Raw genomic sequence first — 54,542 nt, 5'->3', positions numbered from 1 at the left:
GGTCCGCGCCGACATCTTCCCAGGTCTTCGGCGCTTCGGTCTTGCCGATCTTGGCGAAGGCGTCCTTGTTCCAGTACAGCAGCGCCGTCGAGGAATTGAACGGGAACGACAGCATCTCGCCCTTCGACGTCGCGTAGTAGCGCGCGATACCGGGGAAATAATCGGCGTAGTCGATCTTGTAGCCGTTTTCTTCCATCAGCTTGTCGGCCGGCTTGTAGGCGCCCGAAAGCATCATCGTAGCGGTACCGACATCATAGACCTGGACGATGGCGGGCTGTTTGCCGGCGCGGAAGGCGGCGATGGTGTTCTGCAGCGTGGCGTCGTAGTTGCCCTGGCTGGTGCAGACGACTTCATAGTCGGACTGCGAGGCGTTGAAGTTCTTGCACAGCGTGTCGACGACACGTGCGAGGTCGCCTGAAAGGCCGAACCAGAAATCGAACTTGGTGGGCGCAGCGGCCGCTGGCAGCGCCATGGAAACGCTGATTGCACCGGCGGCAAGAGCCGCCAGGCCATTTTTGATCATCGACATGAATCTCATTCCCTGTTGAGTGGCTCGTTTCAAGGATCGTTGCGCAGGTCCCGGGCCGTCTCATAGAGAAAGTATGTGACAGTTCTGCTGTGCCTTTTCAGGCCTGTGGACAGCCAATCTCTCCTCCCTCGACGGCTTGCGCCGGCATGAAAATGAAAACGTCATATCGGCGCCTTAGGTACCTAGGGCGTCGAAAACTGGCGTGAAGGCCCAGGTCGTTAACCGGCTAAAAATGGATAGACGAAATGCTTGTCTCGCAGCTGACACATGTGCCGATCGCCGACCGCGAGGCCATGCGCGACGGCCGCGTGATAGCGCCACCCATCTGCGCCTCGCTGCCGCCATTCCCGCACTGGGTCAGATCGAAATCGGCGGCAGGGCCACACGCGAAAGCGCCGGCGACACGCTCACCGTGGTGGCCTGGAACGTCGAGCGGCTCCGCCACGGCAATGCCGTCGCGGCCACGCTTATCGGCCGACGTCTTGCTGCTGTCCGAGGTCGACGAAGGCATGGTGCGCTCCGGCATCCGACGCGCGGCGACGTGCCCCCGACCATATTCATCCCGATCGCCGAAGACAGTGGAGCCATTGGCCAGATTGGCGAATGGGTGCTGACGGCGGCCTGCGAGGAAGCCGCCCGCTGGGAAAATCCGCTGACGGTGGCCGTAAACGTTTCGGCGGTGCAGCTTCACAATCCGAATTTCAGCCGCAAGGTCCACGAAACACTGCTGAATTCCGGTCTTACGCCCGGCAGGCTGGAACTTGAGATCACCGAGACGGCGCTTGTGAAAGACATGCCGCGCGCGCTGGCGACCTTGCGGCAGGTCAAGGCGCTGGGCGTGCGGGTGGCCATGGACGATTTCGGAACCGGCTATTCCTCGCTCTCCAACCTTCGCGCCTTTCCCTTCGACAAGATCAAGATCGACGGCTCCTTCATCAAATCCGTCGACAAGAACGGCCAGGTCGCGGCAATCGTGCGCGCCGTACTGGGGCTCGGGCGCGGCCTCGGCCTGCCGGTCCTGGCGGAGGGTGTCGAGACGCTCGGCGAGCTGAAATTCCTGGATGCCGAAGCCTGCGAGATCGGCCAGGGTTACTATATCGGCAGGCCTGGCCTCATCGGGGAGTTCGGCGAACTGACCGGTGTCGACGCACCCCGCGTCAGCAACGACACGGCTGGCCAGCGCAACAGAAGCGTCCTGGCCTTCGCACCCGCGCCTGCACTGAGTGTGGACAGACCCTAGCTTTCGGGCTGGAGCGCGGCCTCGACCAGCCGCTTTGCGTCCGGCCCCGACCATTCGGCCGGGCCGTTCATATGGGCGATCAGGCAGCCTTCACCATCGATCAGCATGGTGGCGGGAAGGCCGAGCGCCAGGCCGCGTGTCTTGAGATCGTTGAACACGGCCATCGTCGAATCCCGGTAGTAGCCGAGCGTCTCGACGCCTGTCTCGCTGAGGAACTTCTTCGGCTTAACATCGTCGCCGGCATCGACATTGACGGCGACCACCTCAAAGGCGTCGCTGCCCTTTTCCTTCTGTAGCGCATCGAGAGCCGGCATTTCGGCGCGGCACGGCGCGCACCATGTCGCCCACAGATTGAGCAGCACCGTCTTGCCGGCATGGTCGGCGAGCGTCATCGGCTTGCCGTCCGGCCCATTGAACGCAAGGCTCTTCAACGATTGCGGCGGATCGGCCGGCAACAATGCCGCGACCTCGCCGGTGGCCGCTGCCGCCACCTTCTTGGCGCGCTCGCCCTTGGCGGCGCAGGCGACATCGTCCTTGCTGTCGCCGACAGCCACTTGGTGCTCGGCGTTGTTGCCAGACCGGCTCTCGCTGACATATACCGCGACCGCGCCGGCCAGCGCGCCCGCCACCAAAGCGGCGAGGATCAGGCGCGGGGCCGGGAAGAATCTATTACCGTCTGCCATTTTCTCAAAACTGCTCCGAAGCACGGGTTATAGCCATGAGCGACAAGAAGACCAGCAACCAGATGTGGGGCGGACGTTTTGCCTCGGGTCCGGCCGCGATCATGGAAGCGATCAACGCGTCGATCTCGTTCGACCGCAAGCTCTATGCGCAAGACATCCGAGGTTCGATCGCCCATAGCGAGATGCTGGCGCAAACGGGCATTATTTCGGCGGCCGATCAAGAAAAAATCGCTCACGGGCTGAACACGATTCAGAAAGAGATCGAGGCCGGCACATTCGAGTTCTCGACCCGGCTGGAAGACATCCACATGAATGTCGAGGCTCGCCTCGCCGACCTGATCGGACCGGCGGCCGGCCGCCTGCACACCGCCCGCTCGCGCAATGACCAGGTCGCGGTCGACCTGAGGCTGTGGGTCAAGGACGAGTGCCTCCGCGTCGCCGGGGCATTGAAAGGGCTGATCGAGGCGCTTCTGGCACGGGCCGACGAGCATGCGGCGACGGTGATGCCGGGCTTCACCCATATGCAGGCGGCGCAGCCGGTAACCTTCGGCCATCACTGCATGGCCTATGTCGAGATGTTTGCGCGTGACCTTTCGCGGGTTCGCGACGCGATCGAACGGATGGACGAGAGCCCGCTCGGTGCCGCGGCCCTTGCCGGCACCAGCTTCCCGATCGACCGCCACAAAACCGCCAAGGCACTCGGCTTCCGCGAGCCGATGCGCAATTCGCTGGACAGCGTTTCGGATCGCGATTTCGCGCTTGAGTTCCTCGCCTTGGCGGCGATCTGCGCCACGCATTTGTCGCGGCTCGCCGAGGAGATCATCATCTGGTCGACGCCGCAGTTCGGCTTCGTCAGGCTGTCGGACAGCTTTTCCACCGGCTCGTCGATCATGCCGCAGAAGAAGAACCCCGACGCCGCCGAACTGGTGCGCGGCAAGACCGGCCGCGTCACCGGCCATCTGGTCGGCCTGCTGACGGTGATGAAGGGCATGCCGCTGACCTATGGCAAGGACATGCAGGAAGACAAGGAATCGGTATTCGATGCCGCCGAGACGCTCGACCTGATGCTGGCGGCGATGACCGGCATGGTCTCGGACATGACGATCAACGCAGCGGCGATGAAAAAGGCCGCCGGCTCGGGCTACGCGACCGCCACCGATCTTGCCGACTGGCTGGTGCGCACGCTCGGCTTGCCGTTCCGCGAGGCGCATCATGTCACCGGCCGGGCGGTGGCGCTGGCCGAAGACAAGAAAGTGGGGCTGGAGAAGCTTTCGCTGGAAGACCTGCAGTCGATCAATCCCGGTATCACGGCAGATATTTTTTCGGTGCTGGCGGTGCAGAACTCGGTGAAGAGCCGCACCAGTTTCGGCGGCACCGCGCCGTCGGAAGTCAGAAGGCAGATTCGCGGCTGGAAAAAGCGCATCGCCAAGGCGTGATCCCAGCTATTGCGACCAGCAATATCCGGGGTGCAATGCTCTGAGAACTCGGCTAAAAGCGGCGGCTGGAAAAAGTTTCGGACGGATGGATCGATGACCGGAAGCAGGATTTTGGTGACGCTGACGCTGCTGGTGGCGATTGCGGCCGTCTCGGCCTGCGGCAGGAGGGGCGGTCTCGACACGCCCTACGAAGCAGCCGTCCAGGCGCGCAAGGATGCCTCAAAGGCCCACCAGCCCGTGCCGCCCGAGCCGGAAAAACCGGTCAAGGACAAGAAGTTCTTCCTCGACCCGCTGATCTAGTGCCGATGACACCCGGGTTGGCTTTTTAACCCGGTCTCATCGTGCTCCAACTTCCGGAACCACTCTCGTGAACCATTTCGACTACCGCGACGGCGTGCTGCATGCCGAAGACGTGGCGATCCCTGATATCGCCGCACAGGTCGGCACGCCGTTCTATTGCTATTCGACGGCCACCTTGACCAGGCACTACCGGGTGTTTGCCCAGGCCTTTGCCGGGCTCGACGCGCTGGTTTGTTACGCCATGAAGGCCAATTCCAACCAGGCGGTGCTGCGAACGCTGGCCAGGCTCGGCGCCGGTGCCGACGTGGTGTCGGAAGGCGAATTGCGGCGAGCGCTGGCGGCCGGCATCCCGGCAAGCAAGATCCTGTTTTCGGGCGTCGGCAAGACCGCACGCGAAATGGACTTTGCCCTCGCCGCCGGCATCCTTTGCTTCAATGTTGAATCCGAGCCGGAACTGGAACTGTTGTCGGCCCGTGCCGCCGCCCTTGGCAAGGTGGCGCCGATCTCGCTGCGCATCAATCCCGACGTCGACGCCAAGACCCACAAGAAGATCTCCACCGGCAAGGCCGAGAACAAATTCGGCATTCCGTGGCAGCGGGCGCGTCACGTCTATGCCCGTGCCGCACAGCTGCCGGGCCTCAAGGTCACCGGCATCGACACCCATATCGGCAGCCAGATCACCGAGCTGCAGCCCTTCGACGACGCCTTCGCCCTGCTTGTCGATCTGGTCGGCGCGCTGCGCGCCGACGGCCATGCCATCGAGCATATCGATGTCGGTGGCGGCCTCGGCATACCCTACCGCGTCGACAACAACCCGCCGCCCTTGCCCGACGCCTATGCCCAGATCGTCAGGAAGCATGTCACCAAGCTCGGGCTCAAGGTGATGTTCGAGCCCGGCCGGCTGATCGTCGGCAATGCGGGCATCCTCGTCTCCGAAGTGATCTTCGTGAAGGAAGGCGACGCCAAGAATTTCCTCGTCGTCGACGCCGCCATGAACGACCTGATCCGGCCGACGCTCTACGATGCCTTCCACGACATAAGGCCGGTGGTGCAGCCGCCGGCCGACACGCCGCGCATGATGGTCGATGTCGTCGGCCCGGTCTGCGAGACCGGCGATTATCTCGGCCTCGACCGTGACCTGCCCAGGCTGAAGGCTGGCGACCTGATTGCCGTTTCAACCGCCGGCGCCTATGGCGCGGTGCAGGCCGGCACCTACAACACCCGCCTGCTGGTGCCCGAGGTGCTGGTCGACGGCGACCGTTTCCACATCGTGCGCCCGCGCCTGACCTATGACGACCTGATCGGGCTGGATTCGGTACCCGACTGGCTAAGGTAGACGCTGCCCCGTCCGAAACGCTACGCCGGCGCTATAGCCGGTTCTGGATGAGCGCCCTTGTGTCAGCGATCCTGTCCTCGTCGCGGCGGTAGAACGTCCATTGCTTGATGCGCTTGGCCCGCAGCAGGCCGGCCTGGGTGAGCACGCGCATGTGTTCGCTGAGCGTCGCCTGCGTGATGCCGAGCTTCTCGGCGATCAGCAGGGCGCAAACGCCGTCCTCGACCAGATCGCCATCGGCTTGGCGCGGAAAATGCGCGCGCGGATCCTTCAGCCAGTCGAGAATCTGCAGCCTGCGTTCGTTGGCGATCGCCTTGAAGACATCAACCTCTTGCATTTAGCTATTTTGCCAAGTTACTAATTACTGTCAATCCCAAGGAGACGTCCATGAGCAACGGCAACACCGTCACACGCGAACGCATTGCCGCGATGGAACCGCGCATTCGGCCGCATGTGCGCCACACGCCGGTGCTGCGCGTCGACATGGCCGACTTCGACCGCCCGCCGCTGACCGTCGACCTGAAGCTCGAGTGCCTGCAGCATTCCGGCTCGTTCAAGGCGCGCGGCGCTTTCACCAACCTCCTGGAGAGAACGGTTCCAAAGGCCGGCGTCGTCGCCGCATCAGGTGGCAACCATGGCGCAGCGGTCGCCTACGCCGCCATGCGGCTTGGCCACAAGGCGACCATCTTCGTTCCCGAGGTGAGCCCGCCGGCAAAGCTGGAGCGGATCCGCAGCTACGGCGCTGAGCTCATCGTCGGCGGCGCCCGCTACGCCGAGGCGCTGGCTGCCAGCGAGCGCTTCGCCGAGGAAACCGGTGCCTTGCAGATCCATGCCTTCAACCAGGAGGAGACGCTGGTCGGCCAGGGCACGCTCGGGCTGGAAATAGAGAGCGATTTGCCTGAGATCGACACGCTGCTGGTCGCCGTCGGTGGCGGCGGCCTGATTGGCGGCATCGCCGCCTGGTTCGCCGGCCGCATCCGCATCATCGCCATCGAGCCGGAAGGGGCGCCAACGCTTTACCGCGCCTTCGAGGCCGGCCGCCCCGTCGACGCGCCGGCCGAGGGCATCGCCGCGGATTCGCTGGCGCCCAAGCGCGTCGGCGAAATGATGTTCCCGATCGCCGAGGCCTTTGTCGAACGCTCGATCCTGGTCAGCGACGACGACATCGTCGCTGCCCAGAAGGCGCTGTGGGACCGGGTGCGCATCATCTCGGAACCGGGCGGTGCCACCGCCTTCGCGGCCGTGCTGTCCGGGCGGTATGAGCCCGCGCCCGGCGAAAGGGTCGCCATACTCGTCTGCGGTGCCAACGCCAACCCCGCCACGTTCTGACAGCAACCAGTCCGGCAGCTTCACGTTTTCTCAAACTGCCTCGCCTTTGCCGTGTTTGCTGGTATTCTTCGAGTCGTGAGGATCGGGCTATCCTGCCCGCCCATGGAACGGCCGATGACGCAACGACCCACCTTCAGCAGCCATCGCGGTCTGGCCCGGCGCCTTGCCTTGAGCCGGCTGGCGACGCGGGTCTCGATGATGGTCGAGCGTGGCTGGCCGTTGCTGCTTCCGCTCGTCATCGTCGCCAGCCTGTTCCTCAGCGTCTCCTGGCTCGGCATCTTCTCGCGCCTGCCGGACGTGGCGCGCATCGGCCTGCTCGCCGCATTCGGTGTGGCAGCACTTGCGGCACTCTATCCGCTGCGTTTCTTCCGCTTGCCGGGCGCCGCCGAAATCGACCGCAGGATCGAAGCGGCCAATCAATTGCTGCACAGCCCGGTGCTGGTGCAGACCGAGCGGCCGAGCGGCCGAGAAAGCAGCTTCTCGCAGGCACTGTGGCGCGAACACCAGAAGCGCATGGCCGGAAAGCTCGACAGCCTTGGCGCCGACCTGCCTCGCACGCGCGTGCCGGAGCGCGACCGCTGGGGTCTGCGCGCGGTGGCCGCACTTTTGCTGGTGACCGCCTTTGCCTTCTCCTTCGGACCGAGCGGCGGCAGGATTGTCGACGGGTTCAGTGCCCATGGCGTCCACGATGCCATACCACCGCGCATCGACGCCTGGGTGACGCCGCCGGCCTATACCGGCAAGCCGCCGATCTTCCTGACCGCCGACGTCAACCAGGCGACGCCGACCTTCATCATCCCCGAAGGCAGCGACGTCTCGCTGCGCGTTACCGGCGGCTCGGGCGAGGAAACGCTCGCCTATGCCGACAAGAATGGCAATTCCCGCGCCATCGACCCGGCCGGCCCGCAGGCCGCCGCCACGGCCAAGCCGGCGGCAAGCCCGGCGACGCCATCCAAGGTGCGCCAGTTCACCGGCAAGCTGACCGGCGACGGCACACTGACGCTGACGTCAGGCGAGGATCAGCTCGGCCGCTGGGCCTTCGCGGTCATGCCGGACAAGCCGCCGCAGATCCGTTTCGTCGGCGAACCGAAGCGCGCCGCCAACGGCGCCTTCGAGCTCAACTACCAGATCGACGACGACTATGGCGCCGCCAATGCCAAGGCGGTTTTCGCGCTCGCCGATCCGCAGGCGCCCAATGCACATCCGCTCTATGGTCCGCCTGAAATGCCGCTGTCGCTGCCGCGTCGCGGCGGCAAGTCGAATGCCGCCCGGACGACGAAGGACCTGACCGAGCATGTCTGGGCCGGTAGCAGCATCAAGCTGACGCTGGTCGCCACCGACGATGCCGGGCACACCGCGTCGAGCGAGACCAAGACGCTGGTTATGCCGCAGCGGCCATTCGCCAACCCGCTGGCGCGCGCGGTGCTCGAGCAGCGCCGCCTGCTGGCGCTCGACGCCAACGCCAAGCCGCACGTGCTCGACCTGATGGACGCGATCACGCTGCGGCCCGAGGACACGTTCGACAACATGTCCCACTACCTCGCCATCATGAGCGCCCGCAGCCGGCTCAAGATGGCCGTCAATGACGACCAGCTGCGCAGCGAGGTGTCCTATCTCTGGGAAATCGCGCTTGGCATCGAGGAAGGCAATCTCTCGGCCGCCGAAAAGCGACTGCGCCAGGCGCAGCAGGCGCTGCAGGACGCCATCAAGAACGGCGCCAGCGACGCGGAAATCGAAAAGGCGATGAAGGAACTGCGCGAGGCGATGAACCAGTTCCTGCAGGAATTCGCCGAACGCGCCAAGCAGAATCCCAACGCGCCGCAGATGCAGCAGAACGGCCAGGAACTGCGCCAGAGCGATATCGACCGCATGATGGACCAGATCGAGAACCTGGCGAAGTCGGGCGATCGCGACAAGGCGCAGCAATTGCTGTCGCAACTGCAGGATATGATGAACAATCTCCAGGCCGGCCGTCAGCAGCAAGGCGGCCAGCAGGACAGCGAGATGCGCCAGCAGATGGACAAGCTCGGCGAGATCCTGCGGCGCCAGCAGGAGATGATGAACGACACCTTCCGCATGGACCAGATGCAGCGCGGCGAGCGCCAGCGCGGACAGAACCGTGAAGAGCAGCTCGGCCAGGACGGTGAGCAAGGTCAGTCCGGCGAAAACGGCAAGCCCGGCGAGGATGGCCAGCAGAAGCCGATGACACCGCAGGAATTCGCCGATGCGCTGAAGCAGCTGCAGCAGGGCCAGGGCCAGCTGAAAAGCGACCTCGAGCAGCTGAAGAAGGGGCTCGAAGGCATGGGCATGGAGCCCAATGAGGGATTTGGCGAGGCCGGCAAATCCATGGGCAATGCCGAACAGGCGCTCGGCGAAGGCGACGGCGATCAGGCGGTCGGCCACCAGGGCCGGGCGCTGGAAGCGCTGCGCAAGGGCGCCAAGGACATGATGAAGCAGATGCAGGCCATGCAGGGCGATCAGGGCGGCAGCGAGGAAGGTGGCCGCCAGCAGAACGCCGACCGTGACCCGCTGGGCCGTCCGCGCGCCAGCCAGGGCCCTGATTTCGGCGATTCGGTGAAAGTGCCCGACGAGATCGACGTGCAGCGCGCCCGCCAGATTCTGGAAGCGATCCGCAAGCGGCTCGGCAATGCGCTCAGCCCCGACATCGAACGCAGCTATCTGGAACGGCTGCTCGAGCTGAAATAGGGATCGCCGCCCCGCTTCCAACCTCACCCGAAGACACTCGAACGGTTGCAACACCATGCCGAAACTTGGCGCCGTCACGCCCATCCTGCGCATCTTCGACATTGCCAAGGCACGTGAGTTCTATGTCGGCTTCCTTGGTTTCGAGGTGCAATGGGAGCATCGCTTCGACGACAACGCGCCGCTCTACATGGCGGTCGGCCGAGACGGCTGCGTGCTGCATCTGAGCGAACATCACGGCGACGGCGCGCCTGGCATTGCCGTGCGCATCAAGGTCGAGGACATCGCGGCACTTCATCGCGAGCTGATCGGCAAAAATTACCGCTTCGCCAGGCCGGGTCTGGAGGAAACACCTTGGAAATCCCGCGAAATATCGGTCGCCGATCCGTTCGGCAACCGGCTGCATTTCCACGAGGAAGCCGCCGCTTGAGTCTTTGTTTGGTGCATGTCGTTATCCCAAGACCGCTGCACACGTTGGACGACAGGCACTAGATCTGCCTGTTGACGAACGCTTCGCGGATTGCCTCCTGCATGCCGTCGATCGCCTCACCCGAGGCATTCGGGTTGCGGTGCATCACCACATTCGAGGAATCGATGTCGCCGAACCCGTCCGCCGACGTCAGTTCGCGGCAGCCGGTCGGAATGTTGCTGCGCGAGATCGGCGCGATCGCCAGCCCGGAGGTGACGGCGAGCTTTAGGCCGCCAGTCGTGTCACTGGTATAGGCGACGCGATAGGCAAGACCGCGCTGCTCAAGTGATTTGACGGCAAAATCCTTGCACCAGCCGGCCCGGTTGTAGAGCGCGATCGGCACCGGCCGCTCCTCATGCATGTGGTGCAGCGTCGATGTCACCCATACGGTCGGATCGTGCATCAGCACTTCGCCGCCGGCAGGATCCTGCCATTCGAAAACCACGCACAGATCGAGCTCGCCGGCGGCGAGCGCCGCCACCTGCGCACCCGAATGCGCATAGCGCACGGTGACCTCGACCTGGGTGTGGCGCTTCGAAAAGGCGCCGAGCGCGCGCGACAGGATCGCGTGGCCATACTCCTCCGGAATGCCGATGCGCACCGGCCCGCCAAGCGGCGCCGCCGCCATCGACGCCGCCGTCTCGTCGAGCAGCGAAACAATCCGGCGAGCGTTGACGATGAGTTCGCCGCCGCGCCGCGTCAACACGACGCCGCGCGAACCACGCTCGAACAGGGTGTCGCCGATCAGGTCCTCGAGCTTCTTCATCTGCATCGACACCGCCGACTGGGTGCGGCCGGCCTGCTCCGCCGCCCTGGTGAAATTGCCGGCTTCGGCAATAGCCACGAAGGTGCGCAGAAGGTCGCTGTCGAGGGTCGGTCGCATGAAACCCGCCATAAGGAATTTTGATCACTGATATCATTCCAATTCGTTTGCAACATGTCAAACGCCGAACGATAGTCGCCTCACCCATTGGATATGCGGCTGCGAAATCGGCCGCGGACCAATTCGAAGAGTCCTCACTCATGCCCGCTGCCCGAAACGGTGGCGGGTTCTTTTTCGCTTGCAGGGAGCCCCGAAGGCACATGCAGAACCGGATGGTGCTTGGCATCCTGAGCCTGTGCCTTGGCGTGCTGGTCTTCTCGCTGCAGGACCCGCTCGTCAAAGCCGTGTCGAGCGGCTATCCGGTGACCGAGGTGATGGCGATCCGCTCGATCGTCGCCTTGCCGATCCTGATTGTTCTCGTCCATGTCGATGTCGGCTTGCCTGCGATCCTGTCGAGGCGATTCGGCATGCTGACGATGCGCGCCTTCATCCAGTTCACCTCCTATACGGTGTACTATCTGGCTATCGCCGCCTTGCCGCTGGCCGACGCCGTGGCGCTCTATTTCATGGCGCCGCTGTTCATCATGGTGCTGGCCGGGCCTTATCTTGGCGAGCGCGTCTCCTGGCAGACGCTGGCGACCGTGCTGATCGGGCTGTTCGGCGTCCTCGTGATGCTGCGCCCGGGCGCCGGTCTGTTCGACTGGGCGGCGCTGCTGTCGCTGGGCTCGGCGGCGCTCTACGGCTTTTCGCAGTTGATGGCCCGCAAGATCGGCGATACCGAATCGTCCACCGTCATGGCCTTCTACCAGAACGGCGCCTATCTGGTCGGCGCGGCCGTGGTTGCCGGCACGTTTCACCTGGCCGGCATCACCCACGCCGTCCACCCGAGCCTCGAATTCCTGGTGCGGCCCTGGCTCTCGCCGACATTGCCTGATTTTCTCAAGATGGCGGCCTGCGGTTTCGTCGCCTCCGCCGGCATGGTCCTGCTGTCGCAGGCCTACCGGATGGCACCGGCCAACCGCGTTGCCACCTTCGAATACACCGGCATCCTGTGGTCGCCGCTGTGGGGTTTTCTGTTCTTCGCCGAGGTGCCACGGTCGACGACGGTGATCGGCGCGGCGCTCATCATCGGCGCCGGCCTGCTGGCGCTCAACTTCGAACGCCGCAAGAGCGCTCCGCCCGTGCTCGCTGCAGCCGATCCAGCCTGATCAGGCGAAGCAGATCAGCGCCCGTTCGACGCGGGAGCGGATTTCGGCCAGCGTAAACGGCTTCTGCACGACATCGAGGATAACGCCGTTCAGCTCCTCGGCGCGCTCGCGCTGGTCGGCATAGCCCGTCATCAGCATGATCTTCATCGACGGGAAGAGCGCTGCCGCCGCAATCGCCATCTCGATACCGTCCATCTCCGGCATGCGGATGTCGGAGACGACGAGATCATAGCCGCCATTTGCGGCTCGGATCAGCGAAAGGCCTTGCGCGCCGTCCGCGGCGATATCGATTGTGTGTCCGGCGCGTTCAAGCGCGCGGGCGRCCAGGGTGCGGACGGACTCATCGTCCTCAACGATCAGAAGCTTTGCCATGGCGGCCATGTTTGGCTGCGAAAAGTTGACTTTCTCTGAAGGCGCAGGAGGCCAACAAGCCTTTTTGGACGTCGCTTACACGTCGCCTTTGACGACACCGACAAACGGCAATTCGCGAAAGGCATGCGCAACGTCCATGCCGTAGCCGACGACGAAATAGTCGGGACAGTCGAAGCCGACATAGTCGGCGTTGAGTGAGGTCTGGCGGCGCATGCGCTTGTCGAGCAGCACGGCGATGGCGCAGCTCTTGGCGCCGCGCGACAGCATCAGGTCGCGGGTGAAGCTCAGCGTCTTGCCCGATTCGAGAATGTCGTCGATCAACAGCACGTCACGGCCGGCCACCTCATTGTCGATATCGCGCAGCACCCTCACCTCGCCGCTTGTGGTGCCGGCGCCGTAGCTGGAAATGAAGATGAATTCGACCTCCGGCGACAGCCCGACATCATGCATGGCGCGGATCAGGTCGGCGGCGAAGATGAACGAGCCCTTCAGCACCGAAATCACCAGCAGATCGTGATAATCGTGGCCGGCGATCTCCTTGGCGAGTTCAAGATTGCGCCGTGCGATCGCCGATGCCGAAAACAGGACCTCGATGTCCTTGCCGCGTACGTTTGGCATTGGTGGTCTTCCTCGGTGATCGCCTATTGGGCGAAAGTGACCAAAACGGTTCTTACGCCGTTCTTAGGCACGTCGAGCCGGCTGGCAAAGCCGAATCTTTCGCCCGACGCCAGCGAACGACCGGATGTCCCCAACGAATAACGGGTCGTGCGCCCGTCATTGCCGGTCACCCGGATTTCGAGCGGCGGCAGCGGCGCCGGTTTCGCGCCGTCATTGGCGGCCTCGCCATCGACGAACAGCACGGGGTTCGGCCCGGAGGCGTCGACGCGTGACGTGACGCCTGAAATGCTCAGCGCCGACGCCTGCGCACTGGACAGGAACGGCGCCTGGCGCACCAGCGCATGCCCTCCGGAGACCCAGAAAGCGGCGAACGCGGCGCCAATGCCGGCGATCCAGAAGATCGGCCCGCCGCGTGAAGCCGGTGGCCGCTCCGCCGGGGCCTCGGGCTTGCGCAGCATGTCCATGCCCTCGATGGGCGGCGTGACGATCGCGCGTGGCAGCGGCGAAACGCTTTCCGCGGCGGGGACAAGGCGCGGCATCACCACGTAGTCGGCATCGACGATGTCAGCCGCTGGAGCGCGCATGAACCGGTCCGTTGCGGCAATTGCCGCCGGATCGGTCATGATTTCGCCGGAAACCGGGCGCGCGGTTCTATCGTCAGCCATCATGGCCCCAGCATTGCAGCACGTGTTCGCTTTTCGTTTCTTTTGAGTAAACACAAATGGTTAACGCTTCCCCACCGGAGCCCTCGTGAAGAGCCGAAAAAGCGCAAGAATTAACCGCCGGTTAACCATGCCGGCCGATGGTCATTACCCAGAACAGGCTGGCTCGCTGCCGCCGCGAATTTCAGGTCGCCGAAATTGATTCGCTTCGAAAATGTCGGCCTCCGCTATGGCATGGGTCCGGAAATCCTCCGTGACATCTCCCTGCACATTCCGGAGCGCTCCTTCCAGTTCCTGAGCGGGCCTTCGGGTGCCGGCAAGACGACGTTGCTGCGACTGCTGTTCATGTCGTTGAAGCCGACGCGCGGGCTGATCACCATTTTCGGCAAGGACCGCTCGCGCATCTCGCGCGCCGAACTGCCGCACCTGAGGCGTCGTATCGGTGTGGTGTTCCAGGACTTTCGCTTGCTCGACCATATGACCACCTACGAGAACGTGGCCTTGCCGCTGCGCGTGCGCGGGCGCGAGGAGGCGAGCTACCGGACCGATGTCACCGAACTGTTGAAATGGGTCGGGCTGGGCGAGCGCATGCATGTGCTGCCGCCAGTTCTGTCCGGCGGCGAGAAGCAGCGTGCGGCGATCGCCCGTGCGCTGATCGAGCAGCCGGAGATCCTTCTGGCCGACGAGCCGACCGGCAATGTGGATCCGCCGCTGGCGCGACGCCTGCTGCGGCTGTTTATCGAGCTCAATCGTCTCGGCACCGCCGTGGTGATCGCGACCCATGACCTTGGCCTGATGGAACAGGTCGACGCGCGCCGCATGATCCTGGCCGGCGGAAGGCTGGACATCTATGACTGAGCTGTCCGCCGAACATCTTGAACAGCAGGAGCAGGACGCCGAGGCCGCCGAGGCGAGGCCGCGTGCCCAGCGCCGGATGGCGCCGATCGTGCCGGCGCAGAACATCGCCGGCCGGGCACTGGTGCTGGTCATTGCCATCATGACCTTCCTGTCCTGCCTGACCTTCGGCGCGGTGACGCTGGTGCGTGACACCGCCTCGGTCTGGGAGAACCAGATCTCGCGCGAGGCGACGATCCAGATCAAGCCTGTCGACGGCCTAGACATGGAGGCCGCCCTTGCGGAGGCCTCGCAGATGGCCAGCGAGTTTCCCGGCGTGAAGGCGACCCGGATCATCGATCGCGACGCGACCGCGAGGCTCCTGGAGCCGTGGCTGGGCTCCGGCCTCAACATCGATGAACTGCCGGTGCCGCGCCTGATCATCGTCACCATCGACGAGAGCAGCCCGCCTGATTTCGCCGCCATGCGCGCCGCGATCACGCCGAAATTGCCAAGCGCATCGCTCGACGATCACCGCACCTGGGTCGACCGGCTGGTGGCCATGGCCCGCACCACGGTGACCATCGGCATCGCGGTGCTGGCGCTGATGCTGTCGGCGACCGTGCTGACCGTGGTGTTCGCGACGCGCGGCGCCATGGCGGGCAATGGCCACATCATCGAGGTTCTGCATTTTGTCGGCGCCGAGGCGAGCTTCATCGCGCGTGAATTCCGCCGGCATTTCCTGGTTACCGGCATGAAGGGTGCCGCCGCCGGCGGAGCCGCGGCTGTGCTCGTGTTCATCGTCTTTTCATGGTGGTCGTCGCGCAACATGGCGACGCCGCAGGCCGACCAGGCGACCGCGCTGTTCGGCAATTTCGCCATCGGTTCGGCGGGCTATCTCGGGGTCGTTCTCATGGTTCTGGTGATCGGTGGGCTGACGGCGGCGACCTCGCACGCCACTGTCGTCGCCTATCTCAGCGACATCGAGGTCCGCCAGCCGGATGCCGGCTAATTTACGTCGCTTGGAAGCAGGGACAAGTTCGGGACAATGACATCGATAGAAACAGGATGATCACGGATGGAGAATTGGCGTAACGCAAAGTGCGTCTTTCTACTACCCAAAGCCACATTTGGGGATTAACCATATGGCGATGGACGCGCGGCAAACGACCGGGACGGCTGGGCAGATGCCAGTGGTGGTTGCCCATTCGCGCGACCACGGCAAGGTCAGCCGCCTAAAAGCCGCTCTGCGCCTGTCCGGGCTTTCCCTGCTCATCCTCGCAACTCTGTTTGCCGGCGGCTTTGGCTGGTTCGCCAACAAGGTCAGCCACCTGACGACGCCCGCCAATCCGGCTAAGGCCGACGCAATCATCGTTTTGACCGGCGGCCAGTCACGCCTTGACGCCGCAATGGATCTGCTGGCGTCCGGCAAGGGCGAGCGGCTGCTGATCAGCGGCGTGCATCCTTCCGCCAGCCGCCGCCAGCTGCAGGCGGCAATCGGTGGCGACAAGCGCTTGTTCTCCTGTTGCGTCGATATCGACCGCGCCGCGCTGGACACGATCGGCAATGCCGAGGAGAGCGCCAAATGGGTGGAGAGCCACGCCTATGGCACGGTGATCCTGGTCACCAACAACTATCATATGCCGCGCAGCCTGCTGGAAATGGGCCGGCTGCTGCATGGCGCCAAGCTCGAACCGTATCCGGTGGTCAACACCAACCTCGACAATGGCAGCTGGCTGACCAAGCCGCGCGCATTGCGCGTGCTGTTCACCGAATACAATAAATATCTGCTGGCGCTGGCGCGCGGCATCGTGCCGATGAAGCCGACGCCGGACGGCATCGCGCTGGCCGAGACCGCGGCCGGCGGCTGAACCTCATTCCCCGGCTGTAGCACCTGCCCCGGCTGCAGCGCCTGAAATCCCCTTGAGGCGCGCTATCTCCTGTTCGAGGCCCTCGATACGCTTGTCCCGTTCGCCAAGCGCCGCTGCCACGTCAGCCGCCTCGAACCGCTGCGGGATGTGTTGCGGGCAATTGGAGTCCCAGGCCGAGACCGTGAACAGGATGACCTGCTCGGGACGCGCCTTGTAGTCCTGCGGCATCAACCTCGCCATCAGCTCGGCATCGTTCTCGACGACGCGGGCCGTGCCCCAGATCTTGATGCGCTGCCGGTGGGCATAATCGATCAGGAACAGGAAGGCCTGCGGATTGTCAGCCAGGTTGCCCTGCGTGATGAACTGCCTGTTGCCGGCAAAATCCGCAAAGCCGATCGTGTGTTGATCCAGCACCTTGAGAAACCCGGCGGGTCCACCGCGATGCTGGATGTAGGGCTGGCCATCGCCATTGGCCGTCGACAGGAAGACGCTGGTCTGCATCTCGATGAAGGCGGCAAGGTCGGGCGTGATATCGGCCTGCCAGCCGCCACGCTCCTCGACGCGGGCATAGGACTGGCGTGAGCCCTTGCGGGCCTGGATCGCCTTGACGGTCGGCGTGAAGGCGACGTCGCTGGTGAAAGCATGAGCATTCATGAAAGCCTCCTTGCCCGGACGATCCTAAAGCCCAAGCTCCGACAATGACGGGTGGTCGTCCGGGCGCCGGCCGAGCGGCCAGTGATATTTGCGATCGGCCGCGCCGATCGGCAGGTCGTTGATGCTGGCGATGCGCAGGCGCATAAGCCCGTGTTCGTCGAATTCCCAGTTCTCGTTGCCATAGCTGCGGAACCATGAGCCGCTGTCGTCGTGCCATTCATAGGCGAAGCGCACGGCGATGCGGTTGCCGTGGAAGGCCCAGACCTCTTTGATCAGCCGGTAGTCGAGTTCGCGGCTCCACTTGCGCGTCAGGAACGCCTGGATGGCAGCGCGGCCTTGCAGGAATTCGGCGCGGTTGCGCCAGCGGCTATCCGTCGTGTAGGCAAGCGCCACTCGGGCCGGATCGCGCGAATTCCAGGCATCCTCGGCCATGCGCGCCTTCTGCGCGGCGGTCTCGGCTGTGAACGGCGGCAGCGGCGGCCGGCTTTCGGACATGATGACTCGTTGCTCGTTGAGGCCATGCTATAGGCAGGCCAGCAATCGTGATATAAAGCCTTCCATCCTTCAAATGCAGATGACATATTCGCAATCCGTCCTTCCATTTTCTGGAAGAAGCTATGGATCGTCTCGAAGCCATGTCGCTCTTTGTCGCTGCGGTGGAGGCCGGCAGCCTTTCCGCCGCGGCCCGCCGCTTCGGCGTTCCGCTGGCGACGGTCAGCCGCAAGGTTTCCGATCTCGAACGACATCTGAACACACGCCTGTTGAACCGCTCGACGCGCCGGCTGACGCCGACCGACGCCGGCCAGGCCTATCTTGCCGCCTGCCGCCGCATCCTCGACGATGTCGGTGAGGCCGAACGCACGGCGGCCGGCGAATACAGCGCTCCGACCGGCGAACTGGCCATCACCGCGCCGGTCGTCTTTGGCCGCCTGCACGTGCTGCCGGTCGTCACCGGTTTTCTCGCGGCCTATCCCGACGTGAACATTCGCCTGACGCTAGCCGACCGTATAACCCAGCTGGTTGAGGACCATTTCGATCTCGCCATTCGCATCGGCCAGTTGCCTGATTCGAGCCTGGTCGCCATTGCTGTCGGCTCGATCCGCCGCGTCGCTTGTGCGAGCCCGGCCTATCTGGCCGAGCATGGCACGCCGATGACCCCACAGGATCTGGAAACACACAGTTGCATCACCTTCGAGGGACTTGCTTCCGCCGCCACCTGGAGCTTCGCCCAGGGCAGGACGGAAGTCCCGGTTCAGGTCCGCTCGCGGCTTCAGGTCAACACCGCCGAGGCGGCCATCGACGCCGCGATTGCCGGCATCGGGGTGACAAAAGTGCTTTCCTACCAGATCGAAGCCGCACTGCGGTCAGGCGCGCTGCGCATCCTGCTGCAGGAGTTCGAGCCTGAACCATGGCCGGTAAGCCTGGTACATGCCGGCCACGGCCTGCTGCCGGTCAAGCTGCGCGCCTTTCTCGATTTCGCTGCCCCGCGTCTGAAGGAGCGGCTGGCGCGATTGACGTAGCTGAAACGGGCCGCCCGACCATCGTTCTCCTTCGCTCGTCAGAGCGGCTCGCGGCCATTTCCTTTTTCGCCGCGCTTGGTGTAACCAACGCACACCTCTCACCGGGCCTCCCTCCATGCTGTATGTCCGATCGCTGGCGTTCAATTTCGTCTTCTACGTCAATCTGATCGTCCAGATGATCCTCTGGACCCCCTATTATTTCCTGTCGCCCCGGCACCGCGCCTGGTTCGTGCCGAAATTCTGGTCACGCACGTGCATGTGGCTCTATGACAAGATTGCCGGGACCAAGAGCGACATCACCGGCCTGGAAAACCTGCCCGAGGGTTCCTTCATCCTGGCGCCCAAGCATCAATCGTTCTGGGACGCGATCGCCTTCTTCCCGTTCCTCCAGGATCCGCTCTACATCCTCAAGCGCGAACTGACCTGGATCCCGTTCTTCGGCTGGTACATCATGAAGATGCGCATGATCCCGGTCGACCGCGGCAGCCGCTCGAAAGCGTTGAAGGCGGTGGTCGCCGCCACCAGGCAGGAAATGGCGCGCAACCCACGCCAGCTGATCATCTATCCCGAGGGGACGCGCCGCGCGCCGGGCGACGAGCCGGCCTACAAATATGGCATCGTCGAAATCTATTCGCAGCTTGGCGTTCCGGTGGTGCCGGTCGCCCATGTCGCCGGTCTCTACTGGCCGCGCCGCAAATTCCTGCGCTTCCCCGGCACGATCAAGGCGCGGTTCCTGCCGCCGATTCCGCCGGGCTTGGGCAAGGACGAATTCATGGCCCGGCTGATCGGTGAAACCGAGGCTGCCTGTGACCAGCTTCTCATCGAGGCATCCCGCACGCCCAACCCGCCGGCATTGCCGTCAACCGCGGTGAAGCGGTTGCGGGAACTCGGCGCGAAAGTCTGAAAAGCTCCGAGCCGACACTCAGCCGAACACGGCCAGCGCGGTGGTCAACACCAGCGTCGTGGCAAAGATCAGATTGATGATCCGCGAAGCGGCCGGCCTGCGGAGGAAGCGGGCGAAAGACGCCCCTGCAACGAGCCACAAAGCGTGGATGGCAACGATCATCAGCGCGAGGACGGTCAGCTTGAGCCATATGCCGATATCGCCGGCGCCTTGGCTCGACGACGCGCCGGCGAACACGGCGGCGATCGCCACATAGGCTTTTGGGTTGGCGACAGCCAGCAGAAACCCGGCCAGCCATGTTGGGCGCGAAGCCTCGGCCGCGCGCGCTACCAATGGTGGAGCCGTGGCGATCTTGAACGCGAGATAGAGGATATAGGCGCCGGACGCGAAAGCCAGCAGCGGCCCCAGCTTCGGCATCGACGTGAGCACCGCCATGACCCCGGTAGCTACCACCAGCAGCACTGCAATCGTGCCCAGGACGATCCCCCAGGCGTACCGCAATGAATCACGCAAGCCGAAGGCAGCGCCGACGGCGGTGACGCTTATCGTTGCCGGCCCTGGGCTGCCCATGACGACGGTGGCGGCAAGCACCAGCGCGACCAACTGGCGCCAAAGATCCGGTTGCGAAAGAAGCGGCTCAGTCATCTCACCCTCTGCCTTGCCCCGTGCGAAGGACGGTATGGCAAGACAGGTGCGTGGTCTTGGACGTTCGTGCGTGCGGCGCCGCCGGAAGTTTCAGCCGCTTGCCTTGTCGAGCTCGGCCATGTCGTCGGCGGTCAATTTCAGCGACGCGGCCTTGATCAGGCTCTCCATCTGCTCAGGCCTGGTGGCGCTGGCGATCGGCGCGGTGACGCCTGGCCGTGCGATAACCCAGGAAAGCGCCACTTCCGCCTGCTTGGCCGAATGCCTGGCCGACACCGCATCGAGTGCCGCGAGAATGCGCGTGCCGCGCGCGTTGAGGTAGTCTTTCACCCCGCCGCCACGCGGGCTTTGGCCAAGATCGGCCTCGCTGCGGTATTTGCCGCTGAGGAAGCCCTTGGCCAGGCTGAAATAGGTGATGACGCCGATGTCCTCGGCCACGCACAGATCGCGCAACGGCCCGTCGAAGGAGGAGCGATCGTAGAGATTGTATTCCGGCTGCAGCACCTCGTAGCGCGGCAGGCTGCGCAAGCTCGCCACATCGAGCGCCGCGCGTAACTGGCCGGCGTCGAGGTTCGAGCAGCCGGCATAGCGGATCTTGCCCTTGGCGAGCAGTTTCTCGTAGGCGCCAAGGGTTTCCTCATAGGGCGTGGTCGGATCCGGCCAGTGCGACAGATAGAGGTCGATGACGTCCGTCTGCAGCCGCTTCAGCGACGCGTCGACGGCCTTTTCGATATAGGCCGCGGACAAGTCCTTGTGGCCCTGCCCCATATCCGAGCCAACCTTGGTGACCACCACGACGTGATCGCGATTGCCACGGTCCTTCATCCACTTGCCGATGATGGTTTCCGATTCGCCGCCCTTGTGGCCTGGCACCCAGCGCGAATAGGCGTCCGCCGTGTCGATGGCGTTGAGACCGGCCCCGACGAAGCGGTCTAGCAGATCGAACGAGGTTTTCTCGTCGGCGGTCCAGCCGAAGACATTGCCGCCCAGAACCAGCGGCGCGATGGAAAGGTCGGTGCGACCAAGGCGGCGTTTCTGCAAGGCGTATCTCCGGGATGATTGGGGGCCAGTCAATGCAGCCCTGGCTGAGGTTCGGAACCTAACCTAGGTCTTCCATCATCGAGGTCAAAGGCCTGGCGGCCTTTTCCGCAGAGCCAGCGCTTCACAAAGGTGCTACCCGGCGCGCGACATCCTCCAGCCAGTGGTCGCTTATGCCCAGCGCCTCAAGGTGTTCCAGCGTGCTGATCACATAGTCCTCATTGTTGCCGGACTGGCCGACCGCGCCGCGCACCACGGCCGCTGCATGCGCCGCGTCGAGCGCGCCGGCATATTGCTCGTGCTGGCGGTCGACGATGTAGGCCACGGCTTCGACCGTCCGGCCGCCGTCAAGGCGAATCTTGAGCGTCCGTTCGAGATAGACGTTGGTGACCAGCTCGCGCTCGCGCAGATAGGCGATGACCTCGTCGCGCAATTCGCCGGGCACGCGGAACGCCAAACCGACGCAGGAGCCACCACGGTCAAGACCGAGCACCAGCCCCGGCCGCTGGCGCGTGCCGCGATGCACGAAGGAATAGACGCACAGCGAGCGCCGGTAGCCGTGCAGGCGGGCGCGCTGCGTCTCGACATGCGCGAAACCCGGCCGCCAGATCAGCGACCCATAGCCAAACACCCAAAAATCGCCCATATCGCCGCGCCTGATTGTAAAGAATGGCAGCACCACACCGGAATCGGTGTTTTTTCCGTCCGCCTCTGTCTACCTGTTGTTGTCGGAATCGCGAGTCCGCCTACAACACCCTTGCGTTAACGAGAGCCAAAGCATGACGTCAAGTGACGAACGCCAACCGAAGCGCCGACGCCTCCTGTTCTGGCTTGCCGCGTTCATTGTCGTGCTGTTCGCCATTTACAGCGCTGGCTGGTTCTACCTGGCCGACCGGGTCCGAAGTGAAGCCGACAAAGCGGTTGCCTCGCTCAACAAGAGTGGCGTCGAGGCCGGCTGCGCCAATCTCCAGGTCAGCGGCTATCCGCTGAGCTTTGCCGTCTCCTGCGACAATCTCGCTTATGAGGACGATGCCAGGAACATCGCCGCCTCGGCCGGCAGCTTCAATGCCGTCGCCCAGATCATCCAGCCGCTGTCGCCGGTGGCCGATCTGCGCGGTCCGCTCAGGACCTCCGTTCCAGGCATGATGCCGCTGTGGATCGACTGGGACAACCTGCAAGCCAACGTCAAACTGTCATGGCCGCTGCCACGGCGGATTTCACTGCAAGCCGAGGGCCTGTCCGGCCAGACCGATCCCGCTGATGACACCGATCCAGTCGAACTGTTCAGTGCCGGCAAGGCGGACAGCCAATTGCAGCCTAACGGCGGGGATATCAACTATCTCGGCAATTTCAGCGATCTCGAGATCGATGCCGAGGCGATCGGCGGACGGGTGCTGCCGGCGCTCGATGCCAGCGGCGACGTGACGCTGAAGAATGGCGTCGCGCTGATCGGCAGGCAAGTGAAGAGCCTGCGCGGCCAGGCGATCGAGATCCGCAACCTCGACCTGTCGTCAGGCACGGCGCGCGTCACCGTTTCCGGACCGCTGTCGGTCGATGCCGATGGTCTCATCGACGCCGACCTGACGATCACGCTGAAGGATCCGAAGGCCGTGGCGGCGATCCTCGGCGGTGCCATCCCCGAGCAAAAAACGCAGATCGAGCAGGGCTTTGCTGGCCTGGCGCTGCTCGGCAACCAGCCGTCGATGCCGCTCAAGGTGGTCAAGGGCAAGGCCTCGCTCGGCTTCATTCCGCTGGGCAAGATCAAGCCGGTGGAATAGCGCATCGATGGCAAAACCCGTGAGACTGCTGAGTGTCGGCGCGCTGACGCTGGATACGATCCTGCGTGTCGAGACGCTGCCCGACCACCAAGGCAAGTTCATCGCCTCCGACGGCGTCCAGATCGCCTCGGGCATGGCGACGAGCGCGGCCTGTGCTGCACATCGCCTGGGCGCCGACGTATCGCTGTGGGCGAGCGCGGGTGACGATTCCGTCGGCGATCAACTGATCGCCGGGATCCAAGCAGAAGGCATCGATTGCAGATTCGTGCGCCGCGTCAACGGCGCTCGCTCGGCGCTGGCCTCGATCCTGGTCGACGCGCATGGCGAGCGCATCATCGTGCCGTTCTACGACAGCCAGGCCCAAGCCGATCCCGAGGCTCTACCGGTCGCCGACCTCTCCGCATTCGATGCCGTGCTGGCCGATGTCCGCTGGCCCGGTGCCGCGGCGCTTGCCCTGGAGGCGGCGCACGCCATCGGCCGGCCGGCGATCCTTGATGCCGATACCGCGCCGAGGGACGTGCTGGAACTTCTGCTGCCGCTGGCTTCCCATATCGTGGCTTCCGAGCCGGCGGCGCGCATACTGTGCGGCGCAGAACTGGATACGCGCCAGGCCTGTGAGGCACTTGCCCGGCGCGGCGATGCGTTTGTCGCGGTTACCGGCGGCGCGGCTGGCACCTGGTGGTTCGATCGTGCGACGGGATCATCGCGACATGTCGCGGCGCCGAAAATCAAGGCGGTCGACACGCTGGCCGCCGGCGATGTCTTTCACGGCGCCTTCGCCGTCGGACTGGCGGAAGCCATGCCGGTCGAGCAGGCCTTGCGCTTTGCCAGCGCGGCCGCCGCGCTCAAATGCCTGCGCTTCGGCGGTCGGCTAGGCGCGCCGGACCGGGCCGAGACGCTGGCGATGATGAAAAGCCACTGGCCAGCAGGCTGAAGAACCGATCTACGCCTTCGCCGGGTGCTCGACCGCCTGACGACCGAAATCGGGTACGTCGATGTCCTGGCCCGCCTCGATGATAGAGCGGCGCACCGCGCGGGTGCGGGTGAACAGATCGAACAGCTTTTCGCCGTCGCCCCAGCGGATCGCCCGCTGCAGCGACGCCAGGTCTTCCGAGAACCGTGCCAGCATTTCGAGGATGGCGTCCTTGTTGTGCAGGCAGACGTCGCGCCACATGGTCGGATCCGAGGCGGCGAGACGGGTGAAATCGCGAAAACCCGAAGCTGAATATTTGATGACTTCGGACTTGGTCACCGACTGCAGATCGTCGGCGGTGCCGACGATGTTGTAGGCGATGATGTGCGGCAGGTGCGAGACGATGGCCAGCGTCATGTCGTGATGCTGCGGATCCATGGTGTCGATGTTGGCGCCGCAACGGCGCCAGAATTCCGACAGCCTCTCCAGCGCATCCGGGTCGGTGTCGGGCAGCGGGGTGAAGATGCACCAGCGATTGTCGAACAGATCGGCGAATCCGGCATCGGGGCCGGATTTTTCCGTGCCCGCCAGTGGGTGGCCCGGAATGAAATGCACGCCATCAGGCACATAGGGCTGCATCTGCGCGATGACCGATGCCTTGGTCGAGCCGACATCGGTGAGGATCGCACCCTGCTTCAGCGCCGGCGCGATTTCCTCGGCCACAGCGCCGGACGAGCCGACCGGCACCGAGACGATGACCAGATCGGCATCGCGGACCGCTTCCTTCGCATCGCTGGAGTAAGAGGAGCCGAGCCCAAGCTCTTGCGCACGCGCCAATGTCGCGGCACTGCGGGTCGAGATGGCGACGTGGCGGGCGAGGCCCTCGCGACGGATGACGCGGGCCAGTGACGAGCCGATCAGGCCGATGCCGACCAGCGCGATCTTTTCAAACATCGGTGATGTCATGGTGTTCTAGCTTTTCAGGAATGTCGTGAGAGCAGCGACAACGCCGCGATTGGCCTCTTCGGTGCCGACGGTCATGCGCAGTGCGTTGGGAAAGCCGTAGCCGGAAACGCGCCGCAGGATATAGCCGCGCGCCGTCAGATAATCGTCCGCCGCGGCGGCCGAATGGTTCTGGTCGTCGGGAAAATGGATCAGGATGAAATTGCCGACGCTTGGCGTCACCCGCAGCCCGAGCTTGCCGAACTCCTCGCTCAACCATGTGAGCCAGGTTTCGTTGTGCATCACGCTGCGTTGGACGTGGTCGCGGTCACGGATAGCGGCGATGCCGGCCTCGATCGCAGTGGCATTGACGTTGAAAGGGCCACGCACACGATTGATGGCGTCGACGATGTGCATTGGAGCGTACATCCAGCCTATCCGCGCCCCGCCCAGGCCGATCTTGGAGAAGGTGCGGGTCATCACCACGTTCTCGGCGCCGCCGACCAGTTCGATGCCGGCTTCATAGTCGTTGCGGCGGACATATTCGGCATAAGCCGCGTCGAGCACCAGAAGCACATTTCTAGGCAGGCCGGCATGCAGGCGGCGCACTTCTTGGAACGGCACATAGGTGCCGGTCGGGTTGTTGGGATTGGCGAGGAATACGATTTTCGTGCGCGGCGTGACGGCGGTCAGCATCGCATCGATGTCGGCACGCTCATCGGTCTCCTTGACCGCGACCGGAGTTGCGCCGGCCGACTGGATGTAGATTTTGTAGACCATGAAGGCGTGTTCGGTGAAAATCGCCTCGTCGCCGGGAGCGAGATAGGTCTGCGCCAGAAGGCCGAGAATTTCGTCGGAGCCGTTGGAACAGATGATGTTCTGCGCGTTGAGACCATGCACCTCGGCGATCGCCTCACGCAGCCGCCTGGCGGTGCCATCGGGATAGATGTCGAGCTTCGCAGCAATCTCCCGCGCGGCCTCGATCGCCTTCGGCGACGGACCCAGCGGATTCTCGTTCGACGACAGCTTGTAGACCTTGGCGACGCCGGCGGGCGCCGTGCTCTTGCCCGGCACATAGGCGTCGATGTCCATGATGCCCGCGCGCGGGGTTGGACGTGCCTTGTCCGGTGTCTGGCTCATGTCGCAAAATCCGTCGAGAACGCTTCCGTCTGGAAGCCGCAGCGGAAATACAAGCCACGGCCCGCAATGTCGAGAGGTGGCAACCTCCGGACCGCGGCTGGCCGTTGACGCGGGCGCACCACAGTCCTAGAAGAGGTACGAAATTCCGTGGTGATTTGGCCGGTCGGCTTGCAGCCACGTTAAACAACTTGCTAAAGGGCCGTTTGCATCCTGTAACCGGCTTTGCGACGGCAATGCCGGTTTTTTGTTGTCCGCGCCGGCCGGACACCGCATCGGCATCGATTTTCGAAAGCACCGTGCGGATTCAAAGTGTGAGATGGATGCAATGGCCGCTCTGCGCGCTGGAAAAACCAACAACGAGGCTGATCAGCCGTCGAGCCCGGTGCTGCGCTTTGGGCCCGACAAGCCGCTAAAGCTCGATGCCGGCACCCTGCTGTCGCCGTTCCAGATCGCCTACCAGACCTACGGCACACTGAACGACGCCCGTTCCAACGCCATCCTCGTCTGCCATGCGCTGACCGGCGACCAGCATGTCGGCAGCACCAATCCGGTGACCGGCAAGCCGGGCTGGTGGGAAGTGCTGATCGGTCCTGGCAAGATCATCGATACCAACCGTTTCTTCGTCATCTGCTCCAACGTCATCGGCGGTTGTCTGGGCTCCACCGGCCCGGCCTCGACCAATCCCGCCACCGGCAAGCCCTATGGGCTCGACCTGCCGATCATCACCATTCGGGACATGGTGCGCGCCCAGCAGATGCTGATCGACCATTTCGGCATCGAAAAACTGTTTTGCGTCCTCGGCGGTTCGATGGGCGGCATGCAGGTGCTGGAATGGGCGTCCAGCTATCCGGAGCGCGTCTTCTCGGCTCTGCCGATTGCCACCGGCGCCCGCCATTCCTCGCAGAACATCGCCTTCCATGAGGTCGGCCGGCAGGCCGTGATGGCGGATCCGGACTGGCATGGCGGCAAATATTTCGAGCACGGCAAGCGCCCGGAAAAGGGCTTGGCGGTGGCGCGCATGGCCGCCCACATCACCTATCTGTCGGAGGCTGCCCTGCATCGGAAGTTCGGCCGCAATCTGCAGGATCGCGAGGCACTCACCTTCGGCTTCGACGCCGACTTCCAGATCGAGAGCTATCTGCGCCACCAGGGTATGACCTTCGTCGATCGCTTCGATGCCAATTCTTATCTCTACATGACGCGGTCGATGGATTATTTCGACCTTGCCGCCGACCATGGCGGCCGGCTGGCGGATGCGTTCGCCGGCACGAAAACCCGCTTCTGCCTAGTGTCCTTCACCTCGGACTGGCTGTTCCCGACCGAAGAGAGCCGCTCGATCGTTCATGCGCTCAACGCCGCCGGCGCGTCGGTATCCTTCGTCGAGATCGAGACCGATCGCGGCCACGACGCCTTCCTGCTCGACGAGCCGGAATTGTTTGCCGCGATCAATGGCTTCATCGGCTCCGCAGCACGGGCGCGAGGGCTCGCATCGTGAACGTCACCCGCAACCAGCGCGTCGACCTCGAAGTCGTCGCCAACCTCATCCCGCCACAATCGCGCGTGCTCGACGTCGGTTCGGGCGATGGCTCGCTGCTCGAATTGCTGCAGGACACCAAGCAGGTCGACGGCCGCGGCCTTGAACTGTCGCAGCGTGGCGTCAACGAATGCGTGGCGCGCGGCTTGAGCGTCATCCAGGGCGATGCCGACAAGGATCTCGAGTTCTATCCCGACAAGGGCTTTGACTTCGTCGTCCTGTCGCAGACCCTGCAGGCCACCCGCAACCCGAAGCTGGTTCTCAAGGAACTGCTTAGGATCGGCAATCGCGCCATCGTGTCCTTCCCCAATTTCGGCCATTGGCGGGTCCGCATGTCGCTGTTCCTCAATGGCCGCATGCCGGTGACCACGGACCTGCCCTATTCCTGGTACGACACGCCCAACATCCATTTCTGCACCATCCGCGACTTCGTCAATCTGTGCGACGAGCTTGGCGCTACCGTGGAAAAAGCAACTGCGCTCGACGCCAATGGCCAGAAGATCGGCCTGTCGATGCCATGGTGGTTCTGGAACTTCTTCGGCCAGCAGGCGGTGTTCTTGCTGAAACGGTAATCCCGCCGCGCTATTGTCGACTTCACGCCTGGTCAAGGACATCCGTGGCCTTATGCGGATGCTCAACGCCATCAACGAAGATCACGTCGGCTTCCGAGTTGTCGGTCCGCAGCGTCAGTATCGCCTGATAGGCGGCCGAGTTGTACCATCCGCGCACGTGTGGCCTGTCGGGAAATTCGATGATGATCAGGTGGCCCTGCCAATCGTTTTCGATGACCTCGACGTCGCCGCCATGGACCAGAAAACGACCGCCGAAAGGGGCCAGCGTGGCATCGATCTTCTGCAGATATTCGACGATCTGCGGACCCATCCGGGCTTGGCGCATATGGGCAACGGCGTAACCAGTCATGACAGTACTCCCTCTGGGACCGAAGCCGAGCAGCCGGCCTCGCGACGGCAATCTGCCCAAACACCGGCCGCGATGCGATTACGTCTGACGTAGTGGAATGCATCCGGATCATAGACGCGTCATTCATCGCAAGGGCGATTCGCAAGCATAGGGCGCGGCAATAGTGTCGCAGTTGAAGCGCTAAATTCTGAAATTCGTCATTTCATGCGCATTGAGCAGCATCCCGATGGGGTGACAGGTACGCCTGTTTTTTGTAGCGTCGTCGCCAATACGGGGGATATGGAAGGGGGAGTCCGATCCATTTGACCGTCCTGAAGATCGAAAGACCTGGCAGGAAGCGTATTTTTTCGCTGGAAATGGCTGACGCAGTATGACCGGGAAGACAGAGCACGCTCCTCTCATCACGGTCATCACGCCGACTCACAACAGGCGTGAGGCGGTATTGCGCGCCGTGGAAAGTGTACTTTCCCAGAGCATGCCGAGGTTCGAGCATATTGTCGTCGACGATGGCTCGACGGACGGAACCGCGGCGGCACTGGCCGGCATTCGTGATCCGCGACTGATCTATGTCGGCGCGAAATGGCGAGGCGCCAATGCCGCCCGCAATGCAGGCATCGAGCGCGCGCGGGCGCCCGTCGTGACGTTCCTCGATTCCGACGACGTCTATCTGCCGCATAGGCTCGAACGGACCCTCACCTGGTTCGATGCCAATCCGGCGCTCGAAGTGCTGATCAGCTCCTATGTCTCCCTGAAGGGCGGACGCGCCACCGATTGCATCAATCGCGATGCATTCCTAAACTCTGCCACGCTGGAGCGAACGCTGGTCGCGGAGACAATCTTGATCGCGGGATCGGCGATAACAGCGCGCCGCGAAGCGTTGCTGGCCATCGGCGGCTACGACAGCGACATCGCCCGGATGCAGGATCGGGAATTGCTGCTGCGCCTTGCCCGGCGCTTCGGCGCGCAATTGTCTCAGGACATCGACTGGACGAAGCACAATTCGGAGAATTCGATTTCGCGACGTCGCCACGGCTATGTCGAAGCCTATGCGAACCTGATGCGCAAACACCCGAATATTGCCCGCTCCTACCCGCATATCCCGCCCTACATGATCACGCGGCAGATCATTGCCGATGTTCTGAAGTGCCGGATCCCGGAAGCCTTCTCGGGCTATATGGCCAACCGCTCGTCGAAAGATCTCGGCTACTCGCTGCCCGAACTGATCAATGGCTATGTCTATGGCCGGCGCTGGCGCCGCGACCTTCACGACGAGTTTCGGCAGAAGTTCGGCGCCCGTCCGGCCTGACCCTGTCACTACGACGAAGCTATCGGTCGAGCTCCGGAAAATACGGGTCCGAAAAAAACCGTCTGTCCCGCTCGCCTTTCAGGCAGTCGACAGACGCACCGGTGTCGACGGGGATGACCCTCGTCCTATCTTGAATGCCGCTCACTTCGAGGATCAGCTTGCGCCGGATGGCCGTTGAAAATTCGGCGGCCGCGTAAATCGGCAGGACAAAGGAGCCAGGCCCTCCGGTCACGCACTGCGCATAGTACTGGTCGAGATGGCTGAAGGTTGGTGACGGATTGATCAGGATCGGCAGGCCGTTGATGACGATGCCTTTGGCGGTTGCCGCATCGCGCGTCGCGGTGACCGGCGGCCCGATATTGTTGGGACCATCGCCTGATATATCGATGACGCTGCGTTCGCCCTCGAAAGAAGTGCGATCGAAAATCTCGGTGCCGAAAGCCAGTGCACTGGAAATCGAAGTGCCGCGGAAGCTGCGGAACGGCCGGGCCGCGACCTTGTCGGCAAAGCTGTTGGCGCTCTCGGCGCTGTCGATGATTTGCCAGTCGATGATCGCGTCGTCGCGCACCGTGCCGGCCCATTCGAAATAGGCGAGCGCGATGCGGCCCGTCTTGCCGGCGCGGACAGCCTGGATGAAATCGGGATGCCGCAGCGCCTCGACATAACCGGCACGCTGCAGGGCAAACTCCTTCTCGTCCATCGACAGCGAAATGTCGACCGCCAGCACCAGCTCGACATCGACCGCCAGCGCATCCGGCGGCGGGGCGGTCGGAGCAGCCTGGGCACAGGCAAGACAGGCAAGCAGGCGCAAAGCATCAAGCATGGCCGACGCCAGAGTTGTTTCTTCGCGAAATCTTCCTTCGCGATCGCGGCAAAATAAAGCTTGGAGCCCGTAACCGGGGAAAACAGCCTATTTCTTACGGCGGGCGGCCGCTGGCGGCGGGTCGATCGCACCGGCCCTGACGCGGACGGGTCTCAGCGCCTGCGCACCGGTATCCTTGACGATCGTCAACGCGCGCGGAAAGAACTGATTGTTGTGCAGCCCGCGTCCGATGTTGAGGATCGCGGTCCCGGGCAAGCGCTTATCCAATGTCGAAAGCACGCGCCGCAGCGAGGGTCCGTCGAACGCGTCCAGGGCTTCGTCGATGATCACCCACTTCGGCTGCCGCAAGGCAAGCCTGGCGAAGGCCAGCGAACGCTGTTCGTCATCGCCCAGCTCATGCTCCCAGCGCGCGCTGCGGTCGAGTGAGGATGACAGCCGTCCAAGCCCGACTTCGGCAAGCACCGCCGAAATGTCGGCGTCGCTCGCCGGCGCAGGTCCGTTCGGGTGATCGAGGACCTCGCGCAGCGTACCGGTCGGGAAATACGGCACGCGCGGTACGAAAATGGGGTTTTCTCCCGCAGGCAGGCCGATCCGCCCACTCCCCCATGGCCACAGGCCGGCAATGGCGCGAAAGAACAACGTCTTGCCGGCGCCAGGGTCGCCGGTGATCATGACGCGCTCGCCGGGACGGATTTCGACATGCTGGTCGGCAAGCTTGGTGCAGCCGTCCCGCGAGGCCACTTCGAGCTTTTCGAAAGTCAGGCTGCCATTGGCGTTCTCGCCGAAGGCAATGCGCCTTTCCTTGTCGTGCAGCACATCGGTCTCATTGAGCGCGATGCGGAAATCGGCGACGCGCATCAGCGTGGCGCGCCAGTCGGCGATGCTGCCGATATTGTTGATGAACCAGCGCAACGACGAGTGAACCTGGTTGAAGGCGCCGACCGCCATCATCAGCCCGCCAAAGCTGATATCGCCGGAGAAATAGACCGGCGAGGCGACCAGGATGGGCGCCACGACGGTGATCCAGCCATAGGTGTCGGTCACCCAGGACAGGTTGATCTGGGCGGTGTAGATGCGGCGCATGGCGCCCAGGACCGTACCGAGGTCGAGTCCGAGCCGTCGCCTGGCGTCGGCCTCGCCATGGTACAGCGCGATGGCATCGACATTCTCGTTGACGCGCACCATCGACGAGCGAAGCTCGGCTTCGCGTGTGTAACGGTCGCTGTTGAGGCGGATCAGCGGTCGCCCGACCAGCCAGCTCAGCCAGGAGGCGGTGCCAGCATAGAGGATGGCGGCCCAGACCATGTAGCCCGGTATGGCCAGCGCGGTGCCGCCAACATGAAACACGAAGCCCGAGGACAGTTCCCACAACACGCCGACGAAGGATACGAGCAGGATACACGACTGCAGCAAGCCGACGCCGAGGTCGGTCGACAGGTCCGACAGATGCGCGGCGTCCTGCTGCATGCGCTGGTCGGGATTGACGCCGATGGCGCCGGCATTGGCCAGACGGAAGGCCCGCGCCGGCCGCATCCACTGGTCGATCAGATCTAGCGTCAGCGCCTCGCGCAGCTTCAGCCTGATCATCTGGTTGAGCCAGGTCTGGCCGATGTTGAGCACCAGAAGTCCGCCGGCGATTGCCGCAAAGACGAGAAGCTGGTGCAGGAAGGCCGCCATGTCGCGGCGCGCAAGCGCATCGTAGAAAGGCTGGTTCCAGCGGTTGAGCAGGACCTGGCCGATCGACGTTGCGATGATGACGGCCATGATGCCGACTGATGTCCAGAGCAACCAGCCGCGAACCGGCGATCCCGTCAGCGCTTGCCTGATCGTCGCCACCTGATCGCCCAGGCTGCTGGCTTCGACCGCCACGGCAGCCGGCTGAACGGTAGCTGCATTGTCCAGTTGATCAGCCATGGCTGAGGTCCTTGCGTTCAGTGCTGAAACCGGATGGAGAGACTTGATCGCATCCGTCGTTCAGATGGGCTGCGAGCCCCCTTGCGACAGATAGGGTGGGACAAGGCCCCAGGCGTTCTTGTCGCGATCACGAAGCCGTCACCCCCGCAGCCGATGGCTTGGCGTCCCCGGCCTCCTTCTGACGCCCGAGCCGCGTGGCGCCATGCGGCGACAGCACCGGCACGAAGACGCGACGCGAGGCGCGCTGGGCGACCGGAACGCCTTGATAGAGCCGCTTCTGCGCCTCGACGACGATGACGCCGGAAAAGATCGGCCACAGCCGCCGGCCGGCGCGTTCCAGCACGTTCTGGAAGCGCATCATGAAGCGACGCCGCGATGGCGGGAAGAACAGCGCATCGGACCAGGCGGCCGGCGTGAAATTCGTCTCGCGCAGCAGTTCGGTAAGCTGGCCGCGCGAGAAAGGACGGCCATTGCCGAACGGCGTGTGCTCGAAGCGCGCCCAGACGCCGCGCCGGTTGGGCACGACGATGACGACGCGGCCAGCCGGCGACAGCACCCGCCAGATCTCGTTCAGCGTTTCGCGCGGATTTTCGACATGTTCGAGCGAATGGACGAGCAGCATGCGGTCGATGCAGGAATCGACCAGCGGCAGCTCCTCGTCGAAGACCAATGCCGTCGCCGTCGGCCCCGTCGCCGGCCACACCACGGCGCCTTGCGTTGCCGGCATGAAGGCGAAGACCCGCTCGGCATCGGCGCCGAAGCGCTCCAGCCACGGCAAGGTATAGCCGAGGCCGACAAGCCGCTCATTGGGTACGGCTGCCCAGATCGACGACAGCGCCATGGTGATCGAGCGCTCGGCGAACCGGCCGAGCGTTGTCGAATAGAAGGAGCGAAGATCGACGATGTCGGAATGCATGCGAGGGATGTAGCCGTGATATCGGCGGGTTTCAACAAAAGGCCTCGACGAGGTCGACATTCCCGAGTGACACTTGTCATCTCCCTGGGATGTCATTCGACATTCCGGGATGACATCGGCGCCTTGGCGCCCTATGTCTGCGGCGACAATGGAGAGATGCGATGCCGGTCGAAATCGAACAGTTCATGTGCCGCAGCGACAATTTCGGCGTGCTGGTGCATGACCCCAAAAGCGGCCAGACCGCGATCATCGATGCACCCGAGGAAGCGCCGATCCTGGCCGCGCTCAAGCGCACCGGCTGGACGCCGACGATGATCCTGACCACGCATCACCATGTCGATCATGTCGAGGCCAATCTGGCGCTGAAGGAGCGCTTCAAGCTGCGCATCATCGGCCCGGAAGCGGAAAAGGCGAAGATTCCCGGCATCGACGAAACCGTCGAAGAAGGTTCTGTCGTTCATCTCGGCGATGAACGGATCGAGGTGATCGCCACGCCTGGCCACACCGCCGGCCACGTCTCCTATCACTTGCCGGCATCGAAGGTGGCGTTCACCGCCGACACGTTGTTTGCGCTGGGTTGCGGGCGGCTGTTCGAATGCAAGCCGCCGGTGATGTACGAGTCGCTGAAAAAGCTTGCAGCGCTGCCCGCCGCGACCGTCATCTATTGCGGCCATGAATACACGCTCTCCAACGCGCGTTTCGCGCTGACCGTCGACCCGACCAATTCGGCCTTGAAGGAGCGTGCCGCCAAGATCGAGGCGTTGCGGGCCGACAACAAGCCGACGCTGCCGACGACGATCGGCGAGGAACTGTCGACCAATCCGTTCCTGCGCTGGCACGATCCAGCGATCCGCAAGCATCTTGGGCTGGAGAAGGCTTCGGACGCCGAGGTGTTCGCAGAAATCCGCAAGCGTAAGGATAACTTCTAAGCAAAACAGGATGGTCCGGAACCCATGACCAGCGCCGCCGAAATCATCGCGATCCTCGGCCTGAAGCCGCATCCGGAAGGCGGCTGGTATGCGGAGACCTTTCGCGACGGCGCCGGCGGCGCGCGCGGCCATTCGACCGCGATATATTTCCTTTTGGAACAGCACCAGGTTTCGGCCTGGCACCGGGTCAAGGACGCCACCGAGGTCTGGCATTTCCACGCCGGCGCCCCGCTGGCGTTGTCGATGAGTGAGGAAGATGGCGCCGTGTTCGAGCAGGTGCTCGGCATCGATCTGGCGGCGGGCGAGCGGCCGCAGATCGTCGTGCCGGCAGGCTGGTGGCAATCGGCGCGCAGCCTGGGCGAATGGACCCTGGTCGGCTGCACCGTCGCACCGGGCTTTGAGTTTGCCACCTTCGAGCTGGCCGAGCCCGGCTGGCAGCCGAAACAACCCCAACTCAGCAAGAACCGCTAGCTCAGCAGGAATCCTAGGGTGATCGCCAGTTGGGCGGCGTAGTAGAGACCCCAGACGGCCAAACGCATCCAGACGCGATGGGGCGAGATGGCGGCCACCAGGAATTTTTCCGTGGCGAGCAGCCCGTCCGATGCCATGAACAACAGCGCGCCGCCGACAATCGAGACGCTGCCTGTCGTCAGCGCCGAAACGCCCATGGCGAGGATGGCCGCGATATAGACGACGATCGGAACGCGCAGGCCCGGACCGACACGCCGCCAGAGCGCCGCCAGCATGACGATCGCGAACACCGCCATTGCCAGTGCGATCGCCCCGCGCCACGATTCGGCGCCAAGCAATTCCAGGCCGCCGCCACCGCGCAGGAACAACGCGACATAGACGATGTGCGCGACGAGAAAACTGACCAGCCCGCCGAGAAAGGCCCTTTCGCCGTCGCGCGATAGGAAGGCATCGCCAGCGGCGCTGAGCGCAAGGGCGATGACCAGCAGCAGCGGGCCGTCTTGCAGCGCCGCCAGCACGGCAAGCATCGCCACGGCGAGTGTCTTTGCCGCCGAGCGGGCGAGCGTCGGCGGCATGCCTGATATGAAGGCGTAGATCACCGCCGCCACCAGCGAAAAGATCAACGTCGCATTGGCATTGGCGTCGATGCCGCCTGCAAACGGCATCGTCATGCCTTGGCTCCGCTTTCGGTCACGACCGGCTTGCGCAGGAACAGCGATTTTGCCGCCAGCGCCGCCCCGCCGGTGATAAGCACGCAGGCGGCGAGGATGCGCAGCGACGGCTCGGCGACGCCGGCCGCGATCAGCACCAACGTCGACAATAGCGGCGCCGCATAGCTTGCCGCGCCGAGCACCTGGATGTTGCCGCGCTTGACGCCGATATCCCAGGCGTAGAAGGCCGCGCCGACCGGCATCAGGCCGAGCCCGAGCACGGCCAGCCACTGGCCGGCACCGTTCGGCAGCACGGTTTGTTCCAGCGCCAGGTGGCAAGCGAGCGACAGCACCGCGGTGGCGGCGCAGAACCAGGTGACGATGCTGGTCGGCACCGACGGGAAGCGCCGCGACAAAAGCGAATAGGACGACCACAGAACCGCACAGACGGCGGCCATGGCATAGCCGAAGGCGTAGCGGGCATCGAAGGCGAGGCCGCCGCCCTTGGTGACGATCAGCACGGTACCGGCAAGGCCAAGCAGCGCGCCGACGACATGGTTCCAGGCCAGGCGCTCGCCCGGCATCAGCGCCGAACCCAGCACGATCAGCAGCGGCCACAGATAGGCGATCAGGCTCGCCTCCACCGCCGGCGCATTGCGCAGCGCGGTGAAGTAGAAGAAGTGGTAGCCGAACAGGCCGGCAATGCCGATCAGCCAAACCTGCGGCGGTATCTTCTGGCTCTTGTCGGGGGCCGGCATGACCAGCCGCGCGACAAGCCCGACCCCGGTGCCGATCGAAAAGGTGATCGCCGACAACAGAAACGGCGGCACCTGGCCGGAGGCATCCGTAAGCAGCGCCAGCAGCGCCCACATGGCGACCGCCGAAAAGCCGATGAGTGTAGCGCGCCCCATTCTGTCTCCAGTGGTGCGCCCCATTCTGTCCCCAGTGGCGCGCCTGACCTATTGTACCGCTTCGAAACGCCTGGCGCTGATGGTCAAGGTGCCGATCTGCGTTCCAACCGTGGCGTGGATCGGCGCATATACGCCGGTTTGGCCGAGCGGCGCAAACGTCACCATCATGCGGCTGCGGTCCTTCAGGTAGTTGAGCGCCTTGCGGCCCTTGCGGTAACCCGCCACCGGATCGAAGCCCATCCGGCAGGTGATGGTATCGCCCTTGTAACCCGGCACCGAGATGGTGCCTTTCGACGCGTAGGTCAGCGTCAGGTCGGCGCGCATCTCGCCATCATAGAATTTCACCGTGCGGCCGCAGACCTGGTCTAGGCTGTCGGCGTGGATGACGGTGGCGGCCATCGGATCGAGCACCGATGCCAGGTCGCCGGTGCCAATCGGCACCCAGCTCTTGGGATCGCGCTTGTCCGGCGCCGGGATGACCTGCGTCGAGGTGACCGTGCCATTGGCAAAGCGGATATCGACCACCGATGCCTTCTTGCCGGAGGTGTAATCGGCACGGAACGCCTGCGGCACCATCTTCTTGCCCGAGATCATGCCCTTGGACGAGACCGTGCCCTGGGTATCGTCGAACAGCTTGGCGAGACCGGCAGCTCTTACGCTGCCTTCGATCGCGTAGGCGCCGTTCTCATAGTGGCTGGAAAACGTTGATTTCGCTATCGAAAGACCAAGGAACGACACGATGTACTCGCCCTTGAACGACTGCGGCGAGGCAGCTGTGGCGGCGGACGGCAAGGCGATGGCGAGCACGGCAGCAAGGGCGTGAGAGGAACGAAGCATGGCGGCATCGGGTCCTTGATTCTTGGCCGGAGGCGGGCAACTCCGGGCTGGCATGTCCCTGTCAGACCGCTTATAGGATGAATTCCGGCCTTAATATGAAATGCCGGGCGCGTCCGTGGGCATGCCGGAGCTTGACGCACCGGTGAAATGCAACTATGGAACGCCAACTTTTTCCATAAGGCCGCCTGACCAGAACCGCGCGCCACCCGGCGTGGGCATAAAGGTTTGGCAGACCCGAGAACTGAAGGTTAGAACTATGTCCCGCACCTGCGAACTCACTGCCAAGGCAGTCATGTCCGGCAACAATGTGAGCCACGCCAACAACAAGACCAAGCGTCGCTTCCTGCCGAACCTCGTCAATGTGACGCTGATCTCGGAAGCGCTGAACCAGAACGTGCGCCTGCGCATTTCCGCCAACGCCCTGCGTTCGGTCGAACATCGCGGCGGTCTGGATGCCTTCCTGGCCAAGGCCGACGTCAAGGAACTGTCGCAGCGCGCGCGTCTGTTGAAGAAGCAGATCGCCAAGAAGCTTGCCGATCAGCCTGCTGCCTAACATCGTTTAAAGGCGGGGGACGACCGCCTTGGGCATCGGATCCAAGCCTTTCAAAGTGGCTTCCGATGCTCAAACAAAGCGAGCGTGATTCGGTTTCGGAATAACGCTCCGCTGGTTCCATTACCCAGGATAAAAAAATGAGTTCCTTCTCGCGATACCTGCCCTTCGTGGCCGCCATGGCGCTTGTCGTCGTGGCATCGAACATTCTCGTGCAGTTCCCGATGCAAGGGCAAATCGGCGGCCTGTCGCTGGCCGACCTTTTGACCTGGGGCGCCTTCACCTATCCCTTCTCGTTCCTGGTCACCGATCTCGCCAACCGCCGCTACGGGCCTGCCGTGGCGCGCAGGATCGTCTTTGTCGGCTTCATGACTGCCGTCATCTGCTCGATCCTCGTCCCGCCCTTCCTGTTCCGCCACGGCCTGATCGAATTCGAGACCGCGGCCGACCGGCTGGTGCGCATCGCCGCGGCGTCAGGTGCTGCGTTCCTCTGCGCGCAATTGCTTGACGTCACCGTGTTCAACCGGCTGCGCCGGCAAAGCTGGTGGCGGGCGCCGATCGTCGGCACGCTGGTCGGCTCGGTGTTCGACACCGCCGTGTTCTTTACCGTCGCTTTCTCTGCCGCTTTCGCCTTTGCTGGTCCCAACGACAGTTTCGCGCTCGAAACCGCACCGCTGATGGGTGTGTTCCATGTCGACGCTATGCGCTGGATCTCCTGGGCGCTCGGCGACCTCAGTGTGAAGCTGATCATCGCGATTGTGGCGCTCATCCCCTACCGGCTGCTCGCCGCCCGCTGGAGCCAGCCGGCTGTCGCGGTCTAGGCCTTTCGGATAAGATCACGCCAAACAGAAAGAAAGCCCGTGATCCCCTGGGTCCAGCTCGATTCGGCAAAGACCCCAGACGGCCAGCAAGAGCTTCACCTCAAGCGGCGCGGTTCCGAATTCTCGATCATGCTCGGCACCAATGAGCTGATGAACAGCCGCCTCAGCGGCTCCGAGCAAGCGCTGGCAAAACTGTCTTGCCAAAGGATTGCCGACCACCGGCGGCCGAGAATGTTGATCGGCGGGCTCGGCATGGGTTTTACCTTGCGCGCCGCCCTCGCCGAACTCGGCAATGATGCCAGCATTGTCGTTGCGGAGCTGGTGCCGGCGGTCGTCGCCTGGGCACGCGGCCAGATGGCCGAGGTGTTTGGCGGCTGCCTTGACGATCCGCGCGTCACTGTCGAGGAAACCGACGTCGGCCAGTTGATACGGTCTGGGCCGGCAGCCTGGGACGCCATCCTGCTCGATGTCGACAACGGCCCGCAAGGCATCGTCCACAAGTCCAACGACGCGCTTTACAGCCTGCAGGGGCTGGGAGCCGCGCGCACCGCCCTCAAGCCGGGCGGTGTCCTGGCGGTGTGGTCGCAAGGCCCCGACGGCGGCTTCACGCGGCGCCTGAAGCAGGCTGGCTTTGCGGTCGAGGAGATCAACACGCGCGCCAACGGCAAGCGCGGCGCGCGCCATGTCATCTGGATGGCCACCAACGGCCCACGATCCTGAGCGAGAGCCGGGCCGCGGTCCGGTCTACCTCGACTTCTGGAGTTCCGCGGCAAGGGCTTCCAACAGCCCGCGTGTCCCCTCTTCCCGCCCTTTCGCGGAATCGACACCGTCGAAAAACGCGCCCTGCTCGGTATAGGTCAGCCGCGTGCCATTGCCCGAGGGGGTCAGCTCGACGGTGGTGAGCGATGCCGACATTGGCTGGGGCCCGACCGCCATCCTGTAGGAGAACACAATGCGCTGGTCGGCAACGATGTCCTGGAACTGCGCGTCGAGCCTGATCTCCGGACCGCCGGCATAACTGAATCGCGACACCTCGCCACCGCCGACGCGGAAGTCGAAGCTGAATTCGGCTATGGCAAAACCATCGCCATCGATCCGCCAGCGGCGCACGGTCGCCTTGTCGGCGAAGGCATGGAAGACTTGGGCAGGCGATTGCGGATAGGTCCGCTCGATGGTGAATGTGGAGTGGATGACGGAATGCTCGTCTTTCACGGGGGCGATCTGGTTCATGTCTGTTCGTCCTTTTCCTGATCTTGAACTTTCGGGGGCGATTGATCTGTGTCGGCCAGGATCTGGCCAAGTCGGTCGAGCTGACGTTCCGCCGGTATGCGGCGTTCAGCAATCCAGTCGGCGAGCGGGGCAAGCCCGCCCGGTTCGATCCGGCAGGTGCGCACCCGTCCGATCTTTTCGCTGCGGATCAGCCCGCAGGCCTCCAGCACCTGCAGATGTTGCAGCACGGCGGCGAACGTCATGCCGAACGGCTCCGCCAGCTGGCTGACGGTGGCTGGTCCGCGGCTCAATCTTTCCAGGATCTGGCGGCGGGTGGGCTCGACCAGAGCCCGCAAGATGCTGTCGATCTCGGAATAGTTAAGCATGGACTTGAGTATTGCGGCGGCGTCATCAATTGTCAAGTCTAGACTAAAGTATTTTGAGGCGCGACCGCGCGGCTAGAAAACCGTTCAGCGTCAATGACTTGGCAGGGAAAATGCGGAGCAGGTCAGTCGCGTCATCGAAAATTAATGGCGACTGTCAGCTTGTGAGGCGTTGCTCAATCCTGATGGAGAATAAATTCCAGATAGAGATTGCGCTGCAGGATCGAGTGGTTGTCGTCGGAGACCAGCGACACCATCAGCGCGCCGTCGTCGCGGGTCCAGACGTCGAGCCCTTCCATATTGTCGATCTGGTAGCCCATGTCGGCCTCCAGCAGCACCGGCCCGTCGGCGACGGCGCCCTTCTCGACGCTTTCGCCATAAATGCGCCGCAGCCGCATCTTGACGCCGCGGGCCATCGAGAAGCTGCGCTCCAGCAACAGCAGGTCACCATCCGGCATGAAGGCGCCGTCGGTGATGTCGAAGTCGCCGTTGCGCTTGACGGTAAACACGCCCTTGTGCGGCCCTTCGATGATGGCGGCATAGATGTTGCCGGCTTTGTCGAGGCTCTTTTCGGCGACCACCACCAGCCCGCCCTCATGCTGGCCGTTGGCATCGGCGTGGGTGACGGTTTCGAAACCGCGGTTCTGGCGCAGTTCCCGGGCCGGCACCAGGAAATCCAGCTGCTTGAACGGCGCCTTCATATCGTTGGGGTCGATCTTGAACTGGGCGACGTGATGGCTGCGCTCGAAGCCGACAGTGGCGATGCCGTCCTTGACAGCGAGGCCTTCGGCGTCGACCTCCCACTTCTCGTCGATCGCCCGCCCCGCTTCGTCGACCATCTGCTGGATGCGGAAATTCTGGATGCCGGACGGCCGCTTGTTGGCGTCGCGGACCACCGTTCCGAAGAACCAGAAGCCTGTGTCGGCGACGCCAATGAAATCGCTGCCGCCTTTGAGAAAGCGGAAGGCCGACAGTGCCCCGAAATCGCGTGTCGGCGAGGTCATTTCCAGGCCGCCGACGAATTCGAATGGGCCGAACTGTTTGTCGGCGCGGCCGATTTGGAATTCGGTGATCGGGCGGGTCGATATCTCGACCAGTTCGACCGAGGTCGAGTCGGGCGAACCGGCCAGCACCGGAGCCGCGCCGGCAAATAGGGCGATGGCGGCGAAAAGCGTCTGATGGAAGCCGCCGCGCGAAAAGATCATCCGGCGCGCCGCATGCCGCCGCGCCGCGTGTCGCGCGCGCTTTCCTCGGCGAACAGCGAGGCCAGTTGCTCGGTCATGGCGCCGGCCAGTTCCTCGGCGTCGACGATCGTGACGGCGCGCCTGTAATAGCGGGTGACGTCATGGCCGATGCCGATGGCCAGCAACTCCACAGGCGAGCGCGTCTCGATCAGTTCGATGACGGCGCGCAGATGGCGCTCGAGATAATTGCCCGGATTGACCGACAGCGTCGAATCGTCGACCGGCGCGCCGTCCGAGATCATCATCAGGATCTTGCGCTGTTCCGGCCGCGCGATCAGCCGGTTGTGCGCCCACAGCAGCGCCTCGCCGTCGATGTTTTCCTTGAGCAGGCCCTCACGCATCATCAGGCCGAGATTGCGCCGTGCCCGACGCCACGGATGATCGGCGGATTTGTAGATGATGTGGCGCAGGTCGTTGAGCCGGCCGGGGTTCGGCGGCTTGCCGTCCTTCAGCCATTTCTCGCGCGCCTGCCCGCCTTTCCAGGCTCGGGTGGTAAAGCCGAGGATCTCGACCGAGACGCCGCAGCGTTCCAGCGTGCGCGCCAGGATGTCGGCGCAGGTAGCGGCGACCGTGATCGGCCGGCCGCGCATCGAGCCAGAATTGTCGAGCACCAGCGTCACCACCGTGTCGCGGAACTTGGTGTCGCGTTCCTGCTTGAAGGACAATGGCTGCATCGGGTCGATGACGACGCGTACCAAGCGCGCCGGGTCGAGGTAGCCTTCTTCCAGGTCGAAATCCCACGACCGGTTCTGCTGCGCCATGAGCCGCCGCTGCAGCCGGTTGGCCAGCCGCCCGACGACGCCGGACAGATTGGCAAGCTGCTTGTCGAGGAACGCGCGCAGCCGGTCGAGCTCTTCCTCTTCGCAAAGCTCCTCGGCGCCGACCGTCTCGTCGAAAGCGGTGGTGAAGACCTTGTAGTCGATTTCCTTCGGCAGATTGGTGAAGGGATTGTCGTTGCGGCGCGCCTCGCCGGGCGTCTCGGCATCCGCATCGTCATCGTCGGACAGGTCGTCGGCGGTGGCGTCGGAGGCTTCGGTCTCGGCGGATTGCTCGTCATCGGCGGACGCCTCGGCATCCTCGGACTGTGACTGTTCGGAGCCGGAATCCTCTTCGCCGCCCTCCTCGCTCTGTTCCTCGCCTTGCGGCTGGTTGTCGTCATTGTCCTCGGAGTCTTCGGTCTCTTGGTCGTCGCCGAGTTCCTCGGCCATTTCCATGGAGGCAAGCATCTCGCGCACGACGCGGGCGAATGCCTGCTGGTCGTCGAGCTTGGCCGAGAGACCGTCGAGATCGGCGCTGGCCTTTTCCTCGACCCAGGGCCGCCACAGCTCGACCAGGCGCTCGCCGCTCTTCGGGATCGGACGGCCGGTCAGCTTCTCGCGCACCATCAGCGCCAGTGCTTCCTCGATCGGCGCGTCGGCCTTGTCCTTGACGTCGACGAGGTTGGCCTTGGCGTATTTGTCCTCCAGCATCGAGCCGATATTGTCGGCGACGCCTTGCATGGCGCGGCTGCCGATCGCCTCGACGCGGGCCTGCTCGACCGCGTCGTAGACGGCGCGGGCCTGTTTGCCCTCTGGCGCCAGCTTGGTGTGGATGCGCACGTCATGGCAGGCGCGCTTCAGCGCCATGGAATCGCCAAGGCCTCGGGTGATGGCGATGTCGGCCTTGGACGCCTTCTTCGGCAGTTCGGGCAGCCGGGCGCGGCTGCCCGCAAGTGCCGGCCGGTCCTTGGCGAAGCCGACTTCAAGCTCCTTGTCGCCGGCGATGGCGCGCATGCAGACGGTGACGGCACGCTTGAAGCTGTCGGCTTCAGACCCCGTCTTCGACTTGTTGCGCGTATTGTCGCCCGGACCCGCCATTATCTATTCTCTATTTCACCGCTGGCTGTTGGCCAAGCTGGGTGCGTAGGATGCCGACAATCTCTTCCACCGAGATTGTAAAGTAGCCGCCCTTTCCGCTGTCATATGCCTGTCGCCACAGCCTGTATCCGTGATCAAATCCAGCAGGAATTGGACCAGTCCCCTCAATTTCAACCACACTCTCTTTCAGGACGTTGGCGGCCATAGGGAGGTGAGGAACGGTTTGTAGCTGCTTTCCATCATTGGGTATTGGCGCATCAGTGACTGAAATCGAAACGATCAGCTGGCTTTCGCCCTCCAAATTATCGACCGCGCCTATGATCAAGCGCGATGATACCGGAGTCGCTCCATGGTAAGTCCAAATCTGCCCAGGTTTGAATGGTTCGTTCTGGGCCATGGCTGCCTGACAGATACCAATACTCAGGATTGAAAAACTCCACAGGAACGTCCGGCGGGCTGTTCCCATAAGGTGGTTTCACCCCAGCACCACATTGGCAGCTGATTCCGGCAAATCCTCGCCAAAGGCGCGCTGGTAGAACTCGGCAACCACCGAACGCTCCAACTCGTCGCACTTGTTGAGGAAGGTCAGCCGGAACGCCATGCCGATATTGCCGAATATCTCGGCATTCTCGGCCCAGGTGATGACCGTACGCGGGCTCATCACGGTCGACAGATCGCCATTGATGAAGGCCGACCGCGTCATGTCGGCGACGCGCACCATCTTGTTGACGATGTCCTTGCCCTTGCCGTCGCGATAGTGCTTGGCCTTGGCCAGCACGATGTTCACTTCATTGTCGTGCGGCAAATAGTTCAGCGTGGTGACGATCGACCAGCGGTCCATCTGCGCCTGGTTGATCTGCTGGGTGCCGTGATAGAGGCCGGTTGTATCGCCCAGGCCCACCGTGTTGGCGGTCGAGAACAGCCGGAAGGCTGGATGCGGACGGATGACCCGGCTCTGGTCGAGCAGCGTCAGCCGGCCCGACGATTCCAGCACGCGCTGGATGACGAACATCACATCCGGACGGCCGGCGTCATACTCGTCGAAGCAGAGCGCGACATTGTGCTGGTAGGCCCAGGGCAGGATGCCGTCGCGGAATTCGGTGATCTGCAAGCCGTCCTTGACGACGATCGCGTCCTTGCCGACGAGATCGATACGGCTGACATGGCTGTCGAGGTTGACGCGCACGCATGGCCAGTTGAGGCGGGCGGCGACCTGTTCGATATGGGTCGACTTGCCGGTGCCGTGATAGCCCGACACCATGACGCGGCGGTTGTAGGCAAAGCCTGCAAGGATCGCCATCGTCGTGTTCTTGTCGAACAGATAGTCCGGATCGATGTCGGGTACATGCTCGCTGGTCACCGAATAGGCCGGCACCACCATCTTGGACTCGAACCCGAATTTCTCCTTCACCGACACCGTCGTGTCGGGCAGGTTGGCGATGTCGCGATCGACCTTGTTCATATCTCTCAACGTCTCCACGGGCGAAAAGCCTGATTTCGCCGGCAATCGATTTTGTCCGGGGGCGGTCTTAGAGCCTTTTCCAACCTTATGAAAGTTGGAAAACGACACGAACCGTATGGTCGCTCAGCACAGGCCCGCCTGTTTGAGCACGCGATAAGCCTGCAGCACATCGCGGAACCGGTCTTCCGAACCTCGGTCGCCACCATTCGCATCCGGATGATGACGCTTCACCAGTTCCTTATAGCGCGCCTTGATCTCCTTGCCAGTCGCCTTTGTATCAAGGCCAAGCGTTTCCAGCGCCTTGGCCTCAAGCGGCTTGGCCTTGCGCTCGCGCGCCTCGCGCGGATCCTTTGGCCCCTTGAACAGGTCGAATGGGTCGCGCATACGATTATAGTAGCCGGCGCGGCCCGAGCGCATCTGGGCTACATCCGGCGACGAACGCGTCGAGGCGCCGTTGACGCCCATCTTCCAGGTCGGCCGGTGGCCGGTCATGGCTTCCTTCTGGAAGCGCGCGACCTCGGTGTCCGGCACACCGGAGAAATAGTTGAAGCCCTTGTTGTACTCGCGCACATGGTCGAAGCAGAAGCGGAAATACTCGCCCTCCTTCATGCGCCCGACCGGCGCACGATGGGTGCCCGCTTCCTTGCAGCCGTCCCACTGGCAGATCGGCGAGTGCGACTTCAGCTCCGCATCCTTCTCAGGGCGGATGCGAATCTTCTCGAAATATTTGGGATACGGCTTCATCTCACCCATTTATGGGGCGTTCGCAAATGCGAAACAAGAATTGACATTTTCGCGATGATCGCCCTAACCGCTGAATCGCGGCATAAAGCAGGCGAATGGCGGATTTTGTTGCGCGGCAGCGGCCTTTGCGAGCCCGATTTTGGTTTTGCCGGCTGCTGCGCCAGCCATATGTGGTGAAGGGAGACGGCGATGTCCATACAGGCAACCATGGAAGACAAGCTCAACAAGGCCTTTTCGCCGGACCGGCTGGTCATCATCAACGAAAGCCATCTCCATGCCGGCCATCACCATCACGGCTCCGACCATCACGGCGCCTATGACGGCACCGGCGAGACGCATTTTCGCGTCCGCGTCGTCTCTTCGGCCTTTGCTGGCATGAGCCGCATCGACCGCCACCGCGCCGTCAACGAATTGCTTGCCGACGAACTGAAGGCCGGCGTGCATGCGCTGGCGATCGAACCGGCGGCTCCCGGCGAAAAGACCCGCTGGTAGGCCGGTTCGGCCTTCGCTGTGCTCAGAGCACCGCTTCGATGAGGAACGGTCCGCGCCGCGACAAGGCGCTCTCCAGCAGCGCGTCGAACCGCTCGCAGGTATCGGCGCGGGCCGCCTCCACGCCCATGCCTTTGGCCAGGCAAACCCAGTCCAGCGACGGCTGGTCGAGGTCGAGCATGCGCCTGGCGTTCTCGCCAATCGCGCCAACGCCGACATTGCGCATCTCGCCATGCAGGATCGCATAGGTCCGGTTGGAAAAGACGATCGTCACCACGTCGAGATTTTCCCTGGCCTGCGTCCACAGCCCCTGCACCGTGTACATTCCGCTGCCGTCAGCCTCCAGATTGATCACCTTGCGGCCGGGACAGGCGATCGCCGCCCCGGTTGCAAGCGGAATGCCTCCACCGATCGATCCGCCTGTGGTCATCATGTAATCGTGCGGAGCGGCAAAGGCCGACAGCGCGAAGAAACGCCGTGCCGAGGTCACCGCCTCGTCGCAGACGATCGCATCGGCCGGCAGGTTGCGCGCCACCGACAGCGCGATCGCATCCTCCGTGAGTTGGCCGCTCGGCGTCGCCTCGTCGGGAAAGGCGGTTGCGAACACCGTCTGTTGCGACGGCTTGATGCCGAGTTCGTCGCGGAGCGCTTCCAGAGCCGCATTGAGATCCTCGCCATGCGCGGCCAGCGTCAGCACCTGGCAGCCTTCCCGCACAAGCCGCCCCGGCTTTCCCGGATAGGCGAAGAAGGCAACCGGCTCCCGCGCGCCGACCAGCACCAGAACATCGATATCCCTGAGCAGTGCCGTCGCCGCATCGATCGGATAGGGGATGCGCGTCGGCGCGACACGCCCGCGCCCGCGCTGCATCCGGGCGATCAGCACGTCGCTGAACACACGGACATCGCTGCCCGTCGAGATCTGCCCGGCGACAGCAAGCGCATCGGCTCTTGCCGCCTGTCCGCGAACGATGATGCCGGCCCGACCCGGAGCGGCACGGATGGCCGCGGCGACCGTGCGCACGGCGCCCATGTCGACGGCGGGCTGCGGCGCCAGCGTCGCCTTGCCGACTGAGGCCGCGCCAACTTCGCTCCAGGCGGCATCCGCGGGCAGGATCAGGGTGGTTACGCCGGGAGGCGTCAGCGAGGCGCGGAAGGCGGCCTCGGTCGCCGGCGCGACATCGTCTGGGCCGGCGATGCGGCGCACCCAGTTCGACATCGGCTTGGCAAGGCTCTCGATATCGCTGGTCAGCGGAGCATCGAGCGGCAGATGGTAGGCTGCATGGTCGCCGACAATGTTGATCATCGGGCTCAGCGCGCGCCGCGCATTGTGCATGTTGGCCAGGCCGTTGGCCAAACCCGGACCGGTATGCAGCAGCGTCGCGGCCGGCCGATCGGTCATCCGGGCATAGCCGTCGGCGGCACCGGTCACCACGCCCTCGAACAGGCCGAGCACGCAACGCATCTGAGGTTTCCGGTCGAGCGCTGCGACGAAATGCATTTCGGATGTGCCGGGGTTGGCGAAGCAGACCGTCACATCATTGGCCAGAAGCACATCACACAGGACATCGGCGCCGTTCATGGAATTCTCTCCCGCTTGACGATCGAAGAGAGCAGTTGCACCGGCAAACGCCCGCGCAGCAATATCCCGTCGGCACTTTTGATCTGATCCAGTCCCTCTGATGCCGGTGCCTCGTCGGGGTCGGGGGTCAGCTGACGGTCGATTTCAGGAATGCCAGCGCGGCGGCGGTCAGCGCGTCGCCATCCTCGCCGAAATCGCGATTGATCGACATGTGCGTATAGGCACTGCCGTCGAACACAGTGACCTTGGTGCCGGTCGCCCGCAGGCGCGCGGCGAAGGCCTTCGAGGCCTCGCCACGGCCCGCGGCGTTTGAATAGGCGATGAAGGTCGCCGGATGCTTGTGGCCGTCGACATAGCTGGCGGGCGACAGCGCGGCCCATTGCGTGGGGTCGGAAAAGACGCGGGCATAGGCCCGGACCATGCCGCCATTGCTGGAAAGCGTTGCAAGATCATAGGCCCTGGTATCGTCGAGGATGAGTGCCGCGACGCCAGGCAGGCCACCGCGCATGCCGGTCAGCGCAATCAGATGGCAGCCGGCCGAGTGGCCCATGCCGACAATGCGATCGGGATCGCCGCCATGCTGCGCGATATTGGCGCGCACATAGGCATAGGCCTTTTCGACGTCGCCGGCCTGGGTGGCGACGTCGGCCTCGGGCAGCATGCGATAGTCGATGGAGACGAAGCAGAACCCGTTGGCGAGCAGGAAGGCCGGCTTGGCGTTGACCTGGCTGCGTTTGCCGAACTGCCAGGTGCCGCCATGGACAAAAAAGACGACCGGCAGGCCGGTTGCACCGTCAGGCGCATAGACATCGAGCTTGGCCGGCCCGTAGTCGAAGGTTTTTGGCGCGGGTTGGCGCGGGCGCCGCGCGGCCGATGCTCCCAATGGCAGCATCGCCGCCACGGAGGCCAGAATGAGGCTTCGTCGATCGATCATCATGGTCTCCCGACCGTGTAGGCCAACAGTGCCCGCAGGCGCAGCGAGCGTCCAGTTAAGGATTGGTAATACCCGAGTGGTCTGGGTCGGCGAGCTATCATCGATCCGAATCTCGAACGGCACTCGAGTTTTTGGGGCTCATCCGCTGTAGAGGGGCCGGATCCACCGGCTTTGCCGAACTCGCATCGGGTCGCAAATGTCGCAGCATCAGGCCGTATCAAATGCACTGTCTTGCAGTTCAGTTCACGAAATCAATATCTGCCCCTTGACGGTCTCATCTGGCCATCACCACCTAAGTATTTGGCAAGCATTTTTGCCACATGGGTGGTGTCCCGGGTTTCAATGCCAGATGCACGCGCTCTCCTTCGTGTGAAGGGAACCACAATGCATCCCGGCAGTTGAATACATGATGAGCCGGCAGGCAGCCAAAACGGCTCTGAGGGCAGAGTATCATGCGCGAGAATCAATCCGACGTCTTCGACCTGTTTTCGGAGATTTATGCGAACGCGGCTCAGGAAGAAATCAGCCTCCAGCAATATCTCCTTGCCTGCCGAGAGGACAGATCGATGTATGCCTCGGCGCCTGAACGGATGGTCGAGGCTATCGGCGAGCCGAACCTGGTTGACACCAGCAAGGACGAACGGCTCGGTCGCATTTTCTCGAACCGCACCGTTAAGATCTATCCCTCCTTCTCCGATTTCTACGGAATGGAGGACACGATCGAACGCATTGCTGGCTATTTTCGCTACGCTTCCCAGGGGCTCGAGGAGCGCAAGCAGATCCTTTATCTCCTGGGCCCGGTTGGCGGCGGCAAATCCTCGCTTGCCGAACGGCTGAAGAAATTGATGGAGCAGCGCCCGATCTACACGCTGAAGGTCGGCAACCAGGTCAGCCCGGTTTTCGAATCGCCGCTTGGCCTCTTCCATCCCGATCGCATGGGCGACCTGCTGCAGGATAAATACGGCATAGCCCGACGGCGGCTGAACGGGCTCATCTCGCCATGGGCGGCCAAGCGCCTCGACGAACTCTCCGGCGACATTTCCAAGTTCAGCGTCGTCAAGCTGATGCCTTCGCGGTTGCGCCAGATCGGCATCGCCAAGACCGAGCCGGGCGATGAGAACAATCAGGACGTCTCGGCCCTGGTCGGCAAGGTCGACATCCGGCTATTGGAAAATTTCAGCCAGTCCGATCCGGACGCCTATTCCTACAGCGGCGGACTGAACCGGACCACCCAGGGCCTGCTTGAATTCGTGGAAATGTTCAAGGCGCCCATCAAGGTCCTGCATCCGCTGCTGACCGCCACCCAGGAGGGCAGCTACAACGGCACCGAAAATTTCGGCGCCTTTCCCTACCAGGGGATCATCGTGGCCCATTCCAACGAGTCGGAATGGCAGCAGTTCAAGAACAACAAGAACAATGAGGCCTTTCTCGACCGCATCCTCGTGGTCAAGGTGCCTTATTGTCTGCGGATCACCGAAGAGAGGCAGATCTACGAAAAGCTGCTGCGAGAGAGCGAATTGGCCGCCAGCCCGTGCGCGCCCGAGGTGCTGGACATTCTCAGCCGGTTCACTGTCTCGACCCGCCTGGCCGAGCATGACAATTCGCCACTCTACACCAAGATGCGTGCCTATGACGGCGAGAACCTGAAGGACGTCGACCCCAAGGCGAAGTCGGTCCAGGAATATCGCGATGCCGCCGGGGTCGATGAGGGCATGAGGGGCGTCAGCACGCGCTTCGCCTTCAAGATCCTGTCGCAGACCTTCAACTACGACACCAAGGAAGTGGCTGCCGATCCTGTGCACCTGATGTACATTCTGGAGGAGGCGATCAAGCGCGAGCAGTTTCCCAAGGAATCGGAAGCAGCCTATCTCGATTTCATCAAGTCGGAGATCGCCACGCGGTATGCCGAGTTCATCGGCCACGAGATCCAGAAAGCCTATCTCGAATCCTATAGCGAATATGGCCAGAATCTTTTCGACCGTTACATCGCTTATGCCGATGCCTGGATCGAGGATCAGGACTACAAGGACCCCGACACCGGCCAGATCTTGAAACGCGAGGTTTTGGAAAACGAATTGTCGCAGGTCGAAAAGCCGGCCGGCATCGCCAATCCCAAGGACTTCCGCAACGAGGTGGTGAAGTTCACGCTGCGCGCGCGCGCAAGGAACCACGACCGCAACCCGTCATGGACGAGTTATGAAAAGCTCCGCGAGGTCATCGAGAAGCGGATGTTCGGTCAGGTCGAGGACCTCTTGCCGGTCATCAGCTTCGGCTCCAAGCAGGACAGCGTTACGGAAAAACGGCACAACGAATTCGTTCAACGCATGGTCGAGCGCGGCTACACCCAGCGGCAGGTGCGCCGCCTGGTGGACTGGTACATGCGGGTGAACAAGGCGGGCTGAGGGAGCCCGATGGTTCCATGCCGATCTTCATCGACCGTCGCCTGAATCCAAAGGACAAGAGCCTCGGCAATCGCCAGCGCTTCCTCAAGCGTGCCCGCGAGGAACTGAAGCGGAGCATACGAGATCAGATCCGCGCTGGCAGGATCGCAGACGCGGATGCCGAGCACACCGTGCCCATGCCCGAAAGAGGCACAGCCGAGCCGAGCTTCAACAACGCACGCAACAGCGGCAGGCGCCAGCACATCCTGCCGGGCAACAAGCATTTCTCCCCTGGAGACCTGATCCCCAAGCCCGCCCAGGGTGGCGGCGCGGGAGCGTCGTCCCCCGGAAACACGGCGTCTGAAGACGACTTTCGTTTCGTGCTGTCACGCGAAGAGGTGCTCGATCTTTTTTTCGAGGATCTCGAACTTCCAGACATGGTCAAGCTCAACCTCAAGGAAATCCTTGCCTTCAAACCACGCCGGGCTGGTTTCGCCGCTACCGGTTCACCGACCAACATCAATGTTGGGCGCACAATGCGCAACAGCCATGGCCGCCGCATTGCGCTGAGGCGTCCCAAGCAGGCGGAACTGGACGCGGTCCTCCAGGAAATCGCTACGCTTGAGTTGGTGCCATCCAGCGCAGCGGCAAGCCAGCGCATTGCGGCATTGCGCGAGGATCTCGACCGGCTGGAACGCCGCCGCCGGCGAATTGCCTATGTCGATCCGGTCGACATCCGCTTCAACCGCTTCGATCCCCAGCCTGTGCCGAACGCCAACGCCGTCATGTTCTGCCTGATGGATGTGTCCGGCTCGATGGGCGAGCGCGAAAAGGATCTGGCCAAGCGCTTCTTCGTGCTGCTGCACCTGTTCTTGAAACGGCGCTACGACCGCATCGAGATCGTCTTCATCCGCCACACGCACTTGGCACAGGAGGTCGATGAGGACACATTCTTCTACAACACGCAAAGCGGCGGCACTGTCGTTTCCACCGCGCTGGAGGAAATGCATCGCATTATTGAAGAACGTTACCCGGCCCGCGAATGGAATATCTATGCCGCCCAGGCCTCGGACGGCGACAATTTCGCCGGCGATTCCGAGCGATGCAAAGCCTTGCTCAACGGCAAGCTCATGCGGCTGTGCCAGTATTTTGCCTATGTGGAGATCATCGACGAGCGTGAGGCCCATATCTTCCGCACTACCGAAAACGGGACATCGCTATGGCGTGCCTACAGCGAAATCGACCTGAGATGGCCGAACTTCCAGATGAGCCGCATCGCCACGCCCGCCGATATCTACCCGGTCTTTCGCCAGCTCTTCGGCAGACAGCTGGCTCCCCTTAAGAGAGCGTGAAGGGTACGATGGCCAGACAAGCCAGTAAATCCAGCCTGCTTTTTTCAGGGTCCGACTGGGATTTCAAGACATTGTCGCGGGCCTATGACGCGATCGAGGCAATCGCGGTCGAAGAGCTTCATCTCGATACCTACCCCGTGCAGATGGAGATCATCTCCTCCCAACAGATGCTCGACGCCTATTCGTCGGTCGGCATGCCGCTGATGTACCGTCACTGGTCTTTCGGCAAACATTTCCTCTACCAGGATCTGCTCTATCGCAAAGGCGCGCGAGGGCTTGCCTATGAACTGGTCATCAATTCCAATCCCTGCATCGTCTATCTGATGGAGGAAAACACCATGGCCCTGCAGGCCTTGGTGACGGCCCATGCTGCGCTCGGGCACAACCATTTCTTCAAGAACAATCAGTTGTTCAAGCAGTGGACGGACGCCGGGGCGATCCTCGGCTACCTGGACTTCGCCAAAGGCTACATTGCCCGTTGCGAGGAGCGGCACGGCCTCACCGCCGTCGAGGCTGTTCTTGATTCCGCCCACGCGCTGATGGCGCAGGGCGTGTTCCGCTATCACCGGCCGCCGAAGCTGTCGTCGGAGCGGCAGCGCGAAGGGCTTCGCGAGCGGCTCGAATACGAGGAGCGCTCCTACAACGATCTGTGGCGCACGCTGCCGCCTTCTCAGCAAAGGGTCAGCGATAAGGAGCAAGAGCCGGAGCGGAAGAAATCGCTCAACCTGCCCGAGGAAAACCTGCTTTATTTCCTGGAAAAGAACAGCCTGGTCCTGGAGCCTTGGCAGCGGGAGATCGTCCGGATCGTTCGTGTCATAGCACAGTATTTTTATCCGCAGGGGCAGACACAGGTGATGAACGAGGGCTGCGCCACTTTCGTGCACTATACTCTGATGAACATGCTGTTCGATCGCGGCCTGATCAGCGAAGGCGCCATGCTCGAAATCCTGCGCAATCATTCCAACGTGGTCTTCCAGCCGGCGTTCGACGATCCACGCTTTTCCGGCATCAACCCCTACGCTCTCGGCCTCGACATGATGCAGGACATCCAGCGTATGTCGACAGAGCCGACGGCCGAGGACCGGGACTGGTTTCCCGACATTGCCGGCCGCGGCAACTGGCGCGAGATCCTGCTCGACGCCTGGGCGGATCACCGCGACGAATCCTTTATCCGCCAGTACCTCAGTCCGACCTTGATCCGAAAATGGCGGTTCTTTGTGCTCGGCGACGTCGCCGACCAACCGCATTGCCAGGTCGCCTCGATTCACAACGAGCGCGGCTATGCCAAGATACGCGCCGCGCTCGCTCACAGCTACGACGTTGGCGCGAAGCGACCGGACATCCAGGTGGTGGATGTCGATCTGCTCGGCGACCGGCATTTGCGACTGCAGCACAAGGTCAATGACGGCGTCCTTCTCGAGGATGCCAGCCGCGACGCCACGCTTCGTCACATCCGCAGGCTTTGGGGTTATGAGGTCAGCTTGGCCGCCGTCGACGCTGAAACGGGGGCAAGGATCCACGAACGCTCGACGAGCCAGATCACAGAATGAAGCTGCGCAGTTGCGCTGGTTCTCATGGCGTCAAAAAGTGCGCGCCGGTCTTGGGCGACATGCATCAAAACAGGGGCTTGAAGCACGTCACCTGAATTCGTTTCAACGCGACACGCCCTGGAGCAGTTCCAGGAAAGTGGGAAACGGTTTTCCGTCCGGAATTGCGTCGAAACAAAGAGTTAGAGCCGTTCGCCGTTTCCGTGAAACGGTGAACTGTTCTAAGCGTCGCCGGCTGGCCGTATTCTCAACCTTGCGATCCGGTTCTTGTCGCGCTTCATTACGACGAAGCGTTTGCCGTGGAACGTGAAAGCCTGTTTTTCCTCGGGGATAGACTGCGTCTCATGGATGACGAGACCGGCAATGGTGGTGGCCTCCTCATCCGGCAGGTTCCAGTCGAGCGCCCGGTTCAGGTCGCGGATCGGCACCGTGCCATCGACGACGACGGAACCGTCGGCCTCCTGCTTGACGCCCTGGATGTCGACGTCGTGCTCGTCGGCGATCTCGCCGACGATCTCCTCGATGATGTCCTCCAGCGTCACCAGCCCTTCGACCTCGCCATATTCGTCGACGACAACGGCGAAATGCGCCTTGCGGCGCAGGAAGGCGTTGAGCTGTTCCTGCAAGGTCGTGGTGTCCGGCACGAACCAGGGTTTCGAGGCGATCTTCATCACGTCGATCTTGGAAAAGTCGTTGCCGACGTCGTTGAGCGCCCGCAGCAGGTCCTTGGCGTGCAGCACGCCGACAATGTTGTCGAGCGAGCCCTTCCACAACGGCATGCGGGTGTGCGGGCTCTGCAGTATCTCGCGGACCACCGCCTCCGGCGCATTGTCGGCAT

58 protein-coding genes, 1 pseudogene and 1 riboswitch (2 of these 60 running past the window's edge) are annotated in these 54,542 nt (G+C 63.2%); of the genes and pseudogenes, 27 read left to right on the top strand and 32 right to left on the bottom strand.

Annotated features, from left to right (window positions below; genetic code table 11):
* Positions 1-529, bottom strand: the start of a protein-coding gene (locus AC1D2G_RS22700; protein WP_477228404.1) for an extracellular solute-binding protein. Its footprint begins 824 nt before the window's first position; 529 of the gene's 1,353 nt are visible here — the first part of the coding sequence; the start codon lies at positions 527-529; its stop codon lies beyond the left edge, outside the window.
* A gap of 226 nt (positions 530-755) precedes the next feature.
* Positions 756-1,040, bottom strand: coding sequence for a hypothetical protein (locus AC1D2G_RS22695; RefSeq protein WP_477416839.1), 285 nt, complete (start codon positions 1,038-1,040; stop codon positions 756-758).
* Positions 1,041-1,049: 9 nt separating this feature from the next.
* Here AC1D2G_RS22695 and AC1D2G_RS22690 point away from each other — a divergent pair.
* Positions 1,050-1,769: pseudogene (locus AC1D2G_RS22690) on the top strand (EAL domain-containing protein); the annotation flags it as partial.
* Here the strand turns inward: AC1D2G_RS22690 and tlpA are convergent.
* Complete coding sequence (tlpA, locus tag AC1D2G_RS22685; protein ID WP_477416737.1) at positions 1,766-2,452, bottom strand: thiol:disulfide interchange protein TlpA; 687 nt, start codon at positions 2,450-2,452, stop codon at positions 1,766-1,768. The pseudogene AC1D2G_RS22690 and the gene tlpA overlap by 4 nt on opposite strands.
* Before the next feature lie 35 nt (positions 2,453-2,487).
* Between tlpA and argH the strand changes: the two genes are divergently transcribed.
* From argH to lysA, 3 genes are all read left to right on the top strand, one after another.
* Complete coding sequence (gene argH / locus AC1D2G_RS22680) at positions 2,488-3,888, top strand: argininosuccinate lyase (RefSeq protein WP_477299770.1); 1,401 nt, start codon at positions 2,488-2,490, stop codon at positions 3,886-3,888.
* 93 nt (positions 3,889-3,981) lie between these two features.
* Positions 3,982-4,188, top strand: a complete 207-nt coding sequence (locus tag AC1D2G_RS22675) for a lipoprotein (RefSeq protein ID WP_095084873.1) — start codon at positions 3,982-3,984, stop codon at positions 4,186-4,188.
* Between the two features lie 67 nt (positions 4,189-4,255).
* Complete coding sequence (gene lysA, locus AC1D2G_RS22670; protein WP_477416735.1) at positions 4,256-5,524, top strand: diaminopimelate decarboxylase; 1,269 nt, start codon at positions 4,256-4,258, stop codon at positions 5,522-5,524.
* A 31-nt stretch (positions 5,525-5,555) separates the two neighbouring features.
* Here lysA and AC1D2G_RS22665 read toward each other — a convergent pair whose 3' ends face one another.
* A complete protein-coding gene (locus tag AC1D2G_RS22665; protein ID WP_095084875.1) occupies positions 5,556-5,858 on the bottom strand; it encodes an ArsR/SmtB family transcription factor in 303 nt (100 codons plus the stop codon).
* Positions 5,859-5,908: 50 nt separating this feature from the next.
* Here AC1D2G_RS22665 and AC1D2G_RS22660 point away from each other — a divergent pair, with 50 nt between their 5' ends.
* From AC1D2G_RS22660 to AC1D2G_RS22650, 3 genes are all read left to right on the top strand, one after another.
* Positions 5,909-6,850, top strand: a complete 942-nt coding sequence (locus tag AC1D2G_RS22660; protein ID WP_477416733.1) for a threonine/serine dehydratase — start codon at positions 5,909-5,911, stop codon at positions 6,848-6,850.
* A 114-nt stretch (positions 6,851-6,964) separates the two neighbouring features.
* Complete coding sequence (locus AC1D2G_RS22655; RefSeq protein WP_477228399.1) at positions 6,965-9,556, top strand: TIGR02302 family protein; 2,592 nt, start codon at positions 6,965-6,967, stop codon at positions 9,554-9,556.
* A 55-nt stretch (positions 9,557-9,611) separates the two neighbouring features.
* The gene (locus AC1D2G_RS22650; RefSeq protein WP_095084877.1) at positions 9,612-9,983 is read left to right on the top strand and encodes a glyoxalase superfamily protein; all 372 of its coding nucleotides are present in this window, start codon (positions 9,612-9,614) and stop codon (positions 9,981-9,983) included.
* Between the two features lie 58 nt (positions 9,984-10,041).
* Here AC1D2G_RS22650 and AC1D2G_RS22645 read toward each other — a convergent pair whose 3' ends face one another.
* Complete coding sequence (locus tag AC1D2G_RS22645; protein ID WP_477416731.1) at positions 10,042-10,905, bottom strand: LysR family transcriptional regulator; 864 nt, start codon at positions 10,903-10,905, stop codon at positions 10,042-10,044.
* 200 nt (positions 10,906-11,105) lie between these two features.
* On the opposite strand from AC1D2G_RS22645, the gene AC1D2G_RS22640 reads away from it, so the two are divergent.
* Positions 11,106-12,053, top strand: coding sequence for a DMT family transporter (locus AC1D2G_RS22640; RefSeq protein ID WP_477416729.1), 948 nt, complete (start codon positions 11,106-11,108; stop codon positions 12,051-12,053).
* On the opposite strand, the gene AC1D2G_RS22635 is transcribed toward AC1D2G_RS22640, so the two are convergent.
* From AC1D2G_RS22635 to AC1D2G_RS22625, 3 genes are all read right to left on the bottom strand, one after another.
* Positions 12,054-12,425, bottom strand: coding sequence for a response regulator (locus AC1D2G_RS22635; RefSeq protein ID WP_477416831.1), 372 nt, complete (start codon positions 12,423-12,425; stop codon positions 12,054-12,056).
* 75 nt (positions 12,426-12,500) lie between these two features.
* On the bottom strand, positions 12,501-13,043 hold the full coding sequence (hpt, locus tag AC1D2G_RS22630; RefSeq protein WP_477228397.1) for a hypoxanthine phosphoribosyltransferase: 543 nt from the start codon (positions 13,041-13,043) through the stop codon (positions 12,501-12,503).
* 23 nt (positions 13,044-13,066) lie between these two features.
* Positions 13,067-13,711: a hypothetical protein gene (locus tag AC1D2G_RS22625; protein WP_477416727.1), complete on the bottom strand. Its 645-nt coding sequence runs from the start codon at positions 13,709-13,711 to the stop codon at positions 13,067-13,069.
* Between the two features lie 192 nt (positions 13,712-13,903).
* Here AC1D2G_RS22625 and ftsE point away from each other — a divergent pair, with 192 nt between their 5' ends.
* From ftsE to AC1D2G_RS22610, 3 genes are all read left to right on the top strand, one after another.
* On the top strand, positions 13,904-14,563 hold the full coding sequence (gene ftsE / locus AC1D2G_RS22620; protein ID WP_027023302.1) for a cell division ATP-binding protein FtsE: 660 nt from the start codon (positions 13,904-13,906) through the stop codon (positions 14,561-14,563).
* Complete coding sequence (locus AC1D2G_RS22615; RefSeq protein WP_477397840.1) at positions 14,556-15,551, top strand: cell division protein FtsX; 996 nt, start codon at positions 14,556-14,558, stop codon at positions 15,549-15,551. The genes ftsE and AC1D2G_RS22615 overlap by 8 nt, the downstream gene beginning before the upstream one ends.
* A 133-nt stretch (positions 15,552-15,684) precedes the next feature.
* Positions 15,685-16,410 carry a YdcF family protein gene (locus AC1D2G_RS22610; RefSeq protein WP_095084883.1) on the top strand — a complete coding sequence of 242 codons (726 nt, stop codon included), beginning with the start codon at positions 15,685-15,687 and terminating at the stop codon, positions 16,408-16,410.
* Positions 16,411-16,413: 3 nt separating this feature from the next.
* Here AC1D2G_RS22610 and AC1D2G_RS22605 read toward each other — a convergent pair whose 3' ends face one another.
* Complete coding sequence (locus tag AC1D2G_RS22605; RefSeq protein ID WP_477416725.1) at positions 16,414-17,064, bottom strand: pyridoxamine 5'-phosphate oxidase family protein; 651 nt, start codon at positions 17,062-17,064, stop codon at positions 16,414-16,416.
* A 24-nt stretch (positions 17,065-17,088) separates the two neighbouring features.
* Complete coding sequence (locus AC1D2G_RS22600) at positions 17,089-17,559, bottom strand: nuclear transport factor 2 family protein (protein ID WP_477416723.1); 471 nt, start codon at positions 17,557-17,559, stop codon at positions 17,089-17,091.
* A gap of 122 nt (positions 17,560-17,681) precedes the next feature.
* On the opposite strand from AC1D2G_RS22600, the gene AC1D2G_RS22595 reads away from it, so the two are divergent.
* Together AC1D2G_RS22595 and AC1D2G_RS22590 are read left to right on the top strand one after the other, a co-directional pair.
* A complete protein-coding gene (locus AC1D2G_RS22595; RefSeq protein WP_477344265.1) occupies positions 17,682-18,584 on the top strand; it encodes a LysR family transcriptional regulator in 903 nt (300 codons plus the stop codon).
* A 115-nt stretch (positions 18,585-18,699) separates the two neighbouring features.
* The gene (locus AC1D2G_RS22590; protein WP_457152224.1) at positions 18,700-19,488 is read left to right on the top strand and encodes a lysophospholipid acyltransferase family protein; all 789 of its coding nucleotides are present in this window, start codon (positions 18,700-18,702) and stop codon (positions 19,486-19,488) included.
* 18 nt (positions 19,489-19,506) lie between these two features.
* Here AC1D2G_RS22590 and AC1D2G_RS22585 read toward each other — a convergent pair whose 3' ends face one another.
* The 3 genes from AC1D2G_RS22585 to AC1D2G_RS22575 form a co-directional block, all read right to left on the bottom strand.
* Positions 19,507-20,133, bottom strand: coding sequence for a LysE family translocator (locus tag AC1D2G_RS22585; RefSeq protein WP_457152225.1), 627 nt, complete (start codon positions 20,131-20,133; stop codon positions 19,507-19,509).
* Positions 20,134-20,223: 90 nt separating this feature from the next.
* On the bottom strand, positions 20,224-21,171 hold the full coding sequence (locus tag AC1D2G_RS22580) for an aldo/keto reductase (RefSeq protein ID WP_477416721.1): 948 nt from the start codon (positions 21,169-21,171) through the stop codon (positions 20,224-20,226).
* 121 nt (positions 21,172-21,292) lie between these two features.
* Positions 21,293-21,814: a gamma-glutamylcyclotransferase gene (locus tag AC1D2G_RS22575; RefSeq protein ID WP_457152227.1), complete on the bottom strand. Its 522-nt coding sequence runs from the start codon at positions 21,812-21,814 to the stop codon at positions 21,293-21,295.
* A 133-nt stretch (positions 21,815-21,947) separates the two neighbouring features.
* Here AC1D2G_RS22575 and AC1D2G_RS22570 point away from each other — a divergent pair, with 133 nt between their 5' ends.
* Positions 21,948-22,946 carry a DUF2125 domain-containing protein gene (locus AC1D2G_RS22570; protein WP_477416719.1) on the top strand — a complete coding sequence of 333 codons (999 nt, stop codon included), beginning with the start codon at positions 21,948-21,950 and terminating at the stop codon, positions 22,944-22,946.
* Positions 22,947-22,953: 7 nt separating this feature from the next.
* Positions 22,954-23,880, top strand: coding sequence for a sugar kinase (locus tag AC1D2G_RS22565; protein ID WP_477416717.1), 927 nt, complete (start codon positions 22,954-22,956; stop codon positions 23,878-23,880).
* 9 nt (positions 23,881-23,889) lie between these two features.
* On the opposite strand, the gene AC1D2G_RS22560 is transcribed toward AC1D2G_RS22565, so the two are convergent.
* Together AC1D2G_RS22560 and hisC are read right to left on the bottom strand one after the other, a co-directional pair.
* On the bottom strand, positions 23,890-24,825 hold the full coding sequence (locus AC1D2G_RS22560) for a prephenate/arogenate dehydrogenase family protein (protein WP_457153181.1): 936 nt from the start codon (positions 24,823-24,825) through the stop codon (positions 23,890-23,892).
* A 6-nt stretch (positions 24,826-24,831) separates the two neighbouring features.
* Positions 24,832-25,941 carry a histidinol-phosphate transaminase gene (gene hisC, locus AC1D2G_RS22555; protein ID WP_477416715.1) on the bottom strand — a complete coding sequence of 370 codons (1,110 nt, stop codon included), beginning with the start codon at positions 25,939-25,941 and terminating at the stop codon, positions 24,832-24,834.
* A 137-nt stretch (positions 25,942-26,078) separates the two neighbouring features.
* Positions 26,079-26,156, top strand: a riboswitch (SAM riboswitch).
* 110 nt (positions 26,157-26,266) lie between these two features.
* Between hisC and metX the strand changes: the two genes are divergently transcribed.
* Together metX and metW are read left to right on the top strand one after the other, a co-directional pair.
* Positions 26,267-27,436, top strand: coding sequence for a homoserine O-acetyltransferase MetX (metX, locus tag AC1D2G_RS22550; protein ID WP_457153179.1), 1,170 nt, complete (start codon positions 26,267-26,269; stop codon positions 27,434-27,436).
* Positions 27,433-28,047 (top strand): methionine biosynthesis protein MetW, encoded by a 615-nt coding sequence (metW, locus tag AC1D2G_RS22545; RefSeq protein WP_095084894.1) that lies wholly within the window; start codon positions 27,433-27,435, stop codon positions 28,045-28,047. Before metX ends, metW begins: the two co-directional genes overlap by 4 nt.
* Positions 28,048-28,069: 22 nt before the next feature.
* On the opposite strand, the gene AC1D2G_RS22540 is transcribed toward metW, so the two are convergent.
* Complete coding sequence (locus AC1D2G_RS22540) at positions 28,070-28,396, bottom strand: DUF1330 domain-containing protein (protein WP_477416713.1); 327 nt, start codon at positions 28,394-28,396, stop codon at positions 28,070-28,072.
* 370 nt (positions 28,397-28,766) lie between these two features.
* Here AC1D2G_RS22540 and AC1D2G_RS22535 point away from each other — a divergent pair, with 370 nt between their 5' ends.
* Positions 28,767-29,702: a glycosyltransferase family 2 protein gene (locus tag AC1D2G_RS22535; protein ID WP_477416711.1), complete on the top strand. Its 936-nt coding sequence runs from the start codon at positions 28,767-28,769 to the stop codon at positions 29,700-29,702.
* A gap of 19 nt (positions 29,703-29,721) precedes the next feature.
* Here AC1D2G_RS22535 and AC1D2G_RS22530 read toward each other — a convergent pair whose 3' ends face one another.
* From AC1D2G_RS22530 to AC1D2G_RS22520, 3 genes are all read right to left on the bottom strand, one after another.
* Positions 29,722-30,525, bottom strand: a complete 804-nt coding sequence (locus tag AC1D2G_RS22530; RefSeq protein WP_477416709.1) for a DUF1194 domain-containing protein — start codon at positions 30,523-30,525, stop codon at positions 29,722-29,724.
* 87 nt (positions 30,526-30,612) lie between these two features.
* On the bottom strand, positions 30,613-32,439 hold the full coding sequence (locus AC1D2G_RS22525; protein WP_477416707.1) for an ABC transporter ATP-binding protein/permease: 1,827 nt from the start codon (positions 32,437-32,439) through the stop codon (positions 30,613-30,615).
* Positions 32,440-32,566: 127 nt separating this feature from the next.
* Positions 32,567-33,355: a class I SAM-dependent methyltransferase gene (locus AC1D2G_RS22520; RefSeq protein WP_457152069.1), complete on the bottom strand. Its 789-nt coding sequence runs from the start codon at positions 33,353-33,355 to the stop codon at positions 32,567-32,569.
* Between the two features lie 161 nt (positions 33,356-33,516).
* Here AC1D2G_RS22520 and gloB point away from each other — a divergent pair, with 161 nt between their 5' ends.
* A complete protein-coding gene (gene gloB / locus AC1D2G_RS22515) occupies positions 33,517-34,284 on the top strand; it encodes a hydroxyacylglutathione hydrolase (RefSeq protein WP_477416705.1) in 768 nt (255 codons plus the stop codon).
* A gap of 24 nt (positions 34,285-34,308) precedes the next feature.
* Positions 34,309-34,755: a cupin domain-containing protein gene (locus tag AC1D2G_RS22510; RefSeq protein WP_477416703.1), complete on the top strand. Its 447-nt coding sequence runs from the start codon at positions 34,309-34,311 to the stop codon at positions 34,753-34,755.
* On the opposite strand, the gene AC1D2G_RS22505 is transcribed toward AC1D2G_RS22510, so the two are convergent.
* From AC1D2G_RS22505 to AC1D2G_RS22495, 3 genes are read right to left on the bottom strand one after another with little or no spacing between them, the layout of a single operon-like run.
* Positions 34,752-35,426 carry a lysoplasmalogenase gene (locus tag AC1D2G_RS22505; protein ID WP_477416701.1) on the bottom strand — a complete coding sequence of 225 codons (675 nt, stop codon included), beginning with the start codon at positions 35,424-35,426 and terminating at the stop codon, positions 34,752-34,754. The two genes, AC1D2G_RS22510 and AC1D2G_RS22505, sit on opposite strands and share 4 nt — an antisense overlap.
* Positions 35,423-36,316 carry an aromatic amino acid exporter YddG gene (gene yddG, locus AC1D2G_RS22500; RefSeq protein ID WP_477416700.1) on the bottom strand — a complete coding sequence of 298 codons (894 nt, stop codon included), beginning with the start codon at positions 36,314-36,316 and terminating at the stop codon, positions 35,423-35,425. The genes AC1D2G_RS22505 and yddG overlap by 4 nt, the downstream gene beginning before the upstream one ends.
* 48 nt (positions 36,317-36,364) lie before the next feature.
* A complete protein-coding gene (locus tag AC1D2G_RS22495; RefSeq protein WP_477416698.1) occupies positions 36,365-37,153 on the bottom strand; it encodes a DUF3108 domain-containing protein in 789 nt (262 codons plus the stop codon).
* Positions 37,154-37,409: 256 nt separating this feature from the next.
* On the opposite strand from AC1D2G_RS22495, the gene rpmB reads away from it, so the two are divergent.
* The 3 genes from rpmB (at position 37,410) to AC1D2G_RS22480 (ending at position 39,244) form a co-directional block, all read left to right on the top strand.
* Positions 37,410-37,706: a 50S ribosomal protein L28 gene (gene rpmB / locus AC1D2G_RS22490; RefSeq protein ID WP_091585249.1), complete on the top strand. Its 297-nt coding sequence runs from the start codon at positions 37,410-37,412 to the stop codon at positions 37,704-37,706.
* 137 nt (positions 37,707-37,843) lie between these two features.
* Positions 37,844-38,524: a queuosine precursor transporter gene (locus tag AC1D2G_RS22485; protein ID WP_095084906.1), complete on the top strand. Its 681-nt coding sequence runs from the start codon at positions 37,844-37,846 to the stop codon at positions 38,522-38,524.
* Positions 38,525-38,563: 39 nt separating this feature from the next.
* Positions 38,564-39,244, top strand: a complete 681-nt coding sequence (locus AC1D2G_RS22480; protein ID WP_477416696.1) for a hypothetical protein — start codon at positions 38,564-38,566, stop codon at positions 39,242-39,244.
* Between the two features lie 24 nt (positions 39,245-39,268).
* Here the strand turns inward: AC1D2G_RS22480 and AC1D2G_RS22475 are convergent, their stop codons facing one another.
* The 7 genes from AC1D2G_RS22475 to AC1D2G_RS22445 all read right to left on the bottom strand — a co-directional run bounded on the left by AC1D2G_RS22475 (position 39,269) and on the right by AC1D2G_RS22445 (position 45,431).
* A complete protein-coding gene (locus tag AC1D2G_RS22475; protein WP_184876151.1) occupies positions 39,269-39,754 on the bottom strand; it encodes an SRPBCC family protein in 486 nt (161 codons plus the stop codon).
* Entirely contained in the window at positions 39,751-40,044 is a 294-nt protein-coding gene (locus AC1D2G_RS22470; protein ID WP_477416829.1) for an ArsR/SmtB family transcription factor, read from the bottom strand. The genes AC1D2G_RS22475 and AC1D2G_RS22470 overlap by 4 nt, the downstream gene beginning before the upstream one ends.
* 248 nt (positions 40,045-40,292) lie before the next feature.
* The gene (locus AC1D2G_RS22465) at positions 40,293-41,321 is read right to left on the bottom strand and encodes an esterase-like activity of phytase family protein (RefSeq protein ID WP_477416694.1); all 1,029 of its coding nucleotides are present in this window, start codon (positions 41,319-41,321) and stop codon (positions 40,293-40,295) included.
* A complete protein-coding gene (gene cobT, locus AC1D2G_RS22460; RefSeq protein WP_095084911.1) occupies positions 41,318-43,216 on the bottom strand; it encodes a cobaltochelatase subunit CobT in 1,899 nt (632 codons plus the stop codon). The genes AC1D2G_RS22465 and cobT overlap by 4 nt, the downstream gene beginning before the upstream one ends.
* A gap of 10 nt (positions 43,217-43,226) precedes the next feature.
* Positions 43,227-43,682 (bottom strand): hypothetical protein, encoded by a 456-nt coding sequence (locus AC1D2G_RS22455; RefSeq protein ID WP_477416692.1) that lies wholly within the window; start codon positions 43,680-43,682, stop codon positions 43,227-43,229.
* A 9-nt stretch (positions 43,683-43,691) separates the two neighbouring features.
* The gene (gene cobS / locus AC1D2G_RS22450; RefSeq protein ID WP_095084912.1) at positions 43,692-44,678 is read right to left on the bottom strand and encodes a cobaltochelatase subunit CobS; all 987 of its coding nucleotides are present in this window, start codon (positions 44,676-44,678) and stop codon (positions 43,692-43,694) included.
* A gap of 123 nt (positions 44,679-44,801) precedes the next feature.
* Positions 44,802-45,431, bottom strand: a complete 630-nt coding sequence (locus AC1D2G_RS22445) for a J domain-containing protein (protein WP_184876143.1) — start codon at positions 45,429-45,431, stop codon at positions 44,802-44,804.
* A 180-nt stretch (positions 45,432-45,611) separates the two neighbouring features.
* Here AC1D2G_RS22445 and AC1D2G_RS22440 point away from each other — a divergent pair, with 180 nt between their 5' ends.
* Positions 45,612-45,914, top strand: coding sequence for a BolA family protein (locus AC1D2G_RS22440; protein WP_095084914.1), 303 nt, complete (start codon positions 45,612-45,614; stop codon positions 45,912-45,914).
* 22 nt (positions 45,915-45,936) lie between these two features.
* On the opposite strand, the gene AC1D2G_RS22435 is transcribed toward AC1D2G_RS22440, so the two are convergent.
* Positions 45,937-47,490 (bottom strand): acetolactate synthase large subunit, encoded by a 1,554-nt coding sequence (locus AC1D2G_RS22435; protein ID WP_477416691.1) that lies wholly within the window; start codon positions 47,488-47,490, stop codon positions 45,937-45,939.
* Positions 47,491-47,617: 127 nt separating this feature from the next.
* On the bottom strand, positions 47,618-48,424 hold the full coding sequence (locus AC1D2G_RS22430) for an alpha/beta hydrolase (protein ID WP_477416689.1): 807 nt from the start codon (positions 48,422-48,424) through the stop codon (positions 47,618-47,620).
* Positions 48,425-48,876: 452 nt separating this feature from the next.
* Here AC1D2G_RS22430 and AC1D2G_RS22425 point away from each other — a divergent pair, with 452 nt between their 5' ends.
* Genes AC1D2G_RS22425 through AC1D2G_RS22415 form a run of 3 tightly spaced genes read left to right on the top strand, consistent with a single transcriptional unit; the run spans position 48,877 to position 53,707 of the window.
* Positions 48,877-50,826: a PrkA family serine protein kinase gene (locus tag AC1D2G_RS22425; RefSeq protein WP_095084916.1), complete on the top strand. Its 1,950-nt coding sequence runs from the start codon at positions 48,877-48,879 to the stop codon at positions 50,824-50,826.
* Positions 50,827-50,843: 17 nt separating this feature from the next.
* Positions 50,844-52,157 carry a YeaH/YhbH family protein gene (locus tag AC1D2G_RS22420; protein WP_457154723.1) on the top strand — a complete coding sequence of 438 codons (1,314 nt, stop codon included), beginning with the start codon at positions 50,844-50,846 and terminating at the stop codon, positions 52,155-52,157.
* An 8-nt stretch (positions 52,158-52,165) separates the two neighbouring features.
* The gene (locus tag AC1D2G_RS22415) at positions 52,166-53,707 is read left to right on the top strand and encodes a SpoVR family protein (RefSeq protein WP_477416687.1); all 1,542 of its coding nucleotides are present in this window, start codon (positions 52,166-52,168) and stop codon (positions 53,705-53,707) included.
* A 218-nt stretch (positions 53,708-53,925) separates the two neighbouring features.
* On the opposite strand, the gene AC1D2G_RS22410 is transcribed toward AC1D2G_RS22415, so the two are convergent.
* Positions 53,926-54,542, bottom strand: the 3' portion of a protein-coding gene (locus tag AC1D2G_RS22410) for an HlyC/CorC family transporter (RefSeq protein WP_457154045.1). Its footprint extends 280 nt past the window's final position; the window shows 617 of its 897 coding nt (coding positions 281-897); its start codon lies off the right edge, out of view — the gene reads right to left on this strand; it ends in the stop codon at positions 53,926-53,928.

It is taken from the genome of Mesorhizobium sp. P2_C7 (genome assembly GCF_056404515.1).
The sequence above is the reverse complement of the archived record's forward strand: the minus strand, read 5'-3'. Positions and strand labels throughout refer to the sequence as shown.

Excerpts from the sequence above, each read along its gene's own strand:
- AC1D2G_RS22695 (WP_477416839.1), bottom strand. The coding sequence starts at position 1,040 with ATGCCTTCGTCGACCTCGGACAGCAGCAAGACGTCGGCCGATAAGCGT.
- AC1D2G_RS22565 (WP_477416717.1), top strand. The coding sequence starts at position 22,954 with ATGGCAAAACCCGTGAGACTGCTGAGTGTCGGCGCGCTGACGCTGGAT.
- AC1D2G_RS22625 (WP_477416727.1), bottom strand. The coding sequence starts at position 13,711 with ATGATGGCTGACGATAGAACCGCGCGCCCGGTTTCCGGCGAAATCATG.
- AC1D2G_RS22430 (WP_477416689.1), bottom strand. The coding sequence starts at position 48,424 with ATGATCGATCGACGAAGCCTCATTCTGGCCTCCGTGGCGGCGATGCTG.
- AC1D2G_RS22510 (WP_477416703.1), top strand. The coding sequence starts at position 34,309 with ATGACCAGCGCCGCCGAAATCATCGCGATCCTCGGCCTGAAGCCGCAT.
- AC1D2G_RS22520 (WP_457152069.1), bottom strand. The coding sequence starts at position 33,355 with ATGCATTCCGACATCGTCGATCTTCGCTCCTTCTATTCGACAACGCTC.
- AC1D2G_RS22650 (WP_095084877.1), top strand. The coding sequence starts at position 9,612 with ATGCCGAAACTTGGCGCCGTCACGCCCATCCTGCGCATCTTCGACATT.
- AC1D2G_RS22655 (WP_477228399.1), top strand. The coding sequence starts at position 6,965 with ATGACGCAACGACCCACCTTCAGCAGCCATCGCGGTCTGGCCCGGCGC.
- AC1D2G_RS22675 (WP_095084873.1), top strand. The coding sequence starts at position 3,982 with ATGACCGGAAGCAGGATTTTGGTGACGCTGACGCTGCTGGTGGCGATT.
- hpt (WP_477228397.1), bottom strand. The coding sequence starts at position 13,043 with ATGCCAAACGTACGCGGCAAGGACATCGAGGTCCTGTTTTCGGCATCG.
- yddG (WP_477416700.1), bottom strand. The coding sequence starts at position 36,316 with ATGGGGCGCGCTACACTCATCGGCTTTTCGGCGGTCGCCATGTGGGCG.
- AC1D2G_RS22415 (WP_477416687.1), top strand. The coding sequence starts at position 52,166 with ATGGCCAGACAAGCCAGTAAATCCAGCCTGCTTTTTTCAGGGTCCGAC.
- AC1D2G_RS22590 (WP_457152224.1), top strand. The coding sequence starts at position 18,700 with ATGCTGTATGTCCGATCGCTGGCGTTCAATTTCGTCTTCTACGTCAAT.
- cobS (WP_095084912.1), bottom strand. The coding sequence starts at position 44,678 with ATGAACAAGGTCGATCGCGACATCGCCAACCTGCCCGACACGACGGTG.
- AC1D2G_RS22505 (WP_477416701.1), bottom strand. The coding sequence starts at position 35,426 with ATGACGATGCCGTTTGCAGGCGGCATCGACGCCAATGCCAATGCGACG.
- AC1D2G_RS22535 (WP_477416711.1), top strand. The coding sequence starts at position 28,767 with ATGACCGGGAAGACAGAGCACGCTCCTCTCATCACGGTCATCACGCCG.
- gloB (WP_477416705.1), top strand. The coding sequence starts at position 33,517 with ATGCCGGTCGAAATCGAACAGTTCATGTGCCGCAGCGACAATTTCGGC.
- argH (WP_477299770.1), top strand. The coding sequence starts at position 2,488 with ATGAGCGACAAGAAGACCAGCAACCAGATGTGGGGCGGACGTTTTGCC.
- metX (WP_457153179.1), top strand. The coding sequence starts at position 26,267 with ATGGCCGCTCTGCGCGCTGGAAAAACCAACAACGAGGCTGATCAGCCG.
- tlpA (WP_477416737.1), bottom strand. The coding sequence starts at position 2,452 with ATGGCAGACGGTAATAGATTCTTCCCGGCCCCGCGCCTGATCCTCGCC.
- AC1D2G_RS22570 (WP_477416719.1), top strand. The coding sequence starts at position 21,948 with ATGACGTCAAGTGACGAACGCCAACCGAAGCGCCGACGCCTCCTGTTC.
- AC1D2G_RS22665 (WP_095084875.1), bottom strand. The coding sequence starts at position 5,858 with ATGCAAGAGGTTGATGTCTTCAAGGCGATCGCCAACGAACGCAGGCTG.
- AC1D2G_RS22530 (WP_477416709.1), bottom strand. The coding sequence starts at position 30,525 with ATGCTTGATGCTTTGCGCCTGCTTGCCTGTCTTGCCTGTGCCCAGGCT.
- AC1D2G_RS22420 (WP_457154723.1), top strand. The coding sequence starts at position 50,844 with ATGCCGATCTTCATCGACCGTCGCCTGAATCCAAAGGACAAGAGCCTC.
- AC1D2G_RS22525 (WP_477416707.1), bottom strand. The coding sequence starts at position 32,439 with ATGGCTGATCAACTGGACAATGCAGCTACCGTTCAGCCGGCTGCCGTG.
- cobT (WP_095084911.1), bottom strand. The coding sequence starts at position 43,216 with ATGGCGGGTCCGGGCGACAATACGCGCAACAAGTCGAAGACGGGGTCT.
- AC1D2G_RS22435 (WP_477416691.1), bottom strand. The coding sequence starts at position 47,490 with ATGAACGGCGCCGATGTCCTGTGTGATGTGCTTCTGGCCAATGATGTG.
- AC1D2G_RS22610 (WP_095084883.1), top strand. The coding sequence starts at position 15,685 with ATGGCGATGGACGCGCGGCAAACGACCGGGACGGCTGGGCAGATGCCA.
- AC1D2G_RS22440 (WP_095084914.1), top strand. The coding sequence starts at position 45,612 with ATGTCCATACAGGCAACCATGGAAGACAAGCTCAACAAGGCCTTTTCG.
- AC1D2G_RS22455 (WP_477416692.1), bottom strand. The coding sequence starts at position 43,682 with ATGGGAACAGCCCGCCGGACGTTCCTGTGGAGTTTTTCAATCCTGAGT.
- AC1D2G_RS22640 (WP_477416729.1), top strand. The coding sequence starts at position 11,106 with ATGCAGAACCGGATGGTGCTTGGCATCCTGAGCCTGTGCCTTGGCGTG.
- AC1D2G_RS22595 (WP_477344265.1), top strand. The coding sequence starts at position 17,682 with ATGGATCGTCTCGAAGCCATGTCGCTCTTTGTCGCTGCGGTGGAGGCC.
- AC1D2G_RS22485 (WP_095084906.1), top strand. The coding sequence starts at position 37,844 with ATGAGTTCCTTCTCGCGATACCTGCCCTTCGTGGCCGCCATGGCGCTT.
- AC1D2G_RS22645 (WP_477416731.1), bottom strand. The coding sequence starts at position 10,905 with ATGCGACCGACCCTCGACAGCGACCTTCTGCGCACCTTCGTGGCTATT.
- AC1D2G_RS22605 (WP_477416725.1), bottom strand. The coding sequence starts at position 17,064 with ATGAATGCTCATGCTTTCACCAGCGACGTCGCCTTCACGCCGACCGTC.
- AC1D2G_RS22540 (WP_477416713.1), bottom strand. The coding sequence starts at position 28,396 with ATGACTGGTTACGCCGTTGCCCATATGCGCCAAGCCCGGATGGGTCCG.
- AC1D2G_RS22495 (WP_477416698.1), bottom strand. The coding sequence starts at position 37,153 with ATGCTTCGTTCCTCTCACGCCCTTGCTGCCGTGCTCGCCATCGCCTTG.
- AC1D2G_RS22615 (WP_477397840.1), top strand. The coding sequence starts at position 14,556 with ATGACTGAGCTGTCCGCCGAACATCTTGAACAGCAGGAGCAGGACGCC.
- rpmB (WP_091585249.1), top strand. The coding sequence starts at position 37,410 with ATGTCCCGCACCTGCGAACTCACTGCCAAGGCAGTCATGTCCGGCAAC.
- AC1D2G_RS22425 (WP_095084916.1), top strand. The coding sequence starts at position 48,877 with ATGCGCGAGAATCAATCCGACGTCTTCGACCTGTTTTCGGAGATTTAT.
- AC1D2G_RS22560 (WP_457153181.1), bottom strand. The coding sequence starts at position 24,825 with ATGACATCACCGATGTTTGAAAAGATCGCGCTGGTCGGCATCGGCCTG.
- AC1D2G_RS22575 (WP_457152227.1), bottom strand. The coding sequence starts at position 21,814 with ATGGGCGATTTTTGGGTGTTTGGCTATGGGTCGCTGATCTGGCGGCCG.
- AC1D2G_RS22445 (WP_184876143.1), bottom strand. The coding sequence starts at position 45,431 with ATGGGTGAGATGAAGCCGTATCCCAAATATTTCGAGAAGATTCGCATC.
- AC1D2G_RS22660 (WP_477416733.1), top strand. The coding sequence starts at position 5,909 with ATGAGCAACGGCAACACCGTCACACGCGAACGCATTGCCGCGATGGAA.
- hisC (WP_477416715.1), bottom strand. The coding sequence starts at position 25,941 with ATGAGCCAGACACCGGACAAGGCACGTCCAACCCCGCGCGCGGGCATC.
- AC1D2G_RS22585 (WP_457152225.1), bottom strand. The coding sequence starts at position 20,133 with ATGACTGAGCCGCTTCTTTCGCAACCGGATCTTTGGCGCCAGTTGGTC.
- AC1D2G_RS22475 (WP_184876151.1), bottom strand. The coding sequence starts at position 39,754 with ATGAACCAGATCGCCCCCGTGAAAGACGAGCATTCCGTCATCCACTCC.
- AC1D2G_RS22465 (WP_477416694.1), bottom strand. The coding sequence starts at position 41,321 with ATGATCTTTTCGCGCGGCGGCTTCCATCAGACGCTTTTCGCCGCCATC.
- AC1D2G_RS22600 (WP_477416723.1), bottom strand. The coding sequence starts at position 17,559 with ATGTCCGAAAGCCGGCCGCCGCTGCCGCCGTTCACAGCCGAGACCGCC.